The sequence below is a fragment of the Sphingomonas silueang genome (assembly GCF_040049155.1).
Classification (GTDB): domain Bacteria; phylum Pseudomonadota; class Alphaproteobacteria; order Sphingomonadales; family Sphingomonadaceae; genus Sphingomonas; species Sphingomonas silueang.
The window spans coordinates 57,118-114,525 of record NZ_JBDZDK010000006.1; the positions used below are offsets into that span (position 1 = coordinate 57,118).

Below are 57,408 nucleotides of genomic sequence, written 5' to 3' on the forward strand. Positions count from 1 at the left end.
AATAGCCGCCCATCAGCCCCTGCAATTCGGGAAACTCGCCGACCATGCCGGTGACGAGATCGGCCTTGGCCAGCCGCGCGGCGCGCTCCGCCATGTCGGCGAGCGAACGCTCCTCCCCGGCACGGGGAGGGGGACCATCCGCAGGATGGTGGAGGGGGGGCGCCACGGGCAAAACCGCCTGTGGCGCTCCCCCTCCACCACCAGCTTCGCTGGCGGTCCCCCTCCCCGTGCCGGGGAGGATCACACCGCTCTCGACCAGCCACCGCGCCAGCTTCGCCACCCGCTCCACCTTGTCGGCGACGGTGCCCAGCTTCTCGTGGAACACGATCTTGTCGAGCTTCGGCAGCAGCGCATCCAGCGGCGTCTTCAGGTCCGTCTCGTAGAAGAACTTCGCGTCCGACAGCCGCGCCGCCAGCACCTTGGCATTGCCCGCGACGATGCGTTCGCCGCCGTCCGCCGCATCGATGTTCGCGGTGCATACGAAGGCGTTGGCCAACACGCCGTCGGAATCGCGGCACACGAAATATTTCTGGTTCACCCGCGCGGTCAGCTGGATCACCTCGGGCGGGACCGCCAGATAGGCTTCGTCGAACCGCCCGATCAGCGGCACCGGCCATTCGGTCAGCCCGGCATTCTCCGCTAGCAGCCCCTGATCCTCGACCAGCTCCAGTCCGGCACCGCGCGCCGCCATCTTGGCGCCGACCACGATGATCGCCGCGCGCTCGTCCTGATCGACGATCACATGACACGCGCGCAGCTTCTCGACATAATCCCCGGCCGAGCCGATGGTGATCGGTCCGGGATGATGGAAGCGATGGCCGAGCGTCGTCGCGCCGCTCGTCACGCCTGCGACCTCGCACGGCACGATCGTATCGCCGAACAGCGCGACGATCCCCTGCAACGGCCGCACCCAGCGGGGGGATTCGGTGCTGAGCGAGGCCGCACCCCAGCGCATCGACTTGGGCCAGGGAAACGCGCGCACGATCGCGGGGATCGCCGCGGCCAGCACCGCCGCCGTCTCGCGCCCCGGCACCTCGGTCACGGCGAAGAGCACGCCGTCGCGCTCGGTCAGCGCCTCGCGGGTCAGCCCGGTCTTGCGCAGGAACCCTTCCAGCGCTTGAGCGGGGGCGGAGGCGCGCGGTCCCTTCACCTCCTCGCGCACCGGCGCGGTCGCTTCCGGCAGATCGTGCGCGATCAGCACCAGCCGCCGCGGCGTCGCATAGGTGGTGATCGTCGGCGCGGCGATCCCCGCCTTGCCCAGTTCGGCGACGAACAGCCGCGACAGGTCCTCGCGCGCCTTCGCCTGCATCCGCGCCGGAATCTCTTCGGAGCGCAGCTCCAGCAGGAAATCGCTCATGCCACCCACCCCGGAAACTTCGCCTGCCACTGGGGCGTCTGCGTCTCGATCCACTTCTCGCAACTGGCCTTCGCCAGATCGCGCACGCGGGCGATATAGGCCTGCCGCTCCGCGACCGAGATCACGCCGCGCGCGCCCAGCAGGTTGAAGATATGACTCGCCTCGATCGCCTGTTCATAGGCCGCGATCGGCACGTCCGCCGCCAGCGCATTCTCGCACTCCGCCGCCGCCTTGCGGAACAGGTCGAACAGCGCGTCCGTCTCGGCGACCTCGAAGTTCCACTTCGACATCTGCCGCTCGTTCTCGAGGAACACGTCGCCATAGGTCACGCCCGCGTCGTTGAACGCCAGGTCGTACACGCTGTCCTTGTCCTGGATATACATCGCGAGCCGTTCGAGACCGTAGGTCAGCTCGCCCGCCACCGGCTTGCAGTCGAACCCGCCCATCTGCTGGAAATAGGTGAACTGGGTGACTTCCATCCCGTCGCACCACACTTCCCAGCCGAGCCCCCATGCGCCCAGCGTCGGTGATTCCCAGTCGTCCTCGACGAAGCGGATGTCGTGGTGCGTGAAGTCGATCCCGATCGCGGCGAGGCTGCCGAGATACAGTTCCTGCAGGTCCGGCGGCGAAGGCTTCAGGATCACCTGATACTGGTAGTAATGCTGGAGCCGGTTCGGATTCTCGCCATAGCGCCCGTCGGTCGGGCGGCGGCACGGCTGGACGAAGGCGGCGTTCCATGGCTCCGGCCCCAGCGCCTTCAGCGTCGTCGCCGGGTGGAACGTCCCCGCCCCCATGCGCATGTCATAGGGTTGCAGGATCACGCAGCCCCGATCGCTCCAGTAATCGTGGAGCGTCAGGATCATCTTCTGGAAGCTGAGCGGGGCGGACATCGTGCCTTGTCGCATTGGAGGACGGATGCCGCCCGCCTAGCGCCGCGTGGCCTGCGGGGTCAAGCGAGCCGCCTGTCGCGTATGAGTGATATTATGTCAGGTAGTGTTGACAATAGGTGCGAATTGGTCGATCTATTGTCAGGTATACACGACATAGTGTCAGTCAGGGACGACAGGAGATAGCCATGGGGAAGATGACGCATCGCGAAGCGCGCAAGGGGCCGGGCCTGTTGGGAATCGGCCTGTTCATGCTGATCGTGTTCCAGGGGGTGAAGCTCGACCTGCCCCGCGTCGTCACCGTGGCCATGCCGGTCGCGGTCGAAACGGGCGAGGGCTTCGCCTTCGCCGCGAAGCTGGGCGACGCGGCGATCTCGCTGTCGTGGCGGTGAAACGCCCTGTCCGTCCGTCCCGTACAGGCCCTGACGCCCCCGCCGTCCTTCCCGCGTAGGCGGGAATGACGGGGCGGCAGTCGCCCACATACCCAGCCCCCACCGCCGCCCCGGCGCAGGCCGGAATGACGAAACCAACCAAAGGAACCCACCCATGCCCGACACCCATTGGGGCGAACACCGCGCCGCCGCCCGCCAGCGCGCCCGCGTCCGCTGGATCGCGGGGATCGCCGCCGTCCTGATCGCCTCGCCCTTCGCGCTCGATTTCGCCGCGCGGCGCTATGTCGCGACGGGCGGCACCACGACCGACGGGCGCTTCCCGCTGTGGCTGCCGCTCGCCTATTGGGCGATCGTCATCGCGGTCGCGCTGACCGGCGTCTACCGGCTGCACCGGAGCAGCGACGAGGTGGAACGCCGCCGCCTGATCGACGGCTTCGCCGCCAGCGGGCTGCTGCTGGGGCTGTTCGTGCCGCCCGCGATCTTCGTCGGCACGATCAACAGCGTCATGCTGGTCTGGATCGTTGCGCTGTTCACCGGGCTGGCGGTGTTCGCAAGGCCCCGCCTGTCATGAAGAACCGGCTGAAGGTGCTGCGCGCCGAACGCGACTGGAGCCAGGCCGAACTGGCCGGGCGGCTCGACGTGTCGCGCCAGGCGGTGAACGCGATCGAGACGGGCAAGCACGACCCCTCGCTCCCGCTCGCCTTTCGCATGAGCCGCTTGTTCGCCCTGCCGATCGAGGCGATATTCGAGGATGATGACCATGGTTGAGCATTCGGGGGTTGAGAATTGGGGCACCGCCCGCGAGCGCGCCGCCCGGCGGCGGCGGTGGAAATGGGTGGCGCTGGCGGCTGCGGCGGCGGTGCTCGCGCCGCTGCTGGCCGCCTTCCTGCTCGGGATCATGGACGGCTATACCGGCGTGCATGGTCCGGCGGGCGGCACCGACAGCCGGGCGCACATCGGCTATGTCGGCATGGCGCTGGCGATGCTGGTCGCGACCGCCGTGCAATACCGGCTGTGGCGCAATTCGGACGAGGTGGAGCGCAGCCGGATCAACGCGGCGATGGCGCTGGCCGGGCTGGTCGCGCTGACGGCCCTGCCGGTGCTGTCGCTGGCGCAGGCCCCGCTCGGCCTCGCCAACCCGGCGATGCTCGGCTGGGGGCTCGCCGCCGCGACGCTGATCGGGGTACGGCTGGTCCAGCGCCTGCGCGGATGATCCTGCGCGCGCTCGCCTCGCTGCTCGGCTGGCTCGCGCTGGCCAGCCCGCTGGCCGCGCCGCCGCCGCTGCATCCGGCACTGTGGGTGGCGCGAGCGAACGGCGCGACGCTGTGGCTGTTCGGCACGGTGCATCAGCTCCGTCCGGGTACGCCGTGGCTGACCGGGCGGGTGGCGAAGGCGTTCGACGCGAGCGACGCGCTGCTGCTCGAACTGGTCGCGCCGACCCCGGCGCAGACCGCCGCGACGCTGGCCGCGCTCGCCCCGCCCCGGCCGCAGCCGCTGCCCGAACCGCTGCGCCGCGCGGTGGCGGCACGGAGCGCGGCGCTCGGCTTCCCGCCCGGCGCGTTCGACGGGCAGGACCCGTGGGTCGCCGCCACCACGCTCGGCGGCGCGGCGCTGGCGCGGGCGGGCTATACCCCTGCCCCCGCCCCCGAGACGCTGCTGGCGCGCGAAGCGGCGCGCGCGGGCACGCCGGTGATCGGCCTCGAGACGCAGCGGTCGCAGCTCGCCGCGTTCGCCCGCCTGCCCCTCCCCGTCCAGCGGCGGATGCTGGCGCAGGCGTTGTCGGGCGACACGGCGGCGACGATGGACCGGCTGACCGCGGCATGGGGCCGCGCGGACGTGCCCGCGCTCCACGCGCTGCTGGAACGCGACATGGCGGCAGGCGGGCCGGAGGTGCGCGCGGCGCTGCTCGATCGCCGCAACGCCGCCTTCGCCGCCGATATCGCGGGTCGGGCGCGACTGGGCGACACGCTGTTCGTGGCGATCGGCGCGGGCCATCTGCTCGGCACCGGCGGCGTGCCCGCGCGGCTCGCGGCGGCGGGATGGTCGGTCCGGCGGGTGCAATAGCTAGAGGGGCAAGGGTTTTTACAAACCGCTGCCCTGCACCTGCCGCCCCTGCTATCCTTCTCCCGCACCGCCCGGCGGGCGTATCGCTCCCTGCACCGTGCACGCCTGTTCCGCGCAACCTTCGCCAACTTCGGCGCAGCTTGCCTTTTGCGGGGATTTCCCCTAACCGCCCGCGCTTGTCCGTGTGCCGGGGTCATCCCTGGAGGTCCGGCCCGGCCAAATATGGAAACCTCGTATCTCAAGGAAGACAAGATGAGCGACACGCTGCACCTGTCGGCCGAGACGCGCGACCGGGTTGGCAAGGGAGCCTCCCGTGCCCTGCGTCGTGACGGCCGCGTCCCCGCCGTGATCTATGGCGACAAGAAGGACCCGCAGGGGATCCATCTGAACGCCCGTGAGCTGATGAAGCAGCTCATGACCGGCCACTTCATGAACTCCGTCATCATGGTCGATGTCGGCGGCAAGAAGGTGCGCACGCTGGCCAAGGACGTCGCGTTCGACGTCGTCACCGACCAGCCGATCCACGTCGACTTCCTGCGCATCGCCAAGAACGCGACCGTCACGGTCGCCGTGCCGGTGACGTTCGTGAACGAAGACGACGCGCCGGGCATCAAGCGCGACGGCGGCGTGCTCAACGTCGTGGCGCATGAGATCGAACTGACCGTCGACGCATCGAACATCCCGAGCGAGATCGTCGTCGACCTGACCGGTCGCGAAGTGGGCGAATCGATCCACCTGTCGGACGTGACGCTGCCCGAGGGCGCCGAGGCGACCGCCGAGGACGCGGTGACCGTCGCGACGATCACCCCGCCGACCACGCTGACCGCCGAGGACGAGGCGCTCGACGCCGAAGTCGCCGAGGCGCAGTCGGCCGACGCGGCTGCCGAGGCCGAAGGCGAGGACAAGGCCGAGGGCTGATCCGCCCTGTCTTGACCGGCTTGTTGGGGGAGCGGGCGGCCGAAAGACGGCTGCCTGCTCCCTTTGCTTTTCAGGAGCTTGAGCGATGCAACTCTGGGTGGGGCTCGGCAATCCGGGGCCGCAATATGCGATGCACCGGCACAATATCGGCTTCATGGCGGTGGACGCCATCGCCGAGGTCCATGGCTTCGCCGCGCCGAAGCGCGCCTTCCAGGGCTGGGTGCAGGAAGGGCGGATCGGACCGGAGAAGCTGCTGCTGCTGAAGCCCGGCACCTTCATGAACGACAGCGGTCGCGCGGTGGGGGAAGCGATGCGCTTCTACAAGCTCGCTGCCGCCGACGTGACCGTGTTCCACGACGAGCTGGACCTCGCCCCGTTCAAGCTGAAGGTGAAGACCGGCGGCGGCCATGCCGGGCACAACGGCCTGCGCTCGACCGACCAGCATATCGGTGCGGATTTCCGCCGGGTGCGCCTTGGCATCGGCCATCCGGGGCACAAGGACAGGGTGACGCCCCATGTCCTCGGCAATTTCGCCAAGGCCGAGCTGGAGGATCTGACCGACCTGCTGGGCGCGGTCGCCGCCGAAGCGCCGTGGCTGGCGGCGGGGGACGACGTGCGCTTCATGAACGAGGTCGCGCGCCGGATGGGCTGACGTCCGGCGGAGGACGGCGCGGCGAGGCGCGTCCGACGACCGGAACGCGGATTGTGGCCGCCGACGCCGTGCCGGGCGCACCCTGTCGCCCCGGACCGGATGCGCATCGCCTCGACCGGTGCGCTGCCCCTCGCCACCCGCTCTGCCCGCAAAGAAAAAAGGCACCGGAGCGAAGCCGCCCCGGTGCCTTCCATCCATCCGGTCGTCGCGGGGACCGCCCCCGCAGGACCGCTTAGTTCGGGCTCGAATCGCTGCCGCCGCTCGCGGCCACGATGACCAGCGAAATCAGCGCGATACCGCCGATGATGATCGGCAGCGAAAGCCCGGCGGCCAGTTCGGCGTCCTTGGCGACACGGCGCTTGGCCGGGGCGGCGATCGCCTTCACCGGCGCGGTGGCGACCGGAAAGGCCGACGCCGAGGCGCGCTGGCCGGCGGAAGCGGCAGTGGCACCGACCATGACATAACCCGCAAGCGCGATGGCGAGCGCACTCTTCTTCAGCATACTTGCCTCCCGTCAGCGAGCGCGGCAATCATGTTGCAGCGCGAAAAATCCTGCCCGTTGTTAGCGCACGGCCCCGCCTGCGTCAACCGGCGGAATCCCGCCCGCCAAGCATCGGCCAAGACGACCGCAAGTAATGGAACCGACAACCGAATCGCCGACGCGGTGCCGCGCGAATCGCTCCGTGCGCCGCCGGGCTATTGCGGGGCACGCACCGACAGCACCTCGCTGCGCTCCCCCTCCAGATAGACCGCCGAGAGCACGCCGGTGCGATAGGCCCCGGTGTCGATGCCGATGCGGTTGGCGCGCAACTGCACGCTCGGCTCGATACTGTGGCCATGGACGATGACCGCACCGTGCGCGCGTTCGTCCTCGAGGAAGTCGTCGCGAATCCACAACAGGTCCTCGCGCGCCTGCCGCCGGAGCGGCACGCCCGGCCGTATCCCGGCGTGACAGAAGAAGTAATCGCCTGAACGCGCGGTCAGCGGCAGGCGTTGCAGCCATTGCACCCAGCGGCGCGGGATCGCCGCGCGCATCCGGCGCAGGAAGTCGCGGACATCCTCCCCCTCCTCCAGCGGCGCGATGCCGAAGCTCTCCAGCGTCTCGCGCCCGCCGACCCCCATCCACCCGCGCAGCGTGGCGACATCGCCGTCGAGCGCGCGCAGCATCGCCTCCTCGTGATTGCCCAGCAGCACGATCACCCGATCGCTGCGCGTCTGCAGGTCGTGGAGGAACTCCAGCACCTGCGCGCTCTGGCGCCCGCGGTCGATCAGGTCGCCGATGAACACGATATGCAGCGATCGCGGGGGCGGCAGCGTCGCCGAATGTTCGCCGATGCGGTCGATCATCTGCCGCAACAGATCATATCGTCCGTGAATATCACCGACCGCGTAGATGCGTTCACCTGAATCCGTGCTTGGCAAGACGGCCGATCCCGATATAGCGTGACTTTAGGCGTTCTTTTGGGGGAAAGACACGGATCGCGTCTATGCCGGGGAAGACGGAGCGGTCAATGCGCGGGAAGCGGGGGCTTCGCATGCGCGGCCGACATCGGTTTCCTGCATGCGTTCCGCCATGGAAGCAGCCGGTGTATTCGCAGCAGGAAGGCGCGACGGATCTGATGGTGCACGATGGCCGGTCATATCGCGCCTGAGGCAGGCGACACCGGTCGGGGGGCCGGTGCGGTCGCGTGGCATCGCGTCGACGCGATGGGCGAGGCGCGCGCGCCGGTCGGCCGCATGATCCGTCCGCGCAACGGCCCGGTCGGCGCGGCGGCGGTGCGGCCGCGCGTGATGCTGGTGGCGTCGGCGGGCGGCCACTGGATCGAACTCTCCCGGTTGAGTTCCGCCTTCGCCGGGTGCGACTGCCGCTTCGTCAGCACGGCGCCCGGCATGACCGCGCCCGTCGGCGATGCGCCGGTGCAGTGCATCCGCGACAGCTCGCGCGACACGCTGCCCGCCATGGTACGCACCGCGTTCGAGATATGGCGCATCGTCCGGCGCGAACGGCCCGAGGTGGTCGTATCGACCGGGGCGGCGCCGGGCGCCATCGCGCTGGTCGCGGCCAAGCTGCTGGGCGCGCGGACGATCTGGATCGACAGCATCGCCAACGGCGACGAACTGTCGATGTCGGGCCGGGCGATCCGCCCCTTCGCCGACCTGCGGCTGACGCAGTGGGAGCACCTGACCCATCGCTATGGGCATCTGCGCTACTTCGGGCAGATATTGTGATCCTGCTGTCCGTCGGCACACAGTTGCCGTTCGACCGGCTGGTCCGGGCGGTAGACGCATGGGCGGTGGCGGCGGGGCGCGACGATGTGGTCGCGCAGGTCGGCCCGTCGACCTATCGCCCGCTCGCGATCCGTACCTTCGATTTCATGGAGCAGGACCGGTTCCGGGCGTTGCAGGCGCAATGTTCGCTGATGATCAGCCATGCGGGCATGGGATCGATCATCACCGCGATGGAACTGGGCAAGCCGATCATCGTCCTGGCGCGCGATCACCGGCGCGGGGAGCATCGCAACGGGCACCAGGGCTCGACCATCCGCCATTTCGCGCAACTGCCCGGCGTCTATGCCGCCGAGGACGAGGATGCGATCGCGCCGCTGCTCGACCGCGCCGACACGCTGGTCGCCCGCCCGATCCTGGGCGAGACGGCGCCGCACGACTTCACCGACGCGCTGGCGGCGTGGCTGCGCGATACGCCGAACCCGCCGTCGCTGTTCCGGCGGATCAGGCGCCATCTGCGATAAGCGGCACCGCCGGGCGGGGTCGCGGCGGGCGGGTCCGCCGGTCGATCGCACGGATCAGCGGCCGCTCGACCATGCGATGGACGATCGCGCCCGCGACCAGCGCGACCAGCACGCAGCCGCCGAGGGCGAGGCCGAGCATCGCCGCCCCCTCCGGTCGCAATCCGGCGCGACGCGACGCCTCGAACAGCACCAGCAGCACCGGATTGTGGACGAGATAGACGGCGAAAGAGGCGTTGCCGAGCAGTATCGCCCCCCGCCCCGCCGGCCCGCCCCATGGCCGGGCGACGATCGCCAGCGTCACGATGCCCCCGGCGGCGGCGCTCCACGACAGCAGCCGGACCAGCCCCAGTTCGTGCGGCAGCAGCACCACCAGCGCCGCACCGGCCAGCAGGGCGACCAGCATCGCATTGGCCCCGATCCGCGCGCCCCATGGTTTGCGGCGATGGAGCAGGCCCAGCGCCATCCCGACCCCGAATTGCAGATGCGCGCCGATCTCGCTGCCCATCAACGTCACGCGGAACAGCATGAAGCCGGGGTCATCGGGGCGTTCGGGGATGACGCCCAGGGTATAGACGAGCAGGAACAGCGGCGGCACGATCGCGATCCACAGCCACAACAGCCAGCGCCGCCGCCCGTCGCCCAGCATCAGCAGCGCGAACAGCAGGTAGAACAGCAGTTCGTGGCGCAGCGACCATGCGACATTGGGCTTCAGTTCGCCGACCGGCGAGATCAGCAGCGTGCGCAGCGTCGCCGCCCAGTCGAACACGCCGGTCCCCGCCCAGCTGAGCAGGTTGTAGCCGATGGTGCACAGCCACAGGAACGGCAGGATGCGCACCGCCCGGCGGCGCAGGAACTCGCCGCGGGTGACGCTCGGCCGTCCGGCGGGGTCGAGCGAGGTGGTGACGATGATGAACCCGCTGATGACGAAGAACACCGCGACGCCGAAGCTCGCCGCCTCCTGCACCGAACGCATCGCCATCGCGCCGAAATATTGCGGGAATCCCATCATCCCGTTGCCGTGGCCGACGACGACCAGCAGCGCCGCCAGTCCGCGCAGATATTGCACGCCGTCGAGAATCGGTGGCCGCGCGCCGCGTTCCGCCTGAACCATCTACCCCGCCCCAGTTCCGCCGGTCATGCCGACCGACGGCGCAAATCATCCGTAAGACTAACGTCGATCCCGCGTAATAGCGCGTCTAGCGCAAGTCGCGTTCTTGTAAAATCCGAGCCGCGCCGATACAGGGCACATGTTGGGATTCAGACAACAGGGCGGTGGGCGTGAGAAAAAAGGCGGTTCTTGGCGTGTGCGTGGCGCTGGCGCTTGTCGGTTGCTCGCGATCCGAAACGCCGCCGATCTCGACCGGTGATCGCTATCTCGCCGACGCCACCCCGGCGGAAGCCTATCCGCTGGGCGCGGGCGACAAGGTGCGCGTGACCGTGTTCAACGAACCGACGCTGTCGGGCGAGTTCGCGGTCGGGACCGACGGCAACCTGTCGCTGCCGCTGATCGGCAACGTCCAGGTGCTGGGCAAGACCACCGGCGACGTCTCGGCGATCGTGCAGGGCATGCTGGCCGACGGCTATCTCCGCTCGCCCCGCGTGGCGATGGAGGTGATCAACTACCGCCCGTTCTTCATCCTCGGCGAAGTCCGCTCGCCGGGCGAATATCCCTATGTCAGCGGGCTGACCGTGCTGAACGCGGTCGCGACGGCGCAGGGGTTCACCCCGCGCGCGCGCCGGTCGTGGGTCTATATCCGCCGCTTCGGCGAACAGGCCGAACTGCGCTACGAGCTGACCCCGAACCTCCGGGTCTGGCCGGGCGACACCATCCGCCTCGCCGAGCGTTATTTCTGAGCGGCGTGATGCGCCCCGCCGCGCGCCGCCGCCGTCAGCCTGAAGGGGTCCGGCGATGAGGATCGCCGGACGGCATCTCGCCGCCGCCGCATGTTCCGGCCCCGCGCTGCTGGCGGGCGGCGTCGCCCATGCGCAGCTCAACCCGACGCTGATCCGCACGGTCGTGCTTCCCGAATTCAGCCGCGACCGCAACCAGAGCGTGACCGAACGGGCGCGTCCCGACTTCGACCCGATCGGGGTGCAGGTCGGATCGTTCGTCATCAACCCGGCGCTGGCCGTCATCAACGGCGTGACCAGCAACGTCCTGCTGCTCGATGCCGATCGCCGGACCGACGTCTACACCATCTACCAGCCGACGCTGCGCGCCGCGTCCGACTGGTCGCGCCACCGCATCGCGCTGGATGCGGCGGGCGATTTCCAGCGTTATGCCGCCAATCCGGCGCGCAACCAGGATGCGGGCTATGTCAACGTCCAGGGGCGGCTGGACGTGTCGAACCGCCTGATCGCCGCCGCCGACGCGCAGGTCAGCCGCGTGTTCGAATCGCCGATCTCCGACGACGTGGTCGTCAACAACACCTATTTCTCGCACTACAACCGCCGCGCGGTGTCGCTGCGCGGCATCTATACGGGCGGGCGGATTCGCGTCACCGGCCTGCTCGACCAGAATGTGTTCCAGTTCGACGACCTGCGCCTGCTGTCGGGCGGGCGCCGGTCGCAGGCGACGCGCGACCGCACGATCAACCGCGCGACCGCGACCGTGGAATATGGCGTCACGCCGACGGTCGCCTTCTACGGCCAGATGATCGTCGACGACACCAGCTATCCCACGCGGCTGGTCGGCGGCGTGCGCAACCGCGATTCGCTCGGTACGATCGCGCTGGCGGGCGTCAACTTCGACGTCGCCGGACTGATGCGCGGCGCGCTGGGCATCGGCTATACCTATCGCAACTACCGGTCGGACCGGTTCGGCGATGCGAGCGGCGTTTCGGCGCAGGGCCGGGTCGATTTCTTCCCGACCGAACTGACCACGGTCGGCCTGTCGCTCCAGCGGCAGATCCAGGACGCGAACCTCGGCAACGGCAGCGCTTATATCGACAAGCGCATCGGCATCGACGCGGACCATGAACTGCTGCGCAACCTGATCGTCAGCGCCAGCGCGTCGCGCACGCAACGCAGCTATTTCGATATCGACGCGCTGACCAACGTGACGCTCGCGAACGTGCGGGGGCAGTTCCAGATGACGCGATCGCTCAGCTTCGGCCTCGCCACGTCGTACACGGCGGTGGCACCGTCCGGGGCGGTGCCGTTCAGCATCCGGGCGACCGAATGGCGCGGGCAGCTTTCGATGCGGATACGGCGGTGACGCACGGCACGTTTTCGTGCTATGGTACAGGGCATGGCGCGGGACCGACGGGACCGCGGGTGGGGAATGGCATAGAATGAAGGTTTCCAACGTAGCCGCCGGGTATGAGACGCGCCTCGCCGACGTGGTGCGCACGGTCAAGGACGTCCTGCGCCGCCGCTGGCTGGTGCTGGCGGCCATCACTGCCGCCGTCACCGCGCTCGGCATCTTCCTGACGCTGCAGATCACGCCGACCTACCAGGGCATGGCGAAGATCCAGATCGATCCGTCGCGCAACCCGCTGACCCGCAACCAGAGCGAGGCGAACGCGCAGCTCGCCAGCGAGGCGATCGAGACCGAGGTGACGAACCTCGGCTCGATGGACCTGGTGCGCAACGTCGTCCGCCGGCTCGACCTGGTCAACCATCCGCAATTCCGCGGCGTATGGCAGAAGCGCGCCGAGGTGAACGGCCCGATCTCCGATGCCGAAAAGGTCGATCTGGTCGCGGGCGTCGTGCGCGGCGGCATTTCGGTGTCGCGCGACAAGCTGACCTATATCCTCATGGTCCGCTACAGCTCGACCGACCCGCAGCTGGCGGCGAAGGTCGCCAACGCGATCGCCGCCGCCTATCTCGACAGCAAGGTCGGCAGCCGCATCGGCACCGCCGAGCGCCAGTCGAAGTGGTTCGAATCGCGCATGGCCGAGCTGGTCGCCGAAGTGCGCGCCGCCGACGAGCGCGTCGCGCAGTATCAGGCGCAGGCGGGCATCGTGCGCGGCGCGTCGAACAATTCGGGGACGATCACCGACCAGCAGGTCGGCCCGCTCTCGATGCAGCTTGCCGGTGCCGAATCGATCGCGGCCGAAGCGCGCTCGAAGCAGACCTCGGCGCAGCAGCAGGTGGCGCGCGGCGCGCTCGATACGGTGTCGGACGTGCGCAATTCGGCGACGATCCAGGATCTGCGCCGCCAGCGCGCGATCCTGCTGCAGGCGAGCGCCGAGATGGAGAACCGCTACGGCAACCGCCATCCCGAATATCTGAAGGTGCGCGATCAGCTGAAGGGCATCGACCAGCAGATCACCGAGGAATCGCGCCGCGTCGTCGGCTCGCTGCGTGCCGACGCCGATGCCGCCGAGGCCCGCGCCGCCAGCCTGCGCCGTTCGATGCAGGCGCTGGAGGACCGGCAGGCCGCCAACGCCCGCGCATCGGTGATCGCCGCGAGCCTCCAGCGCGACGCCGACAGCAAGCACGCCGCCTATGACCGCCTGTCGCAGCTGGCGCTCGAAAGCCGTCAGGCCGCGCAGAACTCGATCGCGCAGGCGCAGATCATCGAAGCGGCGCAGACCCCGCGCAATCCCAGCTGGCCGAACAAGCCGCTGCTGTTCGCGGTGTCGTTCCTCGTCGGCCTCGCCATCGGCATCGCGACGATCACCACCCAGGAACTGCTGGTGTCGGGCCTGCGCACCGTCGAGGAAGTGGAGGAGAAGCTCGGCGTGCCGCTGCTCGCCGCCATCCCCAACGTGCGCAAGAACACCCGCCCCGCCGACCTGCTGATCGAGAAGCCGACCTCGCAGTTCGCCGAGGCGCTGCGCAACGCCCGCGCGTCGATCCTCGGCGTGCGTGCGCAGGACCGGCCGCAGATCATCGCGCTCACCTCCGCGCTGCCGTCGGAGGGCAAGACGACGACCTCGCTCGGCCTTGCGCGGACCATGGCGATCAGCGGCGACCGCACCATCCTGGTCGATGCCGACATCCGCCGCGCGATGCTGCGCAACCTGCTCGACGAGCCGAGCCGCGGCCCCGGCATCGTGGAAGTGCTGCACGGCGAGGTGACGCTGGACGAGGCGATCCATCCCAGCGGCGTCGAGAATCTCGACCAGATCCTCGTGCAGAAGCCCTATTTCAGCTCCGAGAACATGTTCGGCGACGGGCAGATGCAGACGATGCTGGACGAACTGTCCAAGCGCTACGACACGATCATCCTCGATCTTCCGCCGCTGGTCGGGCTGGCCGACGGTCGCTTCATCGCCGCGCTGGCCGATGCGGTGGTGCTCGCGATCAAGTGGGACACGACCCCGCGCGACGCGGTGATCGCCGCCGCCGACCACCTCAAGGCGGACGGTGCGAATCTGGTGGGCGCGATGTTCACCATGGTGGACCAGAGCTCGAAGGCCGCGGGCGCCTATTATTACTACACCAAGCAGTATTCGTCCTACTATCAGACCGCCTGATCCGGGACCGGGGAGCGCGCGACCCTGTGCGCTCCCCGACCCATGGTGCAAAGCCCGAGGCGGGGCAGCATGCAGTAATGCTTGCTTTGTCCGCCGCCCCGCGATCCCTAACTGACGCGGGATCATGACGAACCCCGCGACCCTCACCCATCTCCAGCGGCTGGAAGCCGAGAGCATCCACATCCTGCGCGAAGTCGTCGCCGAGGCCGAACGCCCGGTGATGCTCTATTCGGTCGGCAAGGATTCGGCGGTGATGCTGCACCTCGCCAAGAAGGCGTTCTTCCCCGCGCCCCCGCCCTTCCCGCTGCTGCATGTCGACACGACGTGGAAGTTCCGCGCGATGTACGACCTGCGCGACAAGGCGGCGCGCGACGCGGGGATGGAGTTGCTGGTCCACCACAACCCCGACGCCAGGGCGCGCGGGATCAACCCGTTCGATCACGGCAGCCTCCACACCGATCTGTGGAAGACCGAGGGGTTGAAGCAGGCGCTCGACCAGTACGGGTTCGACGCGGCGTTCGGCGGCGCGCGGCGCGACGAGGAGAAGAGCCGCGCCAAGGAGCGCATCTTCTCGTTCCGCTCCGCCAACCACCGCTGGGATCCCAAGGCGCAGCGGCCGGAGTTGTGGCACCTGTATAATGCGCGCAAGGCGAAGGGCGAATCGATCCGCGTCTTTCCGCTGTCCAACTGGACCGAACTCGACATCTGGCAGTACATCCTCGCCGAGAATATCGAGATCGTGCCGCTCTACTTCGCGGCACCCCGCCCGACCGTCGAGCGCGACGGGATGCTGCTGATGGTCGACGACGACCGGTTCCGCCTGAACCCCGGCGAGGTGCCGACGACACGCTCGATCCGCTTCCGCACGCTCGGCTGCTATCCGCTGACCGGCGCGGTGGAGAGCGAGGCGGCGACGCTGAGCGACGTCATTCAGGAGATGCTGCTGACCACCACCTCGGAACGGCAGGGCCGCGCGATCGACCGCGACGCCGGATCGGCGAGCATGGAGAAGAAGAAGCAGGAAGGGTATTTTTGACGCGCCACGTCATGCGTAGCGTGACGAAGCGTCAACCCCGGCGCAGGCCGGGGCTCCCCGCCGCAAGAACACCCTTTATTCCAGGGAGACCCCGGCCTTCGCCGGGGTGACGGACACGATGAACGCCCCCGCCTATACCCCCGACGCGCTGATCGCCGCCGATATCGACGCCTATCTGGCACAGCACCAGCGCAAGTCGTTGCTGCGCTTCATCACCTGCGGATCGGTGGACGACGGCAAGTCGACGCTGATCGGGCGGCTGCTCTATGACAGCAAGATGATCTTCGAGGATCAGCTGGCCGCGCTGGAGAGCGATTCGAAGCGCGTCGGCACGCAGGGGGGCGAGATCGACTTCGCGCTGCTGGTCGACGGCCTCGCCGCCGAGCGCGAGCAGGGCATCACCATCGACGTCGCCTATCGCTTCTTCGCGACCGAGAAACGCAAGTTCATCGTCGCCGATACGCCCGGCCACGAACAATATACCCGCAACATGGTGACCGGCGCATCGACCGCCGACCTCGCGGTCATCCTGATCGATGCGCGCAAGGGCGTGCTGACCCAGACGCGGCGGCACAGTTACCTCGCGCACCTGATCGGCATCCGCCATATCGTGCTGGCGGTGAACAAGATGGACCTCGTCGGCTATGACCGGGCGACGTTCGACCGCATCGTCGCCGACTATCGCGTCTTCGCCGGATCGATCGGCATCGCGGCGTTTACCGCGATTCCGCTGTCGGGGTTCAGGGGCGACAATATCACCGCGCCGTCGCCCAACACGCCGTGGTACGATGGCCCCGCCCTCATCGAGCATCTCGAAACCGTCGCGCTGGACGGCGATGCGGCGACCGCGCAACCGTTCCGCCTGCCGGTGCAGTGGGTCAACCGCCCCAACCTCGACTTCCGCGGGTTTGCGGGGACGATCGCGGGCGGCGTGATCCGCCCCGGCGATGCGGTCCGCGTGCTGCCGTCGGGCCGGACCTCGCGCGTGGCGCGGGTCGTGACGATGGACGGCGATCTGCCGGAGGCGGTCGCGGGACAGTCGGTCACGCTGACGCTGGCGGACGAGATCGACTGTTCGCGCGGCGACGTGATCGCCGCCGCCGATGCCCCGCCGCAGGTGGCGGACCAGTTCCGCACGACCATCGTGTGGATGGATGGCGAGCCGCTGCTGCCCGGGCGCGGCTATTGGCTGAAGACCGCGGCGGGCACCGTCTCGGCGACGGTGCAGCCGCCGCGCCATGCGATCGACGTCAACACGCTGGCCGAACTGTCGGTCAAGACGCTGGCGCTGAACGATATTGGCGTGGCCGACGTGTTCACCGACCGCGGCATCGCGTTCGAGCCGTACGGCGACAACCGCGATCTCGGCGCGTTCATCCTGATCGACAAGTTCAGCAACGCGACCGTCGCGGCGGGCATGATCGATTACAGCCTGCGCCGCAGCCAGAACATCCACTGGCAGTCGGTCGACATCACCCGGCAGGCGCATGCCGCGCAGAAGAACCAGCATCCGAAGGTGCTGTGGTTCACCGGCCTGTCGGGATCGGGCAAGTCGACCATCGCCAATCTGGTCGAGAAGAAGCTGCACGCGCTCGGCAAGCACAGCTTCCTGCTCGACGGCGACAATGTGCGCCACGGGCTGAACCGCGACCTCGGCTTCACCGATGCCGATCGGGTCGAGAATGTCCGCCGCGTCGGCGAGGTGGCCAAGCTGATGGCCGACGCCGGGCTGATCGTGCTCACCGCCTTCATCTCGCCGTTCCGTGCCGAGCGCGATCTGGCGCGCTCGATCCTGCCGCCCGGCGAATTCGTCGAGGTGTTCGTCGATACGCCGCTCAGCGTCGCGGAGGCGCGCGACGTCAAGGGCCTGTACGCCAAGGCCCGCAGCGGCAAGCTGGCCAACTTCACCGGCATCGACAGCCCGTACGAGCCGCCGCTCGACCCCGATATCCGCGTCGATACGACCCGCGAGACGCCCGAGGCCGCCGCCGAGCGGATCGTCGAGCATATCCTCGGCATCTGGGCACCCGTGCTGTGAGCGACGCGCTGCTGGCGGCGGCGATCGCGGCGGAGGCGGGCAAGCTGCTGCTCGCCATCCGCGCGGAGGGGCGGGAGACCGGCAAGGCGCTGGGCGAGCGCGGCGATCGCGCCGCAAATGCGCTGATCCTCGAACGGCTGCGCACCGAACGGCCCGGCGCGTTCATCCTCTCCGAGGAATCGGCCGACGACAAGCTGCGCTGCCAGGCGGAGGAGACATGGATCGTCGACCCGCTCGACGGCACGCGCGAATATGCCGAGGGGCGCGACGACTGGGCGGTGCATGTCGCGCTGGCACGCGGCGGGCGGGCGATGACCGGCGCGGTGGCGCTGCCCGCGCTGGGACAGGTGCTGGCGACCGAACCCGCCCCCTTCGTGCCCCCCGCCCCGGCCCGGCCGCGCATGGTCGTCAGCCGCACCCGCCCCGCGCCCGAGGCGCTGCACGTCGCACAGGCGCTGGACGCCGAACTGCTGCCGATGGGATCGGCGGGGGCCAAGGCGATGGCGGTGATCCGCGGCGAGGCCGACATCTATCTCCATTCGGGCGGCCAATATGAGTGGGACAGTTGCGCCCCGGTCGCGGTGGCGCTGGCGGCGGGGCTGCACGCCTCGCGGATCGACGGGACGCCGCTCGTGTACAACTGCCACGACACCTGGCTGCCCGATCTGCTGATCTGCCGCCGGGAAGCCGCCGACCATATCCTCGCGCTCGTCGCCGGGCGCTGACCCAGGGCGAATCGATCGTTACGCCTCTGGACGCCGTTAACCACGCTTGATAACCCTGCCCTACAGGGGGGATGCGGCGTGGCGATCGAGCCTTGGATCATGGTAGCGCTCGCAGCGAACTTCGCCGGCTATGCGGTGTATCTGCGCGCGCTCCGGCGCGACCTGGTCGAGCCCAACCGCGCCTCGTGGCTGATCTGGAGCGCGGCGACGGCGATCGAGGCGGCAACCTATGGCGCGGTCAACCCGCAGGCGGTGCAGACGGTCGTGCTGCTGCTGTCGGCGGTCGCCTGCGTCGCGGTAACGCTCGGCATCTGGCGGCGGTCGTCCTGGGCCGCGCCGACGCCGACCGAGATGGCGTGCATCGGGGCGGGGATCGGCGCGCTGCTGCTGTGGCTGGTGTTCCACGACGCCTTCTGGGCGCATATGCTGGTGGTGGCGGCGGTGCCGGTCAGCTTCTGGCCGACCTGGGCCTCGGCATGGAGCGATCCGCAGCGCGAACGCTCGCCCGCGTGGGGCTTGTGGACGATCGGCGATCTGGCGACCTTGCTGGTCGCGGTCGAGGCGCATCGCGGCGGCGGGCTGGGCGAGCTCGCCTATCTGGTCGTGGAATTCGCCGCGCATGCGACCGTCTGGGCACTGGTGCTGTGGGGCAGCCACCGCGCGGACCAGACGCGCGGCGACGACGTGGCCGAACGCTTCCATGTCGCGACCAACCACCTCGGCAAGGCGGTGTTCGCCAGCCTCGCCATTCCCGAAGGCGCGGTGCTGTTTCGCTTCACCGGGCGGCGCTGCCGTGCCGCGCGGGTGCCGCGCCACCTGCTGGGGCACAGCGACCGTTATGTGCAGGTCGCCGCCGACGAGTATCTCGGGCCGTCGGGGCGGATCGACGATCTGGTCAACCACAGCTGCGATCCCAATGCCGGGCTGCGGTTCGACGGCGACCGCATCCGCCTGATCGCGCTGCGCCCGATCGCGGCGGGGGAAGAGGTGACGTGGGACTATTCGACCACGCTGGGGCCGGGCGACTGGCGGATGGTGTGCCAGTGCCGCGCACCCGGCTGTCGCGGGCTGATCGGCGGATTCCTGGGGCTGAGCCCCGAACGTCGCCGCTGGTATCGCGCGCGGGGGGTGGTGGCGCCCTATCTGGCGGAGGAGGCGGAGACGGATCGGGGCGTGCCGGTGCGGCTGTCGGTGGTGTCCTGATCGGACGCATCCGTTCGTGCTGAGTAGGGACTGAGCCTGTCGAAGGCCCGTATCGAAGCATCTGTTCCACGCGGTCCCTCGATACGCCATTTCGACAAGCTCAATGGCTACTCGGGACGAACGGACTGGCAGGTTGACCGGTCCGATACGGCCCTCAGGCCGCCGCCCCGATCCGCATGACCTCCGCCGCCTGCAACGTCAGCACCGCCTGCGCCCCCTTGCCCGGCCCCTCGCTGTCGAGGTGGAGCGTGCCGCCCATCGCCACCATCGAATTGGCGCACCAGTGCAGCCCGAGGCCGCCCGACTTGTGCCGCCGCGTCGAATAGCCGCGCTGGAACAGCAGCGGGGCCTGCGCCGGATCGAACCCCTCGCCGTCATCGGCGATGGTGACGGTGACGAGCGACTCCGCCTCCGCGATCGTCACCAGTATCTGCCCGCCCTCGCCCGGCCGGGCCGCGATCGATTCGGCGGCGTTGCCGAAGATGTTGCCGATCACCTGGCTCAGGATCACCCGGTTGGCGAGCACCCAATAGGGCTGCGACGGGAAGGAGAAGGCGACCGAATGTTCGCCCGAATAGCGTGCGATCGCGGCGTTGCGCGCGACGATGTCGGTCACGTCGCACGGGTCGAGCGGCGGCCGGGCGTGCGCCGCCTGCTGCTGTTCGCCGATGATGTCGAGGACGTTGTGCAGCGCCGCCCGCCCGATCTCCAGCTGCTGGAGCCGGTCGGCCCGCGCCTTCGCCGCCGCCTCGGTCGCGGCGGCGACGAACCCGGCCAGCTTCGCGCGCCGCGCCGGTGCCACCCCGTCCTGCGCCAGTTCGGCGACCGCGCGGTCGAGCAGCAGCCGGTCGGTGACCGGCGGCTGGGTGAGGCCGTGCGAAAGGATCGTGCTGATCGGCGACAGCGCGTTGCGGACATTGTGCATCACCGCCACCGCGCTTTCCGAGCGGCCCAGCCGGAACGACTGCGCCTCCAGCTGTTCGGACAGGTCGTTCAGCTGGCGCAGCATCGCGTTGAAGCTGGTGACGAGCGAGCCGATCTCGTCGTCGCGGCGCTCTTCCTCCAGCACCCGCATCGTGCCCGACGCACGCACCGTCTGCATGTGCCGCTCGATCCGCGCGAGCGGGCGCAGCACCAGCCGCGCGATCATCCGCGTCAGCACCGCCAGCATCAGCGCGATCAGGACGACGGTCCCGCCCGCCGCCAGCAGCAGCATCTTGCGCCCGATGGTGGTCAGGTCGCGCGGCACGGTGAAGGCGGAATCGGCGACCGGGCGACCGTCCGCGCCGGCGATCGGCACCGCGACCTGCAGGTCATGGTCGCGCACCGCCTGCCGCCATGCCGCCCCCTGCGTATCGAAGCGGATGGTAGCGGGCAGCTGCACCAGCCCGGCCAGCTGTTTCGACGAGATCGCCCGCGCCATCAGCACGAAGCCGCGCGGTGTGCCGCTGCCGTCGCTGCGCCGGACGCGGGCAACGCCGACCGCGCTCAGCCGGTCGCCGAGGCGGACATAGAAGCTCGCCGAACTGCGCGTGCCGAGCCGTGCGTTCAGGTCGATCGCGCGCACCGCATCGACGAGGCGCGCGCGCATCGCGGGCACGTCCCGCCCTGCGCCGGGATCGACCCAGCGCGCGATCACCACCCGCCGTTCGGGCGTGAGATAGGCCATGCCGTCCATGCCGAGATTGGCCATGGCGAGGACCGAGAAGCTGTCGCGCTCGAACGCGGGCGTCGGCTGCGCCATATAGGCATAGCTGTCGTTCCAGTCGCCATAGTCGCGCGCGGCGCTTTCCACCTTTCCGGCGAATTCGGCCAGCGCGGCGCGGGTGCGCTCGACATGGCCCTGCACCGCCGCTTCCTCCAGCCGGTCGAAGCTGGGGGTGATGACGACCGCCAGCATCGCCATGATCGCCAGCGCGCTCCCGACGCCGATCGCGCTCAGCATCCACAACAGCTTGGCCCCGAGCGACCGGGGCGCGGGCCGGCGTCGCAGGCGGATCATCCGCCGTAGGTGCCGGTCATCGGCATCCGCAACTGCGGCAGGCCGTGGTGGGCGATGTCGATCGCGGTGGCGGCGACGACGGGCCGCGACAGGTGATAGCCCTGAAGATGCGAACAGCCCGCGACGCGCAGCGCCTGCACCTGCGCGTCGGTTTCCACGCCCTCGGCCACGACCTCGAGGCCCAGCGCGCGGCCGAGATGGATGATCGAATGGACGATCGCCGCGCTCTCGCGCTCCCGGCCCATGCCGTCGATCAAGCTGCGATCGATCTTCAGGCAATCGAGCGCGAACTTGCGGATGTTGTAGAGCGACGAATAGCCGGTGCCGAAATCGTCGAGCGCGATGCGGAAGCCCATCTGCCGGAGCTTGTAGAGCGTGTCGGCGGCGCGTTCGGCGTTGTCGAAGATCGCGGTCTCGGTGATCTCGATCTGGAGCCGGTTGGCGGGCAGGCCGGAGCGCTGCACCTTCTCCATCACATGGCCAACGAAATTCTGCCGCCGGAACTGGCGCGGGGAGAAGTTGACCGAGACATATTGCCCCGGCCAGTTGGGCAGCATGGCGAGCGCGGTATCGATCACCCAGTCGCCCAGCTCGTGGATCAGGTTCGATTCCTCGGCGATCGGGATGAACATGGCGGGGCTGATGATGCCGTAGGTCGGGCTGTTCCAGCGCAGCAGCGCCTCGAACGCGATGACGTCCAGCGAATCGCGCGCGACGATCGGCTGGTAGACGAGGCTCAGCTCGCCGTTGGCGATCGCCTGGCTCAGCCCCCCTTCGATCTGGCGGCGGAAGCGGATCGATTCGTCCATGCTGTCGTCGAACACCCGCACGACGCCGCGCCCGGACCGCTTCGCCTCGTTGAGCGCCAGATCGGCGCGGCGCATCACGTCCACCGGCTCGCGACCCTGCTCGCCCTCGACGATCACCACGCCGACCGATGCCGCGCCCTGCACCGAATGGCCGAACACGCGGAAGCTGGTCGAGCAGGCCTGCACCAGCCGTTCGCAGCGCATCACCGCATCGTCCTCGCCGGTGACGGGCAGCAGCACGCCGAACTCGTCGCCGCCCAGCCGCGCGACGAAGCCGTGCCCCGCGACCTGTTCGGTCAGGATCGCGCAGGTCATGCGGATCAGCTCGTCCCCCGCCAGATGGCCGAGCGTGTCGTTGACCAGCTTGAACCGGTCGAGATCGATCATCGCCATCGCAAAGGTGCCGGGGCTGCGCACCTGATCGGTCAGCGTGCGCAGGAAGGCGAGGCGGTTGGGCGCTTCCGTCAGCACGTCGTGGTTGGCCATGTGGATGGCCTTGCTCTCGTTCGCCGCGAGTTCGAGCGCCTGTTCCTCCAGCTGCACCACCTTCGCGGCCAGCGCGGCGCGCATCTCGGCCAGCGCGCGGTCCGATTGCCAGCGGTGCGACAGCGCGGTCGCGGTCTGGAGGATTTCCTCCACCTCGAACGGCTTGGCGATGTAGAAGATCCTGTCGGGCGGCCCCGCCACCCGGCTGATCTCCAGCGGCGAGAAATCCGAATAGCCGGTGACGATCACCAGCTGGATCTCGGGATCGATCGCGCGGATGCGCATCGCCGTCTCGCGCCCGTCGATGCCGGGCGGCATGCGCACGTCGATGAAGGCGACCGCGAACCGATCGCCGATCGCCACCGACCGCTCGACCTCGGCCACGGCGTCGAGGCCCTGCGCGTGATGGGTGAACAGGAAGTCGAGCGTATCGTCCCCGGTCGCCTCGTCCACGTCGTCGAACAGCTCGGCCGCCATCTGCGCCAGTGCGTCGCCGGTGTCGCTGCGGTGGAACGACCGGCGATAGGCATCGTGCACCGCCGGTTCGTCGTCCACGATCAAGATCCGCACCGCGCTCGCTCCCATATCCGTCATGCGAGGAGACGTACCGGCATCAGGGTAAAGGCGCGGTTAAGCAGGCGCCGTCCCGAAATCGACCGGTCCCGCCCGCGTTTCGTCAGACCGCATCGATCCCGGCACGCGCCAGCAGCCGCCGTGCCTGCTTCAGATGCGGGGCGTCGACCATCCGCCCGTCCACCTGTAGCGCGCCTGCCCCCGGCGCGGCGGCGAAGGCGGCGACGATCGCCCGTGCCGCCGCGACCTGCGCCGCATCGGGGGTGAAGGCGGCGTTGATGATCGGCACCTGCGCGGGATGGATCGCCATCATCCCCGTGAAACCGTCGCGCGCCGCGCGCCTTGCATAGGCGGTAAGGCCATCGGTGTCGCGGATGGCGGGATAGACCGTCTCGATCGCCGCGACGCCGGCGGCATGGGCGGCGAACAGCGCGAGGGCACGGACCATGGCATAGGGCGCGGTATAGTTGCCGTCGTCCTCGCGGGCAGTGGCCGCGCCGATCGCGGCGGGCAGGTCTTCCGCACCCCAGGTCAGCCCGGCCAGACGATCCGCAACCGCTCCGTAGCTGCCCAGCGCGAAGATCGCGGCGGGCGTCTCGGTCGCGATCGGCAGGATCGGGACGTCGATTCCCGCCTCGGCCAGCCGCGCGGCGAGGGTCGCCACCGTCCCGGCCCCCTCGGCCTTGGGCAGCACGACACCCGCCGGACGCAAGCCCGCCAGCAGCGCAAGGTCGCCCGCGATGTATTCCGACCCCGGCGGGTTGACCCGCACGAAGCGCGGCACTTCCGGGGCTTGGGCAAGGTCCGCCGCCACCGCCGCGCGCGCGGCATCCTTGGCGGCGGGCGCGACCGAATCCTCGAGGTCGAGGATCAGCGCATCCGCCCCGCTCGCCGCTGCCTTGGCGAAGCGTTCCGGCCGGTCGCCCGGCACGAACAGCAGCGAGCGCAGCCTCATGCCGCCGACCGCTTGAGGAGCGCGCTGCGCAGGCATTTGCACACTACTTCGTCCCGCTGGTTCAACATGGCATGGGCGAAGGTGACGATCCCCGCATCGGGGCGCGAGCGGCTGTCCTTGAGCGCATGGACCTCGCTCTCGGCGCGCAGCGTATCGCCTATGAAGACGGGCTTGGGCATCACCAGCTGGTCGTAGCCGAGGTTCGCGACGAGCGTGCCGAGCGTGGTGTCGCCGACCGACAGCCCGACCATCAGCGCGAAGGTGAAGGTGCCGTTGACGAGGATCTGCCCGAACTCGCTCGCCCGCGCCGCCTCGGCGTCGAGGTGCAGCGGCTGCGGATTGTGGGTCATCGTCGAGAACAGGAGATTGTCCGTCTCCGTCACCGTCCGGCGGATGTCATGGACGATGCGGTCGCCCACCCGCCACTGGTCGTAGAAGCGCCCCGCCATCAGCCGTCTCCCCGTTCGATCCGCGCCAGCAACGTCGATTCGGCGACCTGCCCGCCCTCCTGTGCCGTCAGCTCGGCGACGGTGCCGTCGAACGGCGCGACGAGCGCCTGTTCCATCTTCATCGCCTCCAGCACCAGCAGCCGCTGCCCGCGGGTCACCGCCTCGCCCTGCGTCACTAGCACCTGTACGATGCGGCCCGGCATGGGGGCGAGCAACGCGCCATCGCCCTCCGCCGCGCTGCCCGCTCCCGCCACGCCCGGCGGCCCGAAGCCCCATGCCTCGCCGTCCAGATACAGCACGCCGTCGGCGACGGTCGCCGCCGGATCGGCCTTCGCCGCCACGACATGAGTGGCCCCGGCCACCGCGACCGCCACCCGCGTTTCGGGCGCGCGGTGCAGGCGGAAGCCGGTAAGCGCGCTCCACGGATCGTCGGTCTTGGGCGGCAACAGCGCCGCCGCCGCCGCCGCGACCACCCGCTGCGACGGCGCGGGCGGCGGCACCAGCGCGTCGGCATGGCGCTCGATGAAGCCGGTATCGACCCGGCCTGCGACGAAATCGGGATGCGCCGCCGCGCGCGCCAGAAAGGCGGCGTTGGTCCGGACCGGCCAGACCTGTACCGCACCCGCCGCACCCGCCAGCCGCGCCGCCGCCGCGTGCCGGTCGGGGGCGTGGACGATCAGCTTGGCGATCATCGGATCATACCATGGCGTGACCGCCCCGCCCTCCTCGACCCCGCTGTCCACCCGCACGCCGGATGGAAAGCGCAGCCGGTCGAGCGGCCCCGTCGAGGGCAGAAAGCCGGTGGCCGGGTTCTCGGCATAGAGCCGCGCCTCCATCGCCCAGCCGGTGATCGCCAGGTCATGCTGCGCGCGCGGCAACGGCTCGCCGGAGGCGACGCGCAACTGCCATTCGACCAGATCCTGGCCGGTGATCGCCTCGGTCACGGGATGCTCGACCTGCAACCGGGTGTTCATCTCCATGAACCAGATGCGGTCGGCGCGCAGGCCCTGCGATCCGTCGGCGATGAACTCGATCGTGCCCGCCCCGACGTAATCGACCGCCTTGGCCGCGCGCACCGCCGCGTCGCACACCGCCGCACGGGTGGCGGCGTCCATGCCCGGCGCGGGCGCTTCCTCGATCACCTTCTGATGCCGCCGCTGGAGCGAGCAGTCGCGCTCGAACAGGTGGACGACCTGGCCGTGGGTGTCGCCGAACACCTGCACCTCGATATGGCGGGGCGAGCGGATATATTTCTCGATCAGCACCCGGTCGTCGCCGAACGCCGCCGCCGCCTCGCGCTTGCAGCTTTCCAGCGCATCCATGAAGTCGCCTGCGGCATCGACGCGGCGCATGCCCTTGCCGCCGCCGCCCGCCACCGCCTTGACGAGCACCGGCCAGCCGATCGCTTCCGCTTCCGCCGCCAGCCGCTCGGGCGACTGGTCCTCCCCCAGATAGCCGGGCGTCACCGGCACGCCCGCCGCGATCATCCGCGCCTTGGCCGCATCCTTCAGCCCCATCGCGCGGATGCTTGCCGGGGGTGCGCCGACCCATACCAGCCCGGCGGCGACCACCGCCTCGGCGAACTCGGCATTCTCCGACAGGAAGCCATAGCCGGGGTGGATCGCCTCCGCGCCCGTGGTACGTGCCGCATCGAGCAGCCGGTCCTGCCGCAGATAGCTGTCGGCGGCGGCCGCGGTGCCGATGCACACCGCTTCGTCGGCTTCCGCCACGAACGGCATGGTCGCATCGACATCGCTGTGCACCGCGATCGTACGGATGCCCAGCGCCCGCGCGGTGCGGACGATCCGCCGGGCGATCTCGCCGCGATTGGCGATGAGGAGACTCTGGATCATGGGGCTCACATCCGGAACAGGCCGAACTGCGCGCGCTCGGGGATCGGCGCGTTCAGCGTGGCGGAAAAGGCGAGGCCGAGCACGTCGCGGGTCTGCGCGGGATCGATGATCCCGTCGTCCCACAGCCGGGCGGTGGCGTAATAGGGATTGCCCTCGTCCTCGTATTTCTGCCGGATCGGCGCCTTGAACGCCTCGGCTTCCTCCGGCGTCCAGCGATCCGCGTCGCGGTGGACGGTCGCCAGCACGCTCGCCGCCTGTTCGCCGCCCATCACGCTGATGCGGGCATTGGGCCAGGTGAACAGGAAGCGGGGCGAATAGGCGCGCCCGCACATGCCGTAATTGCCCGCGCCGAAGCTGCCGCCGATCAGCACGGTGACCTTGGGCACGCTGGCGGTGGCGACCGCCGTGACCAGCTTGGCGCCGTGCTTGGCGATGCCCTCCGCCTCATATTTGCCGCCGACCATGAAGCCGGAAATGTTCTGGAGGAACAGCAAAGGCACGCGCCGCTGGCACGCCAGTTCGATGAAATGCGCCCCCTTCTGCGCGCTTTCCGAGAACAGCACGCCATTGTTGGCGAGGATCGCGACCGGCATGCCCCAGATATGGGCGAAGCCGCACACCAGCGTGGTGCCGTACAGCGCCTTGAACTCGTGGAACTCGGAGCCGTCGACGATCCGCCCGATCACCTCGCGCACGTCATAGGGCGCACGCACGTCCGGCGGCACGATGCCGTACAGCTCCTGCGGGTCGAGCTTGGGCGGGCGCGGCGGTTGCAGCGCGAGATCGACCGCCTTGGGCCGGTTCAGCGTGGCCACGGTGTCGCGGACGATGGCCAGCGCATGTTCGTCATTCTCGGCGACATGATCGACCACGCCCGATCGGCGCCCATGGGTATCGCCGCCGCCCAGTTCCTCCGCCGAGATCACCTCGCCGGTCGCGGCCTTCACCAGCGGGGGCCCGGCAAGAAAGATCGTCCCCTGCCCGCGCACGATCACGCTCTCGTCGGCCATCGCGGGGACGTACGCCCCGCCCGCGGTGCAACTGCCCATGACGCAGGCGATCTGCGGGATGCCGTCGGCCGACATCTGCGCCTGGTTGAAGAAGATGCGGCCGAAATGCTCCCGGTCGGGAAACACCTCCGCCTGATGCGGCAGGTTCGCGCCGCCGCTGTCGACCAGATAGATGCACGGCAAGCGGTTCTCGCGCGCGATCTCCTGCGCGCGCAGGTGTTTCTTGACCGTCATCGGGAAGTACGCGCCGCCCTTCACGGTCGGATCGTTGGCGACGACCATGCACTCGCGGCCCTGCACCCGGCCGATCCCGACGATCACGCCTGCGCCCGGCGCGGCATCGTCGTACATCCCGTTCGCCGCCAGCGCGGCGACCTCGAGGAACGGCGCGCCGGGGTCGAGCAGCCGGTCGATCCGGTCGCGGGGCATCAGCTTGCCGCGCGCGACATGCCGCGCGCGGTGCTGCGCCGGACCACCCAGCGCCGTGCGCGCCGTCCGCGCCTGCAATTCTTCCAGCAGCGCGCGGTTGTGCGCGGCATTGGCGGCGAAGTCGGCGGACGCCGGATCGGCGAGCGAGCGCAGGACCGGCATTACTGCACCCGCGGGGCGTCGTGCGACACCAGCTCGCGCCCGATCAGCATCCGCCGCACCTCGTTGGTGCCTGCCCCGATGTCGAGCAGCTTGGCGTCGCGCCAGTAGCGCTCGACCGGCCAGTCCCTGGTATAGCCCGCCCCGCCCAGCGCCTGGATCGCCTCATTGGCGACCTTCACCGCGCTTTCGGACGCCAGCAGGATGCACCCCGCCGCATCGAAGCGCGTCGTCTGCCCCGCGTCGCACGCCTTCGCCACCGCATAGCAATAGGCGCGCGCGGAATTGAGCGCGACATACATGTCGGCGACCTTGGCCTGCATCAGCTGGAACTCGCCGATCGGCCGCCCGAACTGCCTGCGTTCGCGGACATAGGGCAGCACCGTGTCGAGGCACGCCTGCATGACCCCGATCTGGATGCCCGAGAGCACGACGCGCTCATAGTCGAGGCCCGACATCAGCACCTTCACCCCGCCGTTCAGCGGCCCCATCACCTGTTCGTCCGCCACGAAGCAATCGTCGAACACCAGCTCGGCGGTCGGCGACCCGCGCATGCCGAGCTTGTCGATCTTCTGCCCGATCGAGAACCCGGCGAACCCCTTTTCGATCAGGAACGCGGTGATCCCCTTCGATCCCGCATCGGGCGCCGTCTTGGCATAGACGACCAAGGTGTCGGCATAGGCCGCGTTGGTGATCCAGAACTTCGTGCCGTTCAGCCGCCAGCCGCCGTCCACCTTGTCTGCGCGCAGCTTCATCGACACCACGTCCGACCCCGCGCCCGCCTCCGACATGGCGAGGCTGCCGACATGCTCGCCCGAGATGAGCTTGGGCAGATACTTCGCCTTCTGCTCCGGGGTCGCCCAACGGCGGATCTGGTTGATGCACAGGTTGGAATGCGCGCCGTAGCTCAGCCCGATCGCGGCGGACGACCGGCTGATCTCCTCGCACGCGATCAGATGTTCGAGATAGCCGAGCCCCAGCCCGCCGTCCGCTTCCTCCACGGTGATGCCGTGCAGCCCGATCTCGCCCATCACCGGCCACAGCTCGCGCGCGAAGCGGTCCTCGGCATCGACCGCCACCGCGATCGGATCGATCCGGTCGCGCGCGAAGCGCCGCACCGTGTCGCGGATCGTGTCCGCCATCTCGCCCAGGGCAAAGTCGAGCGCCGCCATGTCTCTCTCCGGATTATGTTTTGCGGTCATGCTACCCGAAGGCCGCCCCGGTCCAAAATTGAAAGAAGGCGTGCCATGCTATAGATGGCGTCTATGATCGACCGCTATCACCTGCGCTATTTCCTGAGCGTGGTGGACAGCGGCAATTTCTCGCGCGCCGCTGCGGCCTGCAACGTGTCGCAGCCCACGCTGTCGGTCGGCATCGCCAAGCTGGAGAAGGCGCTCGGCCGGCCGCTGTTCGATCGCACCAACCGCCGCGTGGCGCTGACCCCGGCGGGTGCGCGGCTGCTCGGCTATGCCCGTTCGATCGAGGCGGGCTTCGCCGGGGCCGAGCGCGCGGTGGCCGACAGCGGCACGGCGGCGACGCTCCGGCTCGGCGTGCTCGTCACCACGCCCGCGCACTGGATCGAGGCGGCACTGGCACGCACGGGCGACGAGCGCCGCATCGAGATCGTCGAGGGCCGCGACCGCGAACTGCGCGAGCGGCTGGCGCGCGGGCGGATCGACCTCGCGCTGCTGGCGCTGCGCGACGACGATCCGCCCGCCGCCGCACGGGTGCTGCTCGACGAAGGCTATGCGCTGGCGCTGCCCGCCGCGCACCGGCTGGCCGGACGGGCGCAGATCCGGGCGGAGGAGCTGGTCGACGATCCGATGATCGTGCGCCGCCACTGCGAACTGCTGGGAGAGACCAGCCGCTTCTTCACCGCGCGCGGCGTCCGCCCGCCCTTCCCCGCGCGCACCACCAGCGACGACCGCGCGCTCGGCTATGTCCGCGCGGGGCTGGGCGTCACCGTCATGCCCGACGGCTTTCGCAGCCCCGGCGTGGCGCGGGTGCCGCTGGAAGGGTTCGCCCATCGCCGCACGCTGGGGCTGCTGGCCGCGCCGCATGCCGATGCGGCGACGCTGCTGGCCGAACCGGTCGCCGATGCGCTGGCGGATGCCCTCGCACACACCGGCTTGCGCACCGCCCCGTAAGACGGTACACGGCCAGCCCGACGCGGGTGTAGCTCAATGGTAGAGCAGAAGCTTCCCAAGCTTACGACGAGGGTTCGATTCCCTTCACCCGCTCCACCGGCAGCCTGAACCCCCATATATCCGCCGTTCCGTCCCGCGGATACGTCCCGACGAGTAGCCGGGGCCGGCGACGGCTTTCCGGCTCGACGGCGGCAGGGTCGCGGCGGGCCTCCTGCGGAACGCGGCACGACGGGCGATGACTATCGGGCGGACATGACCTATCGTCCGCCGATGAATCAGCCCCGCCGATGCGGGCCAGCACGTTGGACCCGTCGCCCCCGATGAACGCCGTCGAAATCGAAGAAGCCGTATCCGACCTCGTCCAGCAGCCGTTCGACGCCGCCGAATTCCCCTACCAGTTCATCACCGCGTTCGGTGCGAAGAAGGCGACCGTCGACCGGCTGCGCGCGACGAAGAACGGCACCAACCAGTCCGACGTCGGCGGCGTCCTGCAACGCAACAACATCCATATCGGCATCGCCCCCGCAGGCGAAGTCGGCGCGACGCTCGCCGCGCTGCGCGCCAGCCCCAGGACCGCCAGCGCCAGGGCCAAGTTCCTCCTCGCCACCGACGGCGAGACGGTGGAGGCCGAGGATCTGGTCGGCGGCGACGTCATCGCCTGCGCCTATGCCGACCTGCCGCGCCACTTCGCGACCTTCCTGCCGCTTGCCGGAATCTCGACGGTCAAGGAGATCAAGAACAACCCCATCGACGTGAAGGCGACGGGGCGGCTCAACAAGCTGTATGTCGAGCTGTTGAAGGACAATCCCGACTGGGCGACCGAGGAACGGCGGCACGCGCTGAACCAGTTCATGGCGCGGCTGATCTTCTGCTTCTTCGCCGAGGATACCGGCATCTTCCGCGAGAACCAGTTCACCGCCACCATCACGCAGATGAGCCATGCCGGGCACGGCGGCGGCGACGGGCAATGGGGCAACACGCACGAGGTGCTGACCGAGCTGTTCCGCGCGATGGACACGCCGGTCACGCATCAGGGCAATCTCGACGACCGCTATCGCCGCGCGGCGGGCATCCGGCCCTATGCCGACGTCTTCCCTTACGTGAACGGCGGCCTGTTCACCGGCGCGACGACAAGCCCGCGCTTCAGCCGCACCGCGCGCGCGTACCTGCTGCGCGCGGGCGAGCTGGACTGGAAGGAGATCAACCCCGACATCTTCGGATCGATGATCCAGGCGGTCGCCGACGACGGCGAGCGCGGCGAGCTGGGCATGCACTATACCAGCGTGCCCAACATCCTGAAGGTGCTGAACCCGCTGTTCCTCGACTCCCTGCGCGAGCAGCTGGAGGCGGCGGGCGACAGCCGCCAGAAACTGCGCAACCTGCGGCGGCGGCTGGCGCACATCCGCGTGTTCGATCCGGCGTGCGGATCGGGCAATTTCCTCGTCATCGCGTACAAGGAGATGCGCGCGATCGAGGCGGCGATCGTCGAGCGGCTGGGCGGCGAGGCCAATCTGAAGCTGGACGAGCGGCGCAGCGTCATCCCCTTGAGCAACTTCTACGGCATCGAGATCAAGGGCTTCGCCGCCGAGATCGCCCGCCTCGCGCTGCTGATCGCCGAGTTCCAGGCGGACTGCCTGTACCTCAGCCAGCAGGAAGCGCGCGCGATGGTGCTGCCGCTGCACAAGACGGGGCAGATCACGGTGGGGAATGCGTTGCGGCTGGACTGGCTGGAGGTGTGTCCGCCGGTGCAGGGTGCGTCGGGGGCGGAGCATGATCTTGGCGGGCCGACCGGGCGGTTGGCGTTGGATGAAAGTTCGCTAAGTCCTGCTGCGTCTGCTGAGACCTACCTCTGCGGAAACCCACCCTATTCTGGCTATAATAAACAGTCATCTGATCAAAAGGCCGATCTAGAACTGGTTTTTTCTCCGATCATGAAACGTTGGGGAAATTTGGATTATGTGGCTGGGTGGTTCCTGAAGGCTGCGCAATTGCTGAAGGTTGGGGGCAGCGCGGCTGCGTTCGTTTCGACTAATACCGTTTGTCAAGGTGGACAGGTGCCTATTATTTGGCCAGCGATCCTTGCACTAGGTCAGAAGATTATTTTTGCTCATACGTCTTTCAAATGGGCAAATCTGGCGGCGCATAACGCCGGAATCACCGTGGTTATTGTAGGAATTGCGTCAGCTTCAGCATCGCTAGCCAGCGCAACGCTGTTCGAAGAGGGTGATGATGGCGTCACAGCTCGGATAATTCCGAATATCAATGGTTATCTCGCTGCGGCACAAGACATATTTGTTCATGCCTCATCAGTACCGTTATCCGATCTTGCGAAAATGAATTTCGGAAATCACCCCTATTACGCAGCTGATTTGATATTTTCTCGTCAGGACGCGCGCGACATAATTTCAAAAGACCGGCGATCCGAAGAATTCATCCGACCGTACTATGGCTCGACTGAGGTGATTTACGCCACGCCACGAATGTGCATCTGGGTTCGGGAACCCGATGCCGAAAGAGCGTCAGAAGTACCGGATTTTCAACGTCGGTTCGAAGCGGTTTTTGCAGACCGCATTGCGAAGCCTACCGACAGCACCGCGGCAGCCTTAGTGAAATCACCATATCGGTTTCGTGACCAAGTCGAATCGGAGAATTATTTCATCGCAGTTCCGCAAACAAGTTCGGAGAATAGGCAGTACCTTCCTTGCGATGTTATTTCGGCACCTGCGGTGGTGAGTTTCAAGTGCTTTGCTATTCACGATGCGCCACTCTGGAACCTAGCTCTAGTTGCGTCACGGTTGCATTGGGTCTGGATCGGCACGGTCTGCGCGAGGATGCGTACCGACTTCTCCTACTCCAACACCCTCGGCTGGAACACCTTCCCCGTCCCCAAGCTCACCGAACAGGACAAGGCCGATCTCACCCGCACCGCCGAGAACATCCTGCTCGCGCGCGAGGCGCATTTCCCCGCGACCATCGCCGACCTCTACGACCCGGACAACATGCCGGACGACCTGCGCCGCGCGCATGACGAGAATGACGAGGTGCTGGAGCGCATCTATATCGGCCGCCGCTTCCGCAACGATACCGAACGGCTGGAAAAGCTGTTCGACCTCTACACCCGGATGACCGCCAATGCCGGGCCGAAGGGGTCGAAGGCCAAGCCGCGTGGCAAGAAGGCGGCGTGAGGGCGGCGACCGCTCCGCAGGCCGCTTGATCGAAGGGCGACGATCCATTATGTATCGCAATTGAGATACAAGGGAGGCGATGATGGCGACGTCCATGCTCCACGTCCGGATGGACGAGCAATTGAAGGCGCAGGCGACGGCGGCGCTCGACGCGATCGGGCTGTCGACGGCGGACGCCGTCCGGCTGCTGTTCCACCGCATCGTCGCCGACCAGGCCTTTCCGCTGGAATTGAAGGTGCCCAACGAGGAAACGCGCGCGGCGATGGAAGAGTCCCGCCGGATGATGGAAGACATCAAGGCCGGGCGTGCCAGGCCGCGTTTCAGCAACGCCGACGAGATGTTCGCCGCCCTTGAGCGCGGGGAGTAAACGCGCGCGGCATCCGCGCGCCTGCACCTACCGGAAATCCTTCACCAAGGACCGGGCGCGGCTGAATCGATCCGACCGCTACGACATGCGGCTGCTGAAGTCGGTCATCCTCCTGCTGATCGCCAACGACGGACCGCTCGGCCCCGAATGGAAGGATCACCCGCTGAAGGGCGACTGGTCGGATTTTCGGGAATGCCATGTCGGCGGCGACTTCCTGTTGATCTATCAGGTCGATGACGCGGCCGGCAAAAGCGGCACGGTCGATTTCGTCCGCGCCGGCACCCATAGCGAGCTGTTCAACGAATGACCTCCAGCATCATCCCCCCAAGTTCGATTCCGGCCGTCCGCCTCGTCACCGGCCGCACCGGCGCCTCCTCCAGCGCCAACGAACTCGGCATGCGGCCGATGCAGGCGCGCGCCTATGCGCATCGCGGCGAGCAGTATCTGCTCATCAAGTCGCCGCCCGCGTCGGGCAAATCGCGCGCGCTGATGTTCATCGCGCTCGACAAGCTGCACAACCAGGGCGTCAGACAGGCGATCATCGTCGTCCCCGAACGCTCGATCGGCGGCAGCTTCGCCGACGAGCCGCTGTCGGCGCACGGCTTCTGGGCCGACTGGAGGGTGAAGCCGCACTGGAACCTGTGCAACACGCCCGGCGCCGACGACGTGAAGGTCGCCAAGTCGAAGGTGAAGGCGGTCGGCGAGTTTCTGGGCAGCGACGACACGGTGCTGGTCTGCACCCACGCCACCTTCCGCTTCGCGATCGACGCGCTGGGGATCGAAGCGTTCGACGGGCGGCTGATCGCGGTGGACGAGTTCCACCACGTCTCGGCGAACCCGGAGAACCGGCTGGGCGCACAACTGGGCCAGTTGATCGCGCGCGACAAGGTGCATCTGGTCGCGATGACCGGCAGCTATTTCCGCGGCGATGCGGTGGCGGTGCTGTCGGCGGAGGACGAGGCGAAGTTCACCACCGTCACCTACACCTATTACGAACAGCTCAACGGCTATCGCTGGCTCAAGACGCTCGACATCGCCTACAGCTTCTACACCGGGCGCTATATCGACAAGATCAACGACCTGCTCGATCCGGGCGTCAAGACGATCGTCCATATCCCCAGCGTCAACAGCCGCGAGAGCACCAAGGACAAGCATCGCGAGGTCGAGGAGATCATGGATCACCTCGGGCGATGGAAGGGCACCGACGCGCAAACCGGCTTCCACCTGATCGAGACGGCGGCGGGCGCGACGATCAGGGTCGCCGATCTGGTCGACGACGATCCCGCGAAGCGTGACCGCGTGGCGGCGGCCCTGAAAAGCCCGGAGGCGCGGAGCGACCGCTACCATGTCGACGTCATCATCGCGCTCGGCATGGCGAAGGAGGGGTTCGACTGGATCTGGTGCGAACATGCGCTGACCGTCGGCTATCGCGCCAGCCTGACCGAGATCATCCAGATCATCGGCCGCGCCACCCGCGACGCGCCGGGCAAGACGGTCGCGCGCTTCACCAACCTGATCGCCGAACCCGCCGCCGCCGACGACGTGGTGGCCGAAGCGGTCAACGATACGCTCAAGGCGATCGCCGCCAGCCTGCTGATGGAACAGGTGCTGGCCCCGCGTTTCGAGTTCACGCCGAAGGATGCCGGGCCGAAGGACGGGTTCGACTATGGTCCCGACGGCTATCAGCAAGGCCGCACCAATGTCGGCTTCAACGACGAACGCGGCCAGTTCCATTTCGAGCTGAAGGACCTGCTGCTGCCCGGCTCGGCAGAGGGCAAGCGCATCTGTGCCGAGGACATCAACGAGGTCATCACCAGCTTCATCCAGGACCGCCAGGCGATCGAACGCGGCCTGTTCGATCCCGAGGTGGTGCCCGAGGAACTGACCCAGGTGCGCATGGGCAAGATCGTCCGCGACCGCTACCCCGACCTCAGCGAGACGGACCGGGAGGCGATCCGCCAGCACGCCATCGCCGCGCTCAACATCACGCAACAGGCGGCGAGGATCGTCACCGAGACGGCGACCGACGACGGATCGGGCGAGCTGAAGGCGAACACCTCGTTCGTCGACGGCGTCCGCAAGTTCATGAACGTGCGCGAGCTCGACATCGACCTGATCGACCGGATCAACCCGTTCGATGCCGCCTGTGCGATCCTCGCCAAGGCGATGAACGAAAGCACGCTGCGCCAGGTGCAGGCCGCGATCTCCGCGCGCAAGACGACGCTGACCGAGGAAGAGGCACGCGCCTTCGCGATCCGCGCGCTCCAGTGGAAGCGCGAACGCGGCCGCGCGCCCGAGGCGACGTCGCAGGATCCGTGGGAGCGCCAGCTGGCGGAGGGCGTCGCCGCCTTCGCCCGCTTCCGCGCCAAGGCCCAGGCTGCGGGGGCGGCGCATGTCTGAGCTGACCGACGACGAACTCCTCGCCGAACTGGGTGTCGACCTCACTCCCAAAAAGGTCCGCGCCCGCACCCCGCGTGAGGAACGGATCATCGCGGGCTTCGAGGATATCGTGCGCTTCCGCGAGGAACACGGCCGCGTGCCGCAGCATGGCGCGGGCCGCGATATCTTCGAGCGGCTCTACGCCGTGCGGCTCGACCGGCTGCGCGCGCAGGCCGACTGCCGCGAACTGCTGGCGGAGATGGACGTGCACGGCCTGCTGGACGGCGCGGCCGATGCCGATGCGATCGACGATCTCGACGACGGCGCGCTGCTGGCCGAGCTGGGCATCGAAGCCGACGGATCGAACGACATCACCCGGCTGCGCAACGTCCGCTCCCATACGGATCGCCAGGCCGCCGAGGAGGTCGCCAGCGCCAGACGCTGCGCGGATTTCGCGACGTTCAGGCCGCTGTTCGACCGGGTGCAGACCGAAATCGCGGCGGGCATCCGCACCACGCGGCCCTTCGTCCGCGACCTCGGCATGTCCAAGGCCGACATCAAACCCGGCGAGTTCTTCATCGTCGGCGGGCAGATCGCCTATGTGGCCGAGGTGGGCGAGCCGATCGCGGCACCCAACGGCGACACCGACGCCCGCCTGCGCGTGATCTATTCCAACGGCACCGAAAGCGACCTGCTGCTCCGCTCGCTCCAGCGCGCGCTCTACAAGGACGAGGGCGGCCGCCGGATCACCGAGCCGGGCGCCGGGCCGCTGTTCGACGGCGCCACATCGGTCGAGGTCGAACCCGATCACCTGCCGACCGGGACGCTCTATGTCCTGCGCAGCCGCTCGACGCATCCCATGATCGCTGCGCACCGCAACCTCGTCCACAAGATTGGCATCACCGGCGGATCGGTCGAGGCGCGCATCGCCGGTGCCGCCGACGACGCCACCTATCTGCTGGCCGGGGTGGACGTGGTCGCCACCTACAAGCTGTACGACGTACACCGCGCCCGGCTGGAGGCGCTGGTCCACCGCGTCCTCGACCCCGTCCGCTTCGACGTCGAGATTGCCGATCGCTTCGGCAAGCCGGTTCGTCCGCGCGAATGGTTCCTGGTGCCGCTGCCCATCGTCGACGAAATCGTCGCCCGCATCGCGGACGGGACGCTGGCGGGCATGGTCTATGATCCCAAGGCGGCGGCCCTGGTTTCGCTCCACCGCCACGGCGGACCACCCGACGATCCGCACCGCCCATAGCGTGCCAGATGCCGCAGGGACCAACAGGGCAACCCTGCGGCACTGCTTCCGCCGGTCCCGCCGTGCATGCGCGGATCTGGAACGCGCCGCACGACCCGGGCTTGCCCTGCTGGATCGCGTCCGGCCCGATGCGCTTGCCGGACTATAGCGCCGGACGCGGCTCCTCCACCATGGCCGCGTTGCCCGTCCCGGGGTTGCGCGTTGCAACGGACGCCAACCGGCAGCACGAGGCTGATCGGACGAGCCACGAACCGCGGATTTCCGTGGCGTCCGGTGCAGCAAGACACTGGAACGGGACGCCCTCGCCCGCTCCACTCCCCGCCGCTACAGCCCCAGTTGATCGCGATCCGCCGTCGCCGCCACCAGTTCGGCGCGGGCGGTGGAGCGGCGGTATTCGGCGTCGAGCTGGCGCAGGCGCGCGTCCGCGGCACTTTCCTCGCGCAGGTTGACCACGAGGAAGTCGCTGGCGCCCAGCTGGAACCGGCGGCGCTCGGCGTCGGCCATGCGGTCGGCGAGCGCGGTTTCGTCGCGGGCCAGCGCCACCAGCCGGTCGGCGGTGGTCGCCTGGATCGCGAGGCCGTTGACCTCGACCAGTATCTGGTCCTCGATCAGCCGCTGGCGCAGGCGCAGCCCGTCGGCCTCCGCCGCCGCCTCGGCGATCTTGCCGCGCGCCGCCCGCCGCTCCAGCGGCATCGAGAAGCGCAGGCCGACGATCCCTTCGGTGGGCGTGCGGTTCGGTCCGCCGAGCCCCACCGGCCCGATATCCTTCGCCAGTTCGCCCTTCACGTCGAGCCGGGGCCGCAGCTCGTTCTCCGCCAGCAGCCGCTTGACCTCATTCTGTTCGAGCTTGACGAGGATCGAGCGGAGATCGGGCCGGTCGATCCGCCGCGTCAGGTCGCCGCCGAGCAACGGCAGGCGCAGTTCGGGAAAGCGGTCGGGCAAGCGGTCGGCGGCGGGGACGAGGCGTTCGCCCGCTTCGTCGCGCAGGTAGAAGGACAGCGCATTCGCCGCCGTCGCCAGTTCCTGTTCGGCGCGGGCGAGCAGCGTCTGGCGGCGGACCATGTTCTGACGGTTCTCGACGCTCAGGATATCGGGCCGCGCGCCCAGCGTGATCTGCCGCTCGATCGACGCCTGCCGCGCGGTCGCCAGCCCCAGCAGGTCGCGATAGACCCGCACCCGCATCCCCGCCGCGACCCATGCCTGATAGGCGTCGATCGCGCGGCGCTGTACCCCGATCGCCACCATCTCGCGGTCGAGCCGGGCGACGTCGATATCGCGCTCGGCCAGCCCCAGCCGCCCGCGCCGCTCGTCGATCAGCCGGTCGCGCATCAGCGCGAACACCGTGCCGACCTTCACCTCGCCCAGCCGGTTGGTGTACGACTTGTCCTCATAGACCGGAAAGGTACCGCGCGAGACGCGATAGTTGCCGTACAGCGCACCGCCGTTGGTGGCGAGCGGGCGGGTCGCCGATCCTTCGACGACGGTGCCGTCGTAATAGCCGAGCGGGCGCGACTTGGCATCGCCCTCGAACAGCAGGTCGAATGCCCCTTCCGCGGTCAGGCGGCGGCCATCGGCCTGCCGCTCGCGGGTGATCGCCTCGAGGATCGCGGGCGCATGCGTCGCCGACGAGCGCAGCACCGTGTCGAGCGTCAGCGGTTCGGCGGCGCACGGCAGCGCCGCCAGCAGCGCCACGGCAGTCACGAACGCGCGGATCATTTCTTCACCTTCGCGACCGGATCGGGCGCCACCTTCTTCGCCTCGTCCGCCGGGCGGCGGAATTCGAGCGGGAAGTCGTTGAGCTGCCGCCACAGTTCATAGCCGACGCTGACCGTCTCGCCCTGGATCCAGCCGCGCACCTTGCCGCCCAGCCGGACGTAATCGTCGCTCGGCCACGGGGCCGCGCCGGGCATCGGTTCGACCAGCACCCGGAACAGTCCGGTCAGTTGCGCCGAAGGGTCGATCGAGCGCACCCGCCCCGCGAACAGGCCGCGCGCGACCGACGGCCAGCCGCTGAACTGGATCGCGGGCCACCCCTCGAACGCAAGGCGCACCGGACGGCCGGTCCGGATGATCGCGATGTCGCGACCGTCGACCATCAGCTCGACGACGCGCACCGCCCGTGCCGGGGCCAGCGTCGCCAGCCGGTCGCCCGCCGACAGCAGCGTGGCACCGGCGGCGGCGTCGATCGACTGGATGCGCCCGTCGCGCGGCGAATTGACCGTCTGCACCGACTGGCGCTTCAGCGCGACATCGACGCGGCTGAGCTTCGCCCGCGCCTCGGCCAGCTTGGCGCGGTGGTCGGCGACCTTGATGAGCGCCGCCTCGTAATCGCGCCGGGCGGCAAGGCCCTCGGCCAGCAACTGGCCCGAACGCCCCACGTCGATCTGCGCCGTCGCCAGCGCCTGTTCCGCCGCCCCGATCTCGGCCACCACCTGCGCGCGCTCGGCGGCGAGGCGGGTGAGCAGTTCGGGGTCGTTGTCGACGATCCGCGCGATCGGCTGTCCCCGGCGCACCGTGTCGCCGTCGCGGACATACCATTGCTCGACGCGGCCCGGCACCAGCGCGGTCACGTCCTGCACGCGGTCGTCGGGATTGAGCGCCACGACCTGGCCGTTGCCTGCCGAGGTCTGCACCCACGGCACGAGGAACAGGACCGCCGCGACCGTCGCGATGCCGACGACGATCATCCACGCGAGGACGCGCGTCGCGCGCGGCGGGCGCAGGCCCGCCAGCGTGGGGAAATGGGCGAGTTGGTCAGGCTGGAAGGACATCGCTACCTCCTTCGCTGGCCAGGTCGATCAGTTCGCGCTCGTCGGCGCAGCGCCGCTGCTGCTGCGTGCCGAGCCACAGCCTGCCGTCGCGCGCCAGCCCCTGCGGCCGGCGGGTGAACTGGAGCACGGTGGTCGTACCCCGCAGCCGCTCGAGCACCGTATCCACCCGCCGCGTCGGCAGCAGGTCGTAGAGCGGCGAGAGGACCAGCAGCTTGGGGCGCGCCAGCAGCGCGGCGGACAGGCGCAGCGCCATCAACTCGCCCACCGACAGCGGCCAGCCCGAGGTCGATATCACCGTGTCGAGCCCGTCGGGCAATCCGCCCAGCCGCTCGGCAAGGCCCACCGTCTCCAGCGCCTCGACCATCCGCGCCGCATCGCCGGATGCAGCGAGGGTGAGGTATTCGCGGATCGACATCTCGACGAAGCTCGGCCGGTCGAGCACCATCACCTCGGCGCGCAGCCGGTACATGTCGAACCCGGCGATGTCGCGCCCGCCGACGATCACCAGCCCGCGCGCCGGGGTCTGGTGGCGCTTGAGCAGCATGATGACGGTCCGCTCCACGCCCGGCGCGGCGACGATCGCCAGCTGCTCGCCCGCCGCCACCGCGAAGTCGAGGCGATAGCCGTCCTGCTCGACGCCCGACAGACGGATCGATCCGTCGGCGGGGCCGTCGCCCTCGCGCCTGCCCGCCTCCTGCGGCACCTCCCAGAACAGCGACAGCTCCTCCAGCCCGGCGGCAAGATCGTACAGCGCCTCCAGATACGGGCCGAACTGGGCGATGCCGTAGAACACGCCCGACAGGATCAGCTCGGCGGCGACCAGCTGGCCGATCGACAGCTGGTTCTGGATGATGAGCCAGCCGCCCAGCGCCAGCAGCGCGGCGCTGGCCGTGGCATAGACGAACAGCAGCGCCAGCGTCTGCGAGAAGGTGTAGCGGAAATGCCGCCGGTGCGCCGCGACATAGTTAGCCGTCACCGCTTCCGACCGGTCCATCGCGAAGTCGAGGTGGCGGCTGGACTTGTAGAAGCCGTTCGACCCGCCGACCGTCTCCAGCCAGTGCGCCGCCTTGTGCTTGGCATGGCTCATCGCCACCGCGCTGCGGATCGCGCCCGACGCCCAGATCTGCCAGATCGCGAACAGCGCCAGCACCAGCACCACGTTGAAGGCGAGGAAGAACGGGTGATAGAAGCTGGTGACGACCAGCCCGACCGCGCCCTGCAACATGATCGTGAACGCGCCGATCAACAGGCTGGGCAGCGCCTTCTGCACCGTCACCAGATCGAAATAGCGGTTGAACAGGTCGTTGTTGCGGTTGTCGGCGAAGAACGGGTTCTGCGCATGGACGGCGCGCACGGTGATCTCCGCGACGATCCGGGCGAACAGCCGCCGCTCGAACAGCGCCAGCAGGTGGATGCGGAACGCCGCCAGCGTCCCCGCGAACAGCAGCAGCAGGAACAACAGCCCGGCCAGCGTGAACAGCGGCGCGGGCAGCGCGGTATTGGCGACCGAATTGATGAGCACCTGCACCGAAATCGGCGTCGCCAGCGTCAGCAGCGAGATCGCGACGCCGTAGATGATCGCCAGCCGCACGAATGCGGCGTCCGGTGCCAGGACCAGCCTGATCCAACCGGCAAAGGCCCGAATCCCCGGGCGAGTGTCCGCCATGCCTGCGCGCCTCCCTGATTCGTTATACTATCGATGCATGGCAGGGGGGCATGCACGCAAGACCCGTTGGGGCAAGAGGCCATTCCGGTAGTGCAACCATTTGTAACGAACCGGCGACGCTACGGAATCACGGCGTTTGCGCGCGGCAATGTCGCCGGGCGGACGCTGCTTCGGCCCAAGCGGACTCAGCCTCCCGCGCGCAGGGCAGGCGCCGGACGCGCGGTCGATCCGCGCACCGCCAGCGTCGCGGGGACGGACACCGGCCGCGCGGGCATCGCCTCCCCACCCTGCGCGGCGATCAGCAGTTCGACCGCGCGCGCCGTCACCTCCGCGACCGGCTGGACCACCGCGGTCAGCGGCGGATGGGCGAAGCGGACGACCGGCGTGTCGTCGAAGCTGACGAGCGACAGGTCGCCCGGTACGACAAGCGCGCGTTCGCGGGCGAGGTCGAGCGTCGCCAGCGCCATCTGGTCGTTGCTGGCGATGATCGCGCTCGGCGGACTGCGCGCCGCCAGCAGCGCTTCCGCCGCCGCGCGCCCGCTGGCATAGCCGAAGTCGCCTGCGGCCAGCAGGTCGGTCGCCAGCCCCGCCGCCGCCATCGCACCGGCCCAGCCGGTGACGCGCCAGCCGCTCAGTTCATATTCCGCCGACCCGGCGATGAAGCCGATCCGGCGATGGCCGAGCGCCAGCAGATGCTCGGTCGCCAGCCGCGCCGCGCCTTCGTCGTCCATCGTCAGCGACACGCCCGGCCCCGGCGTCAGCGATCCGATGCGGGCGATGCCGATCCCCTGCGCCGCCAGCAGGTCGAGGATCAGCGCGTCCTGCGAATGCGGCGGGGTCAGGATCACGCCGTCGGGTTGCAGCGCCGCCAGCGCCGCCGACAGTTCGCGGCGGATATGGTCGCTGTGCGTGTCGACCAGTTCGATGATGAGGCGATAGCCGTGCTCGGCGCAGGTCAGCATGCCGCCCAGCAGCATCTGGTCGACCCAGTCGGCACCCTCGCGCTTGCGCCAGTCGGCGATGGTCCGGTCGCGGTCGTTGAGCGCGAGGATCAGCCGCGATCGCGATCCGCCCATGCGCTGCGCCGCGATCGAGGGGACATAGCCCAGCCGATCGATCGCCGCCTGCACCCGCTCGGCCATTTCGGGGCGGACATTGGGCTCCTTGTTGATGACGCGGCTGACCGTCTGGAGCGAGACGCCCGCATCCGCCGCGACATGCTTGATCGTCACCCCCTGCCTGCGCCGCGCCATCAGTGCGGAGCCTCCGCGCCGCAATAGCGTGCGACATACGCGCCGTGCGGCGGCATCGTCGCCACCGCATCGGCCACGCCGCGGCGGACCATCCCCAGCAGCCGGTCGAGTTCCTCGTCGCTGAGCTTCGCCGCGATCGGATGCCACGCGGCGGGGGTGATCCCCTGCCCCAGCATCACCTGCACCCAGCTGTTCTCGCCGAACAGTTCCTCGTTGCGGCGGAACACGCGGCCGCTCTCGCGGAACAGCGCGATCTTCTGCGCGAGGGTATCGGGCACGTCCATCGCGGCGCATTGCCGCCAGAAGGGTGAATCGCGCCGGTCGGTGACCTTGTAGTGCAGGATCAGGAAGTCGCGGATCTGCACCATGTCCTGCATCTGCTGGTCGTTGAACTCGGCCACGTCCGCCGGGCTGATGCGCCCTTGCGGAAACAGCCGGATCAGCCGCAGCACCGCGCGCTGGATCAGGTGGATGCTGGTCGATTCCAGCGGTTCCATGAACCCGCCCGACAGGCCGATCGCCACGCAGTTGCGATGCCACTGCCGCCGCCTGGCGCCCGTCGTGAAGCGCAGGAAATTGGGCTCGGCCCGGACCGCCCCCTCGACATTGCCGAGCAGCCGGTCGAGCGCGGCGTCGCGCGACAGATAGCGGCTGCAATAGACGAGGCCGTTGCCGACGCGGTGCTGCAACGGAATCCGCCACTGCCACCCGGCGTCATGCGCCATCGCACGGGTATAGGGCACCGGCGGCGCGACACTATCCGTCTGGAGCGCGATCGCCGCATCGCACGGCAGCCAGTGGGTCCAGTCGTCGAACCCGGCATGCAGCGCGCCCTCGATCAACAGCGCCCTAAAGCCGGTACAGTCGAGGAACAGCTCGCCCTCGATCCGCTGGCCGTCCGCCAACACCAGCGCCGCGATATCGCCGCTTTCGCCGTGCAACTCTACGCTCGCGATCTTCCCCTCGATCCGCTGCGTGCCCGCCGCTTCGGCCAGGGCGCGCAGGAACTTGGCATAGAGGCCGGAATCGAGCTGATAGGCATAGTTGGTGCCGTCGTTCGGCAGATGCGCGAACCGCCCCTGCATCGCCGCGACCAGCTCGGTGCAATAGTCGTCGTACGGCTGGTCGTGCCCACGGGTGCGCCCGTGCAGCCAGTAATGCTGGAACCCCGCCGCCCAGTGATCGCGCCCGGTCGTCCCGAAGCTATGGAAATAGCGGCTGCCGACATCGCGCCATCCGTCGAACAGGATGCCCAGCTTGAAGGTGGCCGAGGTGGCGCGCATGAACGTCGCCTCGTCGATGCCGAGCAGCCGGTTGTAGGTGGCGAGCGGCGGGATGGTCGATTCGCCGACCCCGACGGTGCCGATCGCCTCCGATTCCACCAGCGTCATGTCGACCGTGCGGCCCATCGTCCGCGCGATCGCCGCCGCCGCCATCCAGCCCGCGGTGCCGCCACCCGCGACGACGACGCGATACGGTGCAGCAGCGCTCATCGGCTGAGCTGCCGCAACAGATAATTGCGCAGCCGGTCGGCGGTCTCGGGGGTCAGCGGATCGAGCACGCCGCGCTTTCCTTCGGGCAGATGGGCGACCGTCGCCGCGTCATTGTCGAACACATAATGATCGAACATCGCCCGCCAATAGGCTTTCTGGTCGGCGGGCAGGTCGCGGATGCCGAGGATCGCGTGGTTCAGCACGTCCTGCGGCACGCCCAGCCAGCGCGGGGTATCGCGCCACCAATAGTTCACGAGGATGTTGAACGCCGCCAGCCCCTCGACATGATGCCACCACAGCGCGGGGATGAAGATCGCGTCGCCCGCGTCCAGCTCGGCGGTCTGCGCATGGTCGAGCGCGTCGCGGAAGCGGGGAAAGCGATCGAAGTCGGGATCGTGGAAATCGACCATCGATACCGTGCGTCCCGCCGGGGTATGATCCACCGGCCCCAGATAGAGGTTCGCGAACTGGTCGCGCGGGAACAGGGTGAAGCGCCGCCGCCCTGCGCCGACGCAGGCGAGATTGTCGGGCTGGTCGTTGTGCGCGGCGATGCGGGTGCGGTTGCCGATCCAGATGCTGGCCAGCGGCTGCCGATCGCCCAGCGGCACATGGTTCGCCGCGTGCAGCCCGTCGAAATAGCCGCGCACGTCGATCGACGCGAGGTAGAGCGGGCGCGGGCGTTCCGCCGTCTCCTCGCGCGCCAGTTCGGCGAAGATGTCGGGCAGCTTCGCCTTGGCCATGGCGAAGTTCATCCGCATCGCATCGTCGTAGAACAGCCGCCCGTCGCCGCCGGGCTGCCCGACCGATACCGGAAACGGCAGGTCGCGGTGATGCGCCAGCAGATAGGCCCGCGCCGCTTCCGCCGACTCCTGCGCCGCCTGTACCAGCGGCCAGTCAGCCACGAGGCCGCGCACCACGAACGGCGCGGTCGCGGCGCGCAGCTGCCGGTCGAGATCGGCGGCATCGCCCACGCGCACCTCGGGCACGCGCGCCATGGTCGCGAAGATGTCAGCCACCCGCCACCCGGTTCTTGCGCGCGATCAGCGCGGGGAAATTGGCGAGCGATGCCACCGCCATATAGATCGGCAGCAGATGCCCGTCCCGCTGGAGCGCCGCCAGCGCCGCGCCGTCCAGCGCCTGCAACGCCTCTTCGGCGATGGTGTGGAAGCCGACCAGCCGGTGCGTCGCCCCGCCGTTCAGCGTCACCTCCAGCGTGAAGGGTTCGAGCAGGCCATGCGCCTCCAGCGCGGCGAAGAAGCCCGCGCTGCCGCGATAGCCCGCGTCCAGCGCGCCGAGCCGGGCCAGCACCGCTTCCAGATAGGGCGTCGGGCGCGCATCGCGATCGAACAGGCGCACGCCGTCGTCGCCCGACACGCGCGGGCTGGCGCGGTCGATCACCGCCTTGCGCGGGCCTTCCGCATCGGCGGCGCCGCTGAGCAGAAACGGCTGGATATCGATCGACAGCGGCAGGTACGGCGCGTCCCAGCGGTCGCCGTCCAGAAACAGGTTCTCGCCGCCCTCGAACCCGAACAGCGCCACCGCCACATAGCCGTCGCGCTCGGGCGTGCGGCGGAACAGGATCGGGTAGCTCGCCTGTACCTGCCGGAACTCGTCGGGCACGACCAGCGCGGTCATCACCGCATCGCCCAGCTCGGCGTTGCGTTCGCGGCGGATGCGCAGTTCGCGGTGGTGGGCGACGTTCAGCAGTTCATGGTCGGGCATGGCGGTTCTCGGCTGGCGCGGTGCGCGCGTTCAGATAGGCACGGTTGGTCGGCAGATGCTGCGCCAGTGCCCGCGCGCGTCGCCGGACCTCGGCCAGCGCCGGGGTGACATCGGCGGTGCGCAGCAGGCCCGCGGGCGGCGGGGCGACACCCATGCCATAGAGCACATATTGATAGCTCGCCGCCGGAAACACCTCCTGCGCCTGTGCCAGATCGGCGGGCGTCGGCGGCTGGGTGCGCCACAATGCCAGCAACTCGCGCAGGGAGTCGGGGATCGAGGCAGCCTCGCGATGCGCCCGCCAATAGGGCTGCGCGCGGCGGCTGGGCACGTAATGCAGCTTCAGGAAATCGACGATCCGGTCCCAGCGATAGCGGAACAGCCGGTCGAACCGCCGCGCATGCAGGTCCATCGCGTCCCGATCCGCCGGAAACCCGTCGAGCAGCGCGTCGAGCGACAGTTCGATCAGCACGATCGCCGATGCCTCCAGCGGTTCGAGGAACCCCGCCGACAGCCCGATCGCCAGCACGTTCCCCTGCCAGAACCGTTCGCGGTGCCCCGAGCGGAAGCGCAACTGCCGGAACGACAGGCTCGCCGGATCGACCCCCGGCGCGGTGCGCGCGAGATAGCCGGTCAGCGTCGCCGCCGCCGCCTCGTCGCTCAGGAAATCGCCGGCATAGACGCAGCCGACCCCGCGCCGCTGCGGCAGGCCGATGTCCCAGATCCAGCCCGCGTCATGCGCGGTCGCGTTGGTCTGCGACGCGATTGGGCTGTCGGGCGCGACCGGCACCTGCACCGCCAGCGCGCAATCGTTGAACAGCACGCCGGTGCGATCGATCAGCGGCACGCCGCAATGCCCGCCGATCAGCAGCGCGGCATGGCCGGTGCAATCGAGGAACAGGTCGCCCGCCACCGCGCCATGGTCACGGGTAACGACGGCGGCGACATCGCCGTTCGCTGCGGCCTCCACGGCGGTCACATGGTCGCGGAGATGGCGCACGCCCAGCCGGGTCGTCGCATGGGCTTGCAGCATCGCCGCCAGCTTCGCCGCGTCGAGGTGATAGCCGTAGTTGAGTGCCCCCGCATAGCCGGGCATCGCCGCCTGTCTGGGGGCGAGATCGTCGCGGCAGATATCCGGCTGCGCGCAGGCGAAGGACGCGAAATCGCCCGCCTGCGGGTTCCATGCCGCGATCAGGTCGTGGATCGGCACGTCGGCGGGCGCGGTGAACGGGTGGTAATAGCGGTCGCCCGCCGCGCCGCTGGCCCAGCCGTCGAAGCGCGACCCCTGTTTGAAACTCGCGTCGCACCGCCCGAGGAAATCGGTCTCGTCGATGCCGATCCGGGCAAGGGTGGCGCGCATCGTCGGCCATGTCCCCTCGCCCACGCCGATCGTCGCCACATCGGACGATTCGACCAGCGTGACCGACAGGGCGGGTCCGGCGGCGGCGATGCGGCACGCGGACAGCCATCCGGCGGTTCCCCCGCCGACGACCACGATCCGTGCAATCCGCTCCGCCACCATCCGTTCCCGTTACCCGCGTGCCGACCCCCTTTGGGATATCGGCCGCTGTTTGAAAACGTGCCGCCGGCACGTTTCGCGGTACCGGCCCGCTCCCCCAAGGGTCCCAGCAAAGTAGTACTTTGCTGGGCGACCCCCGCCCGGCCACCCACGCCAGTATCCTGATGGGTGGCCGGGTGGGGGGAGCGGGCCGGTACCGCCTCGAAACGCGCAACCCTGCGCGTTTCCAGACAGACGCATCAGAAGCTGAAGCGCACCCCCCCGCTATAGCGCGCAAACCCCGGCTGGGCGAAGGTCACGAAATTGTCGTTGCGCCGGTGGCCACGCCGTCCCTCGCCGGTCAGGTTGATCGCCTCGGCAAAGACGGTCAGCCCCTGGGTGAAGGCATAGCTGATGCTGGCATCGACCTGCCCGTACGCCTCGACATAGGTCGGGTTGGGGTTGCCCCCGGCGTAGAACTCGTCGCGCCAGTTGTACGCCACGCGCCCCTGCAACCCGTTCTTGTCGTAGAACAGCACCGCGTTCGCACTGTCGCTCAATCCGGCAAGCGCGAACTGGCCGACGTTGGGGTCCAGCGCATTGTCGAACTTCGCATCGCCGCGCACGATCGTATAGTTCAGGATCGCGCCGAAGCCGGTGTCCCAGAAGCTGTGCTGGATCGCGAACTCGAACCCGTCGATCGTCGCGGTCTGGTCCGAATTGAACGGCGTGCCGACGCGGAAGTCGACCAGTCCGTCCTCGGGCAGGCCGAAGATGCGCCCGGTGTAATAGCCGTTCTGGTCGAGGATCGGCTGCCCCGCCCCGTTCCGCGCCACTTCCACCCCGTTGGTGAAGTTGCGCAGAATGTAATCGCGGATGCGCGCGGTATCGATCGTCCCGCCCAGCGCCGCCTGCGCCGCGCGGAAGCGCGGGCCATCCGCGGGGTTGCGCAGGTCGAACGCCGAGCGCTCGACCTCCTGCGAGTTGATGAAGTTGCTGACGTTCTTGCGGAAATACCCCGCCGACACATAGCTGGTCGGCGCGTAATACCATTCCGCCGACACGTCGATGTTCTTCGACAGGAACGGCACGAGGTTCGGATTGCCCTGCCACCCGCCGCCGCCCGCGATGCCGAACTGACGGTTGAGCGTCAGCCCGCCCTGCAGGCTGTTGTAATCGGCGCGGGTGATCGTGTGGCTGTACGACGCGCGCAGCTTGACGTTGTTCAGCACCTCGATGTCGAAATCGACCGCGGGGAGCCAGTTGTCGTAGCTGCCCTTGGTCGGCAGGAAGTCGCTGGCGGTCGAATAGATGATGTTGAACTCGCCGGTCGCGACCCATGCCGCCCCGGTCGGGATCGGGGTCAGCGACGCCGATTCCACCGTCGTCTGGTCATAGCGCACGCCCGCGATCAGGTGCGCGCGCCGGTTGAACAGGTCGAAGGTGTTGTTCACCTGGATGAACGGCGAGATCGTCTTTTCCTGGATCCGCCGGTCGGTATCGAAATTGGCGAGGCAGTTGCCGTCGCCGCCGCAGATGCCGAAGCGGCTGTCGAGGATGTCGACCATCCGCTCGAAGTTGAAGCGGTAATAGGCCGGGATGATCCCGTCCTTCGCCCCGTCGACGCCCCTGAACTTGTCGGGCAGCGACACCCGCTCGAACAGGTCGTCGGGCAGGTCGGCGGGCGTGCCGACGCCGCCCCAGGTATCGTTCTGGAGGAAGCCGTAGGCCGAGCGGACCTTGTTGTTCACATAGCTGAAGCCGAAGTCGATCGAATCGAGGAAGCTGCCGTCATGGTCGTAGCGACCGTTCAGCTGCACCTGATTGATCTCGTCCCGGAAATAGGCGTTGCGGAACGAATTGCCCGTCGCGTTGATGAGCGCGGGGTTGAGCGCGTCGATCCCCGGCTGCATGACGTACGACAGGATCGGCAGGTCCTTGGTGAAGTTCACCGTCTGGCTCGCCACCCCGAAGATCGCCGAGCCGACCGAGGTGCTGCTGCCGAAGCGGTTGGTCGGCTTGGACTCTGCGGTCGAATGATGCGCGTCGAGCGTCACGGTCACGCCACCCGGCGCGTCCCAGCGCAGGTTGCCGCCCAGCGACTTGTTTTCCGACACGTTGGCGGTCAGCGACCCGCTGTACGACAGGTCCTTACCCGGCCCGAAGCGCTCGGTGTAGAACACGGGTCCGGCGGCGGGGCCGTCGGTCCATTCGCTCGACGTGTCGCCGAAGTTGAACCAGATGCCGACGCTGCTGTCGCGTGCCTCCACCTTGTTGCGCGAATAGGTGAAGTCGACCGTCGCGGTCAGCGAATCGACCGGGCGATATTGCAGCACCGCCTGCCCGTTGATCCGCTCGCGACGGATGTCGGTCAGGTTGTAGGCCGCGCTCTGCGGCACCTCGTACACGTCGGTCGGGCCGGGGCGGTTGATGACGTTCGGCCCCTGCGGCCCCAGCGTCCCCCAGTCGTTCTCGGTGCCGAGGAAGGCGTTGCCGAACCCGACCGAGCCGGTGTTCACGCTGGCGTTGCGCTTCTGGTACACGCCGGACACGAGGAAACCGAACTGGTCCTCGCTGCCGAAGGTGGTGCTGAACACGCCCGAAACTTCCGGCGTGATCTCGTCCCTGGCGTTCTGCGACGTGTCGATCACGCCGCGCGCGGCGATCGATCCGCGCATGCCGGGGCGGTCGAGCGGGCGCGGCGTCTTGATGTTGATCGTCGAGCCGATGCCGCCCGAGGGCACGGCGGCACGCCCGGTCTTGTACACCTCGACGCCCGCGATGCCTTCGGAGGCGAGGTTGGCGAAGTCGAACGATCGCGATGCGGGCGCGCTGGCGCCGTCGCCCAGCGTCGAGGTCGGCAGCTGCCGCCCGTTCAGCACCACGAGGTTATATTCGGGGCCGAAGCCGCGCACGGTGACGGTCGAGCCTTCGCCGTTCTGCCGGTCGATCGACACGCCGGTGATGCGCTGGAGCGATTCGGCGAGGTTGGTGTCGGGGAACTTGCCGATATCCTCGGCGCTGATCGCATCGACCACGCCCTGCGCATTGCGCTTGATGTTCAGCGCGTCGCGAAGGCTGGCGCGGATGCCGGTGACGGTGATCGTGTCGTCCTCGACCTCGTTCGCGGTCGTGGTGTCCTGCACCTCGGACGGGCCGGGATTGCCGAGCGTCGCGGCGGCATCCTGCGCCCGGGCAGCGCCGGTCGCGAGAGCGATCGCCGAAGCGCCGAAAATCCAATGAGTCACGCGGCGTGCAGTGCTTGCGCGCATATCTTCCTCCCCTGCTGTTCGCGCCATTCTATGGTGCGCGTATTGATAACGTTCACTTGCGTGCCGCCCGCAAGGCTGTCAAGCATCTGGGATAAGGGGTGAGAACATTCTCACCGACTGATGCAAGCATAACACGTCCGGCACCGACCGGATCAGGGAGAGGCAAGGATGCAGGTGTTCACCAACCGGGCGTACGGGTTCGCGGCGGCATTGCTGGCGATGAGCGGGATGGCGACCACCCTGCCCGCGCAGGAACGCACCGTGCAGAAGGCGGCGCCGGGGACCAAGGCGGCCCGTGCCCGCGCCGACGCACTGGTCGCGCGGATGACGCCGGACGAGAAGATCGCGCTGCTCCACGGGCTGTTCCCGCCGATGGCGGGGGGCAAGACGCCGAACGAGCTGATCCCCTCGGCGGGGCATGTCGACGGCGTGCCCCGTCTGGGCGTGCCGATCGTGCGCGAGAGCGACGCCTCGCTCGGGGTCGCCAATCAGGTCGAACAGCGCAAGGGCGACGTCGCGACCGCGCTCCCCTCCTCGCTCGCCACCGCCGCCAGCTTCTCGCCCGCCATCGCCCGCGCGGGCGGCGCGATGATCGGTGCGGAGGCGCGCGCCAAGCGGTTCAACGTGCTGCTGGCGGGCGGCGTCAACCTGACGCGCGATCCGTGGAACGGGCGCAATTTCGAGTATCTCGGCGAAGACCCGCTGCTGTCCGGCCTGCTCGGCGGCGCGCATATCGCGGGCGTGCAGTCGAACCGCATCGTCTCCACGGTCAAGCATTTCGCGCTCAACGCGCAGGAGACGGGCCGCGCGGTCGCCGATGCGCGGATCGACGAGGCGGCGCTCCGGATGAGCGACCTGCTCGCCTTCCAGATCGCGATCGAGCAGGGGCGGCCCGGATCGGTGATGTGCGCCTATAACAAGGTCAACGGCGACTGGTCGTGCGAGAACGACTTCCTGCTGAACCAGGTGCTCAAGCGCGACTGGAACTACCCCGGCTGGGTGATGAGCGACTGGGGCGCGGTGCATTCCACCGCCAGGGCGGCCAACGCCGGGCTGGACCAGCAGTCGGGCGAGGAACTGGACAAGGCGCCCTATTTCTCCGAACCGCTCAAGGCGGCGGTGGCGGCGGGGCAGGTACCGCAGGCGCGGATCGACGACATGGTCGCGCGCTATCTGACCGCGCTGATCGAGACGGGGGCCTATGACGCCCCGGTGCCCGACGCCGCGCAGACCCCGGACTATGCGACCCATGCCGATGTCGCGCAGCGCGCCGCGGAGGCGGGGATCGTGCTGCTGAAGAACGACGGCAACCTCCTGCCGCTCGCCGCCACGGCGAAGCGGATCGTGCTGATCGGCGGCGGCGCGGACCGCGGCGTGCTGTCGGGCGGCGGGTCGAGCCAGGTGCGCTCGGTCGGCGGTGCGCCGATCGAGATCCCGCTGGCCTACGGTGCGCCCGCATCGTTCGTGCGCGTGACCTATCACGCCTCCTCGCCGCTTGCCGCGCTGCGCAAGGCGCTGCCCGGCGTGCAGATCGATTTCGTCGACGGGCGCAACCTGAACGAGACGGTGGACGCGGCCAAGGCAGCGGACATGGCGATCTTCTTCGCCACGCAATGGACGACCGAGGCGGCGGACGTGCCCGACCTGCGCCTGCCCGACCAGCAGGACGCGCTGATCGCGGCGGTCGCGGCGGCACAGCCGAAGACGGTTGCGGTGCTGGAGACCGGCGGCCCGGTCCTGATGCCTTGGGCAGCGAAGGTACCCGCCGTGGTGCAGGCATGGTATCCGGGCCAGCGCGGCGGCGAGGCGATCGCCAACATCCTGACCGGCCGGGTCAACCCCTCGGGCCGCCTGCCGATCACCTTCCCCGCCGACGCCTCGCAGCCGCCGCGCGTCGCGCCCGTCGGCCTCGACCGGCAGATGGCGCTGGAAACGCAGGCGGCGGCCGATCCGGCCAATGCCGCGAAGTATCAGCTGGAGAGCTTCCCGATCCAGTATCAGGAAGGGGCCGATGTCGGCTATCGCTGGTACGAGAAGCGGGGCACGAAGCCGCTGTTCGCGTTCGGCCATGGACTCAGCTACACCAGCTTCGCCTATCGCAACCTGCGCGTGACCGGCGGCAGGAAGCTCACCGCCACACTGGACGTGACCAACACCGGCGCGCGGGAGGGGGCGGACGTGCCGCAACTCTATGTCGCACGCGACGGCGCGGGGCCGATGCGGCTCGCCGCGTTCGAGCGGGTCGACCTCAAGCCCGGCGAGACGAAGCGGGTGACGCTGACCGCCGAGCCGCGCATCGTCGCCGATTACGACGTGGCGGCCCCCGGTTGGCACATCGCGGGCGGCGACTACCGGGTGGCGGTGGGCCGCGACGCCGCCGACCGGACGCTGGTGCGCAGCGTCCGGCTGTCGGACCGGCGGATGCGGCCGTAACCAAGTCCGTCACGCCCGCGCAGGCGGGAGCCCATAGCCGCTGACGGTTCGGTTCCTGCCCGAAGGTCAGCGTGTGTGGATTCCCGCCTTCGCCGGAATGACGGGGGTGTGCCTACCCCCGCCGCACCAGCCACACCGTGTCGCCCGCGTCGTCGACGACGAAGATCGCCCCGTCGGCGCGGGTCTGCACGCTGACCGGGCGACCGTACACCGTGCCCTTCTTCGCATCGGCCACGAAGCCGGTCAGGAACGGCTGCGGCTCGCCGGTCGGGCGCCCTTGCGCGAACGGCACCGACAGCACGTCATAGCCAATGAAGTCCGCGCGATTCCACGAACCGTGCCGCGCGACATAGGCGGTCTGCGCCCCCTGCCTGGCAAAGGCCAGCCCCAGCGCCGCGGCATGCGGCCCGACCGCCACATCGGGAAGCAGGGTCGTTGCCAGCAGCTCGCGCTTCTCGTTGGCATGGCGCGGGTCCTGCCTGCCGTAATAGCTGTAGGGCCAGCCGTAGAACCCGCCCTCGCGCACGCCGACCAGATAGTCGGGGCTGATATCGTCGCCGATATGGTCGCGCTCGTTCACCGCGGTCCACAGCTGGGCGGTGCCGGGCACGAAGTCCATCCCCACCGGATTGCGCAGGCCCGAGGCATAGAGCCGCTCGCGCCCCGACGACAGATCGATGGCGAGGATCGCGGCGCGGCGCTTCTCCTCGTCCATGCCATATTCACCGACGTTCGACGCCGACCCGACCGAGACGTAGAGCGTCCGCCCGTCGGGGCTGAGCAGCAGGTTGCGCGTCCAGTGGTTGTTGTATCCCCCGGCGGGGAGCGTCGCGATGGTGCGCGGGGCGGCGGTGATCCGCGTCTCGCCCGGCCGGAACGGGAAGACGACCACGCCGTCCGTGTTGGCGACATACAGCTTGCCGCCCGCATATTGCATCCCGAACGGCTGGTTCAGCCCCTCGCGCAGCACGAAGCGCTGTTCGGCCACGCCGTCGCGGTCCGCATCGCGCAACAGGGTGATGCGATTGGCGCTGTAGCCGGTCGTCTTCGACAGCGCCTGCCCGCGCGCGACCTCCGGCTCGGCGTCGAGCTTGGGCCTGGTGCGCGCCTCGCTGACCAGCACGTCGCCGTTGGGCAGCAGCAGCGCCTGGCGCGGATAGTCCAGCCCGCCGGCGAACTTCACCACCTGCCACCCCGCCGGGGCCTTGGGGCTGCGGCCTTCGGGCCAGCCGATCGTGACCGGGTGGTTGACCACCGATTCGGTTGCATAGGGTTCGGGCTGCGGCTTGAGGCCCGGGATGGGTTTCGCCTGCTGTGCCACGGCGGTCGTGGAAAGCAGCGCGAGCGTGGTCGCGGCGAGCAATCGGATCTTCATCGGCGGTCCCCGTCTGTTGTCGCGTCACAACCGAACAGCGAAGTTGCCGGTTCCTGCCCCGTCCGATCCGGGCACCCGCACGATCGCCGGGTCGATCCGCCACCCGTTCCTCCCAAGCCGCCCCCGTTCGTCCCGAGCGCTCACCCGTTCGTCCCGAGCGAAGTCGAGGGACGTGCCGCAGGCGATACGCCAAGGTATCTCGACGATGCTCGCCACGAACGGTCGAGGGGTGAACCACCCGTTCAGCTGCGCCGGATCAGCGCCCGCGCCAGACGGCGGTCCTCCAGCGAGTAATAGAGCCAGATCGCGCCCTCGCCATCGACCACCACCGATGCGGCAAAGGCGATGTCGGTCGCCCCGCGATCCTCGGCGGGCGGCGGCGTCACCAGCGGCTGGATGCCGCGCGCCACCACCCGCGTATAGTCGGGCGAGAAGGCGACCCAGCCGATCCGCCAGCGCGCGTCGCGGGTCGCGCCGTTGTAGAACATGACCGGCATGTCCGGATCGTCGGTCAGCAGCGGGCCGGTGGACAGGTGCCAGTCGTCCCAGCTGTCGCTGCGCGGCATGAACGGCGTCGGCTGTTCGTCCCACGGCCCGGCCACATCCGTGCCGATCGCGAGGCCGATGCGCGACGCCTCGTCCGCGGCATATTCGTAGAACAGCCGCCAGCGCCCGTCGGGCGTGCGATCGACCGTCGCCTCCTTGGTATTGCCCTCCGACTTGGACGAGGCGAGCGCGACCCCGCTCTTGGTCAGCGCATCGAGGGTCGGACCGCTGGCATAGGACAGCTCGCCATGCGCATGGTCGGCCAGCACGCCCGAATAGTAGACGACATAGCGGTCGGGCAGGCGCACGACCGTCGGGTCCTCCACGCCGCCCGCGTCGTGCGCGTCGGGGCCGGGTACGATCGACGGCGCGTCCAGCATCGTGAAGCGCCGCCCGTCGTCGCTCCACCCGGCCCAGATCACGCCGGTATCGGTCAGCGGCTCGTCCGGCCGCACCACTGCGCGCACCATGATGCCCCAGCGTCCGTCCGCCTCACGCCAGACATAGGGGCTCATCAGGTCGCGCCCCGTCAGCGCGGGCGGACCGTCCAGCACCACCGCCTCGATCCGCTTCACGTTGAAGTCGAGGTCGAGCATGTCCTGCGTCACCGCGTCCCGGCGATGCGGATCGGCGATGTCCTGCCCCATGGTCATGCCCCCAGCGCCTGCATCAGCGACAGCCCGCCGTCGATCACGATCCGCGCCCCGGTGATGTAGCGCGCCCTGTCGGAGGCGAGGAACACCGCGAGGTCGGCGACCTCCGATGCCTGTCCGGCGCGACCCAGCGGGATGTTGCGCTCCAGCGTCCGGCGATAGGCCTCGTCGGCGGAGGCGCGGGCGTTCATCGGGGTCAGGATCATCCCCGGCTCGATCGCATTGACCCGGATGGCGCGCGGCGCCTCCTCGATCGCCAGCGTCTCGACGAGGTTGGAAAGCCCGCCCTTGGCCGCGCAATAATCCGCCCCGCCCGCACGCACCGCATAGGCATGGATCGACGAGATATGCAGGATCGCAGCATCGCCCGTCCGCTCCCCCCGCCCGGTCAGGAACCGGCGCGAGGTCAGGAACGCGCCGGTCAGGTCGGTGTCGATCAGCCGCCGCCACTGGGCAAGCGCCATGTCGCGGACAGTAACGCCGGTCATGTTCAGCCCGGCGGAATGGACCAGCACGTCCGCCGGTCCCCATGCCGCCTCGACCGCCGCGAACCCGGCATCGACCGATGCCTCGTCGTCGACATGCACCTGCACCGTCATCGCCTCGCCGCCCGCCGCGCGCACCGCATCGGCGCTGGCATTCGCGGCGGCTGCGTCGGCGAAGTAGCAGACCGCCACCCGGTCGCCCGCCGCCCCGAACGCCTTGGCACAGGCGGCGCCGATCCCCGATTCGCCGCCCGTCACGATCACCACCCGGCCCGTCATCGCATCCGTCCTCATCACTGGTCCGGGGGCGGAACGACCGGCGGGGGAATTGGCTTCAAGCCGCTATTCGACCGTCACCGATTTCGCGAGGTTGCGCGGCTGATCGACATCGGTGCCCTTGGCCACGGCGACGTGATAGGCGAGCAGCTGCACCGGCACCGCATACACGATCGGCGCGATCAGCGGGTGGACCTTGGGCATGGTGATCGTCGCCACCGCCCCGTCGCCCGCCGCCTGGATGCCGTCATAGTCGGAAATCAGCACCACCTTGCCGCCGCGCGCCTGCACCTCCTGCATGTTGCTGACGGTCTTGTCGAACAGCGGGCCGGACGGCGCGATGACGATCACCGGCACATGCTCGTCGATCAGCGCGATCGGCCCGTGCTTCATCTCGCCCGCGGCATAGCCCTCGGCATGGATATAGCTGATTTCCTTGAGCTTGAGCGCGCCCTCCAGCGC

48 protein-coding genes and 1 tRNA gene (2 of these 49 cut by a window edge) are annotated in these 57,408 nt (G+C 68.9%); 24 read left to right on the forward strand and 25 right to left on the reverse strand.

Translation table 11 applies throughout. The annotated features are described in order from the left end of the window. Positions 1-1,357, reverse strand: the 5' portion of a protein-coding gene (gene glyS, locus ABLE43_RS08045) for a glycine--tRNA ligase subunit beta (protein WP_348977974.1). It extends 878 nt beyond the left edge of the window; the window shows 1,357 of its 2,235 coding nt (coding positions 1-1,357); the start codon lies at positions 1,355-1,357; its stop codon lies beyond the left edge, outside the window. Continuing rightward, positions 1,354-2,220, reverse strand: a complete 867-nt coding sequence (locus tag ABLE43_RS08050) for a glycine--tRNA ligase subunit alpha (RefSeq protein WP_348978121.1) — start codon at positions 2,218-2,220, stop codon at positions 1,354-1,356. Before ABLE43_RS08050 ends, glyS begins: the two co-directional genes overlap by 4 nt. Before the next feature lie 212 nt (positions 2,221-2,432). Here ABLE43_RS08050 and ABLE43_RS08055 point away from each other — a divergent pair, with 212 nt between their 5' ends. The 7 genes from ABLE43_RS08055 (at position 2,433) to pth (ending at position 6,270) form a co-directional block, all read left to right on the forward strand. Then, on the forward strand, positions 2,433-2,636 hold the full coding sequence (locus ABLE43_RS08055; protein WP_348977975.1) for a hypothetical protein: 204 nt from the start codon (positions 2,433-2,435) through the stop codon (positions 2,634-2,636). Between the two features lie 154 nt (positions 2,637-2,790). Continuing rightward, positions 2,791-3,207: a hypothetical protein gene (locus tag ABLE43_RS08060; RefSeq protein WP_348977976.1), complete on the forward strand. Its 417-nt coding sequence runs from the start codon at positions 2,791-2,793 to the stop codon at positions 3,205-3,207. After that, positions 3,204-3,404 carry a helix-turn-helix transcriptional regulator gene (locus tag ABLE43_RS08065; RefSeq protein ID WP_348977977.1) on the forward strand — a complete coding sequence of 67 codons (201 nt, stop codon included), beginning with the start codon at positions 3,204-3,206 and terminating at the stop codon, positions 3,402-3,404. Before ABLE43_RS08060 ends, ABLE43_RS08065 begins: the two co-directional genes overlap by 4 nt. Continuing rightward, positions 3,397-3,849, forward strand: coding sequence for a hypothetical protein (locus ABLE43_RS08070; RefSeq protein ID WP_348977978.1), 453 nt, complete (start codon positions 3,397-3,399; stop codon positions 3,847-3,849). Before ABLE43_RS08065 ends, ABLE43_RS08070 begins: the two co-directional genes overlap by 8 nt. Beyond that, positions 3,846-4,700 carry a TraB/GumN family protein gene (locus tag ABLE43_RS08075; RefSeq protein ID WP_348977979.1) on the forward strand — a complete coding sequence of 285 codons (855 nt, stop codon included), beginning with the start codon at positions 3,846-3,848 and terminating at the stop codon, positions 4,698-4,700. The genes ABLE43_RS08070 and ABLE43_RS08075 overlap by 4 nt, the downstream gene beginning before the upstream one ends. Before the next feature lie 252 nt (positions 4,701-4,952). After that, the gene (locus ABLE43_RS08080) at positions 4,953-5,618 is read left to right on the forward strand and encodes a 50S ribosomal protein L25/general stress protein Ctc (RefSeq protein WP_348977980.1); all 666 of its coding nucleotides are present in this window, start codon (positions 4,953-4,955) and stop codon (positions 5,616-5,618) included. 85 nt (positions 5,619-5,703) lie between these two features. Continuing rightward, on the forward strand, positions 5,704-6,270 hold the full coding sequence (gene pth, locus ABLE43_RS08085) for an aminoacyl-tRNA hydrolase (protein ID WP_348977981.1): 567 nt from the start codon (positions 5,704-5,706) through the stop codon (positions 6,268-6,270). A gap of 232 nt (positions 6,271-6,502) precedes the next feature. Here the strand turns inward: pth and ABLE43_RS08090 are convergent, their stop codons facing one another. Together ABLE43_RS08090 and ABLE43_RS08095 are read right to left on the reverse strand one after the other, a co-directional pair. After that, positions 6,503-6,772 carry a hypothetical protein gene (locus tag ABLE43_RS08090; RefSeq protein WP_348977982.1) on the reverse strand — a complete coding sequence of 90 codons (270 nt, stop codon included), beginning with the start codon at positions 6,770-6,772 and terminating at the stop codon, positions 6,503-6,505. Positions 6,773-6,966: 194 nt separating this feature from the next. Further along, the gene (locus ABLE43_RS08095; RefSeq protein ID WP_348977983.1) at positions 6,967-7,692 is read right to left on the reverse strand and encodes a metallophosphoesterase family protein; all 726 of its coding nucleotides are present in this window, start codon (positions 7,690-7,692) and stop codon (positions 6,967-6,969) included. Positions 7,693-7,899: 207 nt separating this feature from the next. Between ABLE43_RS08095 and ABLE43_RS08100 the strand changes: the two genes are divergently transcribed. After that, on the forward strand, positions 7,900-8,499 hold the full coding sequence (locus ABLE43_RS08100) for a glucuronosyltransferase (protein ID WP_348977984.1): 600 nt from the start codon (positions 7,900-7,902) through the stop codon (positions 8,497-8,499). Next, positions 8,496-9,020: a glycosyltransferase gene (locus ABLE43_RS08105; RefSeq protein ID WP_348977985.1), complete on the forward strand. Its 525-nt coding sequence runs from the start codon at positions 8,496-8,498 to the stop codon at positions 9,018-9,020. The genes ABLE43_RS08100 and ABLE43_RS08105 overlap by 4 nt, the downstream gene beginning before the upstream one ends. Here ABLE43_RS08105 and ABLE43_RS08110 read toward each other — a convergent pair. Next, positions 9,001-10,131: an acyltransferase family protein gene (locus tag ABLE43_RS08110; protein WP_348977986.1), complete on the reverse strand. Its 1,131-nt coding sequence runs from the start codon at positions 10,129-10,131 to the stop codon at positions 9,001-9,003. The two genes, ABLE43_RS08105 and ABLE43_RS08110, sit on opposite strands and share 20 nt — an antisense overlap. Before the next feature lie 167 nt (positions 10,132-10,298). Here ABLE43_RS08110 and ABLE43_RS08115 point away from each other — a divergent pair, with 167 nt between their 5' ends. The 7 genes from ABLE43_RS08115 to ABLE43_RS08145 all read left to right on the forward strand — a co-directional run bounded on the left by ABLE43_RS08115 (position 10,299) and on the right by ABLE43_RS08145 (position 19,448). Continuing rightward, on the forward strand, positions 10,299-10,874 hold the full coding sequence (locus ABLE43_RS08115; protein WP_348977987.1) for a polysaccharide biosynthesis/export family protein: 576 nt from the start codon (positions 10,299-10,301) through the stop codon (positions 10,872-10,874). Positions 10,875-10,929: 55 nt separating this feature from the next. Next, positions 10,930-12,237: an outer membrane beta-barrel protein gene (locus ABLE43_RS08120; protein ID WP_348977988.1), complete on the forward strand. Its 1,308-nt coding sequence runs from the start codon at positions 10,930-10,932 to the stop codon at positions 12,235-12,237. 76 nt (positions 12,238-12,313) lie between these two features. After that, the gene (locus ABLE43_RS08125) at positions 12,314-14,446 is read left to right on the forward strand and encodes a GumC family protein (RefSeq protein ID WP_348977989.1); all 2,133 of its coding nucleotides are present in this window, start codon (positions 12,314-12,316) and stop codon (positions 14,444-14,446) included. Between the two features lie 124 nt (positions 14,447-14,570). Then, entirely contained in the window at positions 14,571-15,482 is a 912-nt protein-coding gene (cysD, locus tag ABLE43_RS08130; protein ID WP_348977990.1) for a sulfate adenylyltransferase subunit CysD, read from the forward strand. Positions 15,483-15,600: 118 nt separating this feature from the next. Beyond that, a complete protein-coding gene (gene cysN, locus ABLE43_RS08135; protein WP_348977991.1) occupies positions 15,601-17,520 on the forward strand; it encodes a sulfate adenylyltransferase subunit CysN in 1,920 nt (639 codons plus the stop codon). Continuing rightward, entirely contained in the window at positions 17,517-18,245 is a 729-nt protein-coding gene (locus ABLE43_RS08140) for a 3'(2'),5'-bisphosphate nucleotidase CysQ (RefSeq protein ID WP_348977992.1), read from the forward strand. Before cysN ends, ABLE43_RS08140 begins: the two co-directional genes overlap by 4 nt. A gap of 99 nt (positions 18,246-18,344) precedes the next feature. Then, positions 18,345-19,448 (forward strand): SET domain-containing protein-lysine N-methyltransferase, encoded by a 1,104-nt coding sequence (locus ABLE43_RS08145; RefSeq protein WP_348977993.1) that lies wholly within the window; start codon positions 18,345-18,347, stop codon positions 19,446-19,448. A gap of 154 nt (positions 19,449-19,602) precedes the next feature. On the opposite strand, the gene ABLE43_RS08150 is transcribed toward ABLE43_RS08145, so the two are convergent. The 7 genes from ABLE43_RS08150 to ABLE43_RS08180 all read right to left on the reverse strand — a co-directional run bounded on the left by ABLE43_RS08150 (position 19,603) and on the right by ABLE43_RS08180 (position 29,345). Further along, positions 19,603-21,450 carry a sensor histidine kinase gene (locus tag ABLE43_RS08150; RefSeq protein WP_348977994.1) on the reverse strand — a complete coding sequence of 616 codons (1,848 nt, stop codon included), beginning with the start codon at positions 21,448-21,450 and terminating at the stop codon, positions 19,603-19,605. Further along, positions 21,447-23,330, reverse strand: coding sequence for a putative bifunctional diguanylate cyclase/phosphodiesterase (locus ABLE43_RS08155; RefSeq protein ID WP_425475243.1), 1,884 nt, complete (start codon positions 23,328-23,330; stop codon positions 21,447-21,449). Before ABLE43_RS08155 ends, ABLE43_RS08150 begins: the two co-directional genes overlap by 4 nt. 91 nt (positions 23,331-23,421) lie before the next feature. Continuing rightward, on the reverse strand, positions 23,422-24,273 hold the full coding sequence (locus ABLE43_RS08160; protein ID WP_348977996.1) for an HpcH/HpaI aldolase/citrate lyase family protein: 852 nt from the start codon (positions 24,271-24,273) through the stop codon (positions 23,422-23,424). Next, a complete protein-coding gene (locus tag ABLE43_RS08165; protein WP_348977997.1) occupies positions 24,270-24,722 on the reverse strand; it encodes a MaoC family dehydratase in 453 nt (150 codons plus the stop codon). The genes ABLE43_RS08160 and ABLE43_RS08165 overlap by 4 nt, the downstream gene beginning before the upstream one ends. Further along, positions 24,722-26,575, reverse strand: a complete 1,854-nt coding sequence (locus ABLE43_RS08170) for an acetyl/propionyl/methylcrotonyl-CoA carboxylase subunit alpha (RefSeq protein ID WP_348977998.1) — start codon at positions 26,573-26,575, stop codon at positions 24,722-24,724. Before ABLE43_RS08170 ends, ABLE43_RS08165 begins: the two co-directional genes overlap by 1 nt. A 5-nt stretch (positions 26,576-26,580) precedes the next feature. Continuing rightward, positions 26,581-28,176: a carboxyl transferase domain-containing protein gene (locus tag ABLE43_RS08175; protein ID WP_348977999.1), complete on the reverse strand. Its 1,596-nt coding sequence runs from the start codon at positions 28,174-28,176 to the stop codon at positions 26,581-26,583. Further along, entirely contained in the window at positions 28,176-29,345 is a 1,170-nt protein-coding gene (locus ABLE43_RS08180) for an acyl-CoA dehydrogenase family protein (protein WP_348978000.1), read from the reverse strand. Before ABLE43_RS08180 ends, ABLE43_RS08175 begins: the two co-directional genes overlap by 1 nt. A 93-nt stretch (positions 29,346-29,438) precedes the next feature. Between ABLE43_RS08180 and ABLE43_RS08185 the strand changes: the two genes are divergently transcribed. The 7 genes from ABLE43_RS08185 (at position 29,439) to ABLE43_RS08215 (ending at position 37,506) form a co-directional block, all read left to right on the forward strand. Beyond that, a complete protein-coding gene (locus ABLE43_RS08185; RefSeq protein ID WP_348978001.1) occupies positions 29,439-30,320 on the forward strand; it encodes a LysR family transcriptional regulator in 882 nt (293 codons plus the stop codon). 22 nt (positions 30,321-30,342) lie between these two features. Beyond that, a tRNA-Gly gene (locus tag ABLE43_RS08190) sits at positions 30,343-30,416 on the forward strand. Positions 30,417-30,640: 224 nt separating this feature from the next. Next, on the forward strand, positions 30,641-33,505 hold the full coding sequence (locus ABLE43_RS08195) for a class I SAM-dependent DNA methyltransferase (RefSeq protein ID WP_348978002.1): 2,865 nt from the start codon (positions 30,641-30,643) through the stop codon (positions 33,503-33,505). A gap of 82 nt (positions 33,506-33,587) precedes the next feature. Further along, on the forward strand, positions 33,588-33,872 hold the full coding sequence (locus ABLE43_RS08200; protein ID WP_348978003.1) for a type II toxin-antitoxin system RelB/DinJ family antitoxin: 285 nt from the start codon (positions 33,588-33,590) through the stop codon (positions 33,870-33,872). Then, complete coding sequence (locus ABLE43_RS08205) at positions 33,856-34,179, forward strand: type II toxin-antitoxin system YafQ family toxin (protein ID WP_348978004.1); 324 nt, start codon at positions 33,856-33,858, stop codon at positions 34,177-34,179. The genes ABLE43_RS08200 and ABLE43_RS08205 overlap by 17 nt, the downstream gene beginning before the upstream one ends. Further along, positions 34,176-36,272 (forward strand): DEAD/DEAH box helicase, encoded by a 2,097-nt coding sequence (locus ABLE43_RS08210; RefSeq protein ID WP_348978005.1) that lies wholly within the window; start codon positions 34,176-34,178, stop codon positions 36,270-36,272. The genes ABLE43_RS08205 and ABLE43_RS08210 overlap by 4 nt, the downstream gene beginning before the upstream one ends. Continuing rightward, complete coding sequence (locus ABLE43_RS08215; RefSeq protein ID WP_348978006.1) at positions 36,265-37,506, forward strand: GIY-YIG nuclease family protein; 1,242 nt, start codon at positions 36,265-36,267, stop codon at positions 37,504-37,506. The genes ABLE43_RS08210 and ABLE43_RS08215 overlap by 8 nt, the downstream gene beginning before the upstream one ends. A 324-nt stretch (positions 37,507-37,830) precedes the next feature. Here the strand turns inward: ABLE43_RS08215 and ABLE43_RS08220 are convergent, their stop codons facing one another. The 9 genes from ABLE43_RS08220 to ABLE43_RS08260 form a co-directional block, all read right to left on the reverse strand. Beyond that, complete coding sequence (locus ABLE43_RS08220) at positions 37,831-39,222, reverse strand: TolC family protein (RefSeq protein ID WP_348978007.1); 1,392 nt, start codon at positions 39,220-39,222, stop codon at positions 37,831-37,833. After that, entirely contained in the window at positions 39,219-40,277 is a 1,059-nt protein-coding gene (locus ABLE43_RS08225) for an efflux RND transporter periplasmic adaptor subunit (RefSeq protein WP_348978008.1), read from the reverse strand. Before ABLE43_RS08225 ends, ABLE43_RS08220 begins: the two co-directional genes overlap by 4 nt. Continuing rightward, positions 40,261-41,943: an ATP-binding cassette domain-containing protein gene (locus ABLE43_RS08230; RefSeq protein ID WP_348978009.1), complete on the reverse strand. Its 1,683-nt coding sequence runs from the start codon at positions 41,941-41,943 to the stop codon at positions 40,261-40,263. Before ABLE43_RS08230 ends, ABLE43_RS08225 begins: the two co-directional genes overlap by 17 nt. A 185-nt stretch (positions 41,944-42,128) precedes the next feature. Continuing rightward, positions 42,129-43,196, reverse strand: coding sequence for a LacI family DNA-binding transcriptional regulator (locus ABLE43_RS08235; RefSeq protein WP_348978010.1), 1,068 nt, complete (start codon positions 43,194-43,196; stop codon positions 42,129-42,131). Then, positions 43,196-44,689 (reverse strand): tryptophan halogenase family protein, encoded by a 1,494-nt coding sequence (locus tag ABLE43_RS08240; protein ID WP_348978011.1) that lies wholly within the window; start codon positions 44,687-44,689, stop codon positions 43,196-43,198. Before ABLE43_RS08240 ends, ABLE43_RS08235 begins: the two co-directional genes overlap by 1 nt. Beyond that, positions 44,686-45,684, reverse strand: a complete 999-nt coding sequence (locus ABLE43_RS08245; protein WP_348978122.1) for a cupin-like domain-containing protein — start codon at positions 45,682-45,684, stop codon at positions 44,686-44,688. The genes ABLE43_RS08240 and ABLE43_RS08245 overlap by 4 nt, the downstream gene beginning before the upstream one ends. 13 nt (positions 45,685-45,697) lie before the next feature. Beyond that, a complete protein-coding gene (locus tag ABLE43_RS08250) occupies positions 45,698-46,411 on the reverse strand; it encodes a SapC family protein (protein WP_348978012.1) in 714 nt (237 codons plus the stop codon). Next, positions 46,398-47,927: a tryptophan halogenase family protein gene (locus tag ABLE43_RS08255; RefSeq protein ID WP_348978013.1), complete on the reverse strand. Its 1,530-nt coding sequence runs from the start codon at positions 47,925-47,927 to the stop codon at positions 46,398-46,400. Before ABLE43_RS08255 ends, ABLE43_RS08250 begins: the two co-directional genes overlap by 14 nt. Before the next feature lie 239 nt (positions 47,928-48,166). Continuing rightward, positions 48,167-51,178 (reverse strand): TonB-dependent receptor, encoded by a 3,012-nt coding sequence (locus ABLE43_RS08260; RefSeq protein WP_348978014.1) that lies wholly within the window; start codon positions 51,176-51,178, stop codon positions 48,167-48,169. Positions 51,179-51,346: 168 nt separating this feature from the next. Between ABLE43_RS08260 and ABLE43_RS08265 the strand changes: the two genes are divergently transcribed. Further along, a complete protein-coding gene (locus ABLE43_RS08265; protein WP_348978015.1) occupies positions 51,347-53,611 on the forward strand; it encodes a beta-glucosidase in 2,265 nt (754 codons plus the stop codon). Positions 53,612-53,723: 112 nt separating this feature from the next. On the opposite strand, the gene ABLE43_RS08270 is transcribed toward ABLE43_RS08265, so the two are convergent. The 4 genes from ABLE43_RS08270 to glmS all read right to left on the reverse strand — a co-directional run. Beyond that, a complete protein-coding gene (locus tag ABLE43_RS08270) occupies positions 53,724-54,986 on the reverse strand; it encodes a PQQ-dependent sugar dehydrogenase (RefSeq protein ID WP_348978016.1) in 1,263 nt (420 codons plus the stop codon). 242 nt (positions 54,987-55,228) lie between these two features. Continuing rightward, positions 55,229-56,179 (reverse strand): glycoside hydrolase family 130 protein, encoded by a 951-nt coding sequence (locus tag ABLE43_RS08275; protein WP_348978123.1) that lies wholly within the window; start codon positions 56,177-56,179, stop codon positions 55,229-55,231. Positions 56,180-56,181: 2 nt separating this feature from the next. Continuing rightward, complete coding sequence (locus tag ABLE43_RS08280; RefSeq protein WP_348978017.1) at positions 56,182-56,964, reverse strand: SDR family NAD(P)-dependent oxidoreductase; 783 nt, start codon at positions 56,962-56,964, stop codon at positions 56,182-56,184. A gap of 48 nt (positions 56,965-57,012) precedes the next feature. Continuing rightward, positions 57,013-57,408, reverse strand: partial view of a glutamine--fructose-6-phosphate transaminase (isomerizing) gene (gene glmS, locus ABLE43_RS08285; protein ID WP_348978018.1) — the 3' end only. Its footprint extends 1,428 nt past the window's final position; the window shows 396 of its 1,824 coding nt (coding positions 1,429-1,824); its start codon lies off the right edge, out of view; its stop codon occupies positions 57,013-57,015.

Excerpts from the sequence above, each read along its gene's own strand:
- ABLE43_RS08050 (WP_348978121.1), bottom strand. The coding sequence starts at position 2,220 with ATGATCCTGACGCTCCACGATTACTGGAGCGATCGGGGCTGCGTGATC.
- ABLE43_RS08055 (WP_348977975.1), top strand. The coding sequence starts at position 2,433 with ATGGGGAAGATGACGCATCGCGAAGCGCGCAAGGGGCCGGGCCTGTTG.
- ABLE43_RS08060 (WP_348977976.1), top strand. The coding sequence starts at position 2,791 with ATGCCCGACACCCATTGGGGCGAACACCGCGCCGCCGCCCGCCAGCGC.
- ABLE43_RS08065 (WP_348977977.1), top strand. The coding sequence starts at position 3,204 with ATGAAGAACCGGCTGAAGGTGCTGCGCGCCGAACGCGACTGGAGCCAG.
- ABLE43_RS08070 (WP_348977978.1), top strand. The coding sequence starts at position 3,397 with ATGGTTGAGCATTCGGGGGTTGAGAATTGGGGCACCGCCCGCGAGCGC.
- ABLE43_RS08075 (WP_348977979.1), top strand. The coding sequence starts at position 3,846 with ATGATCCTGCGCGCGCTCGCCTCGCTGCTCGGCTGGCTCGCGCTGGCC.
- ABLE43_RS08080 (WP_348977980.1), top strand. The coding sequence starts at position 4,953 with ATGAGCGACACGCTGCACCTGTCGGCCGAGACGCGCGACCGGGTTGGC.
- pth (WP_348977981.1), top strand. The coding sequence starts at position 5,704 with ATGCAACTCTGGGTGGGGCTCGGCAATCCGGGGCCGCAATATGCGATG.
- ABLE43_RS08090 (WP_348977982.1), bottom strand. The coding sequence starts at position 6,772 with ATGCTGAAGAAGAGTGCGCTCGCCATCGCGCTTGCGGGTTATGTCATG.
- ABLE43_RS08100 (WP_348977984.1), top strand. The coding sequence starts at position 7,900 with ATGGCCGGTCATATCGCGCCTGAGGCAGGCGACACCGGTCGGGGGGCC.
- ABLE43_RS08110 (WP_348977986.1), bottom strand. The coding sequence starts at position 10,131 with ATGGTTCAGGCGGAACGCGGCGCGCGGCCACCGATTCTCGACGGCGTG.
- ABLE43_RS08120 (WP_348977988.1), top strand. The coding sequence starts at position 10,930 with ATGAGGATCGCCGGACGGCATCTCGCCGCCGCCGCATGTTCCGGCCCC.
- ABLE43_RS08125 (WP_348977989.1), top strand. The coding sequence starts at position 12,314 with ATGAAGGTTTCCAACGTAGCCGCCGGGTATGAGACGCGCCTCGCCGAC.
- cysD (WP_348977990.1), top strand. The coding sequence starts at position 14,571 with ATGACGAACCCCGCGACCCTCACCCATCTCCAGCGGCTGGAAGCCGAG.
- cysN (WP_348977991.1), top strand. The coding sequence starts at position 15,601 with ATGAACGCCCCCGCCTATACCCCCGACGCGCTGATCGCCGCCGATATC.
- ABLE43_RS08145 (WP_348977993.1), top strand. The coding sequence starts at position 18,345 with ATGGTAGCGCTCGCAGCGAACTTCGCCGGCTATGCGGTGTATCTGCGC.
- ABLE43_RS08150 (WP_348977994.1), bottom strand. The coding sequence starts at position 21,450 with ATGATCCGCCTGCGACGCCGGCCCGCGCCCCGGTCGCTCGGGGCCAAG.
- ABLE43_RS08155 (WP_425475243.1), bottom strand. The coding sequence starts at position 23,330 with ATGGGAGCGAGCGCGGTGCGGATCTTGATCGTGGACGACGAACCGGCG.
- ABLE43_RS08160 (WP_348977996.1), bottom strand. The coding sequence starts at position 24,273 with ATGAGGCTGCGCTCGCTGCTGTTCGTGCCGGGCGACCGGCCGGAACGC.
- ABLE43_RS08165 (WP_348977997.1), bottom strand. The coding sequence starts at position 24,722 with ATGGCGGGGCGCTTCTACGACCAGTGGCGGGTGGGCGACCGCATCGTC.
- ABLE43_RS08170 (WP_348977998.1), bottom strand. The coding sequence starts at position 26,575 with ATGATCCAGAGTCTCCTCATCGCCAATCGCGGCGAGATCGCCCGGCGG.
- ABLE43_RS08175 (WP_348977999.1), bottom strand. The coding sequence starts at position 28,176 with ATGCCGGTCCTGCGCTCGCTCGCCGATCCGGCGTCCGCCGACTTCGCC.
- ABLE43_RS08180 (WP_348978000.1), bottom strand. The coding sequence starts at position 29,345 with ATGGCGGCGCTCGACTTTGCCCTGGGCGAGATGGCGGACACGATCCGC.
- ABLE43_RS08185 (WP_348978001.1), top strand. The coding sequence starts at position 29,439 with ATGATCGACCGCTATCACCTGCGCTATTTCCTGAGCGTGGTGGACAGC.
- ABLE43_RS08195 (WP_348978002.1), top strand. The coding sequence starts at position 30,641 with ATGAACGCCGTCGAAATCGAAGAAGCCGTATCCGACCTCGTCCAGCAG.
- ABLE43_RS08200 (WP_348978003.1), top strand. The coding sequence starts at position 33,588 with ATGGCGACGTCCATGCTCCACGTCCGGATGGACGAGCAATTGAAGGCG.
- ABLE43_RS08210 (WP_348978005.1), top strand. The coding sequence starts at position 34,176 with ATGACCTCCAGCATCATCCCCCCAAGTTCGATTCCGGCCGTCCGCCTC.
- ABLE43_RS08215 (WP_348978006.1), top strand. The coding sequence starts at position 36,265 with ATGTCTGAGCTGACCGACGACGAACTCCTCGCCGAACTGGGTGTCGAC.
- ABLE43_RS08220 (WP_348978007.1), bottom strand. The coding sequence starts at position 39,222 with ATGATCCGCGCGTTCGTGACTGCCGTGGCGCTGCTGGCGGCGCTGCCG.
- ABLE43_RS08225 (WP_348978008.1), bottom strand. The coding sequence starts at position 40,277 with ATGTCCTTCCAGCCTGACCAACTCGCCCATTTCCCCACGCTGGCGGGC.
- ABLE43_RS08230 (WP_348978009.1), bottom strand. The coding sequence starts at position 41,943 with ATGGCGGACACTCGCCCGGGGATTCGGGCCTTTGCCGGTTGGATCAGG.
- ABLE43_RS08235 (WP_348978010.1), bottom strand. The coding sequence starts at position 43,196 with ATGGCGCGGCGCAGGCAGGGGGTGACGATCAAGCATGTCGCGGCGGAT.
- ABLE43_RS08240 (WP_348978011.1), bottom strand. The coding sequence starts at position 44,689 with ATGAGCGCTGCTGCACCGTATCGCGTCGTCGTCGCGGGTGGCGGCACC.
- ABLE43_RS08245 (WP_348978122.1), bottom strand. The coding sequence starts at position 45,684 with ATGGCGCGCGTGCCCGAGGTGCGCGTGGGCGATGCCGCCGATCTCGAC.
- ABLE43_RS08250 (WP_348978012.1), bottom strand. The coding sequence starts at position 46,411 with ATGCCCGACCATGAACTGCTGAACGTCGCCCACCACCGCGAACTGCGC.
- ABLE43_RS08260 (WP_348978014.1), bottom strand. The coding sequence starts at position 51,178 with ATGCGCGCAAGCACTGCACGCCGCGTGACTCATTGGATTTTCGGCGCT.
- ABLE43_RS08265 (WP_348978015.1), top strand. The coding sequence starts at position 51,347 with ATGCAGGTGTTCACCAACCGGGCGTACGGGTTCGCGGCGGCATTGCTG.
- ABLE43_RS08270 (WP_348978016.1), bottom strand. The coding sequence starts at position 54,986 with ATGAAGATCCGATTGCTCGCCGCGACCACGCTCGCGCTGCTTTCCACG.
- ABLE43_RS08275 (WP_348978123.1), bottom strand. The coding sequence starts at position 56,179 with ATGGGGCAGGACATCGCCGATCCGCATCGCCGGGACGCGGTGACGCAG.
- ABLE43_RS08280 (WP_348978017.1), bottom strand. The coding sequence starts at position 56,964 with ATGAGGACGGATGCGATGACGGGCCGGGTGGTGATCGTGACGGGCGGC.